The organism is Leifsonia sp. Root227 (assembly GCF_001428745.1).
GTDB lineage: Bacteria > Actinomycetota > Actinomycetes > Actinomycetales > Microbacteriaceae > Leifsonia.
Genome location: NZ_LMIO01000001.1, coordinates 56,625 through 113,111 on the forward strand (window position 1 = coordinate 56,625; position 56,487 = coordinate 113,111).

A 56,487-nucleotide genomic window follows, 5' to 3' on the forward strand; every position below is an offset into this window, starting at 1 on the left:
TCGTCGCGGTGGTGGCGACCCTCTCAGGATGCGGCGCGACGGCCGCGACCTCGGCATCGACCCCCGCGCCGTCCACACCGGCGACGGCACCGGCGGCGGATGCTCGTGCCGGGCTCGCCGACCCGCGCACCATCACCGGTCCGTCGACCGCTGCCCCTGTCGCGGACGTCGTCCCGATCACGAAGACGCCGAAGCCGAAACTGCCGGTGACCGTCGATGATGCGTCCGGCACGAAGGTCACGGTCTCCGACGCCAGCCGCATCCTGGCCCTCGACGTCTACGGCACGCTCGCCGAGACCGTCGTCGGCCTCGGGCTGGGCGACCGGCTCGTCGGCCGAGGGGCGTCGAACACGCTGAGCGTGATGAAGAAGCTCCCGCTGGTGACGCAGAACGGCCACGAGCTGAACGGCGAGGCGATCCTCGCCCTGCACCCGACGCTGGTTCTCACCGACACCACGCTCGGGCCGCGCGATGTGCAGGACCAGCTCCGTGCATCCGGAGTCACCGTGGTGTTCTTCGACTCGGAGCGCAGCATTGCGACCATCGGCTCGCAGATCGAGACGGTGGCGCACGCGGTGGGCCTCGATGCGGACGGCGCGCGTCTGGCGAAGCGGGTCGCGGGCGACCTCGCGGCGGCCAAGAAGACGATCGCCGCGATGGCGCCGGCCGGAGACGACCGGCTGCGCGCCGCCCTGCTCTATGTGCGCGGTCGCGCCGGTGTGTTCTTCCTCTTCGGCAAGGGGATGGGCGCCGACGACCTCATCGGGGCGCTCGGCGCTGTCGATGTGGCGACCGAGGCGGGCATCACGGGCGCGAAGCCCGCGAACAGCGAAGCGCTGCTGGCGACCAACCCCGATGTGTTCCTCATGATGACGGACGGCCTCGCCTCCACCGGCGGCGTGGATGGGCTGCTCCAGCGGCCGGGGGTCGCGGACACCGCGGCGGGGCAGCACCGCAGGATCGTGGACATGAACGACGGGCAGCTCATGTCGTTCGGGCCGACGACGCCCGCCGTGCTGCTGTCGCTCGCCGACGCGCTTTACCGGCCGGAGGCCGCGAAGTGACGCGCGCGGAGGCGCAGCCGCGCTCGGACGCGCAGCGTCGGGAGATGACGGTGAGCGCAGAGGGTGCCGCGCCGGCTGCGTCCCGCGCGAAGCCCCGCCAGCGCCTCAGCGCCGTCACCCGTGCACGCCGCCGCCGCGTCCCGGTGATCGTCGGGCTCGTCGTGCTGCTCCTGCTCGCCGTGCTGGTCTCCTCCTCCGTGGGGCAGTTCGCGCTCTCGCCGGCCGAGATCGTCGCGTCCATCGGCAGGCGCATCGGCATCGCACCGGCCGCGACCGGCGCCGCGAGCTATGCGGACGGCGCCCTCTGGAACATCCGCTTCCCCCGCGTCGCGCTCGGCATCGTCGTCGGTGCCGCCCTCGGCGTCGCCGGCGCCCTGATGCAGGGCGTCTTCGCCAACCCGCTCGCCGAGCCGGCGGTGGTCGGCGTCTCCGCCGGCTGCGCGGTGGGGGCGTGCGCCGTGATCGTCTTCGACCTGCAGCAGTTCGGCCCGGCGAGCATCCCCGCCGCCGCCTTCGTGACGGGCGTGCTCACGACCGTCATCGTCTACGTGCTGTCGCGCGCCCGCGGGCGCACCCAGGTGCTGATGCTGGTGCTCACCGGCATCGCGATCAACGCCGTCGCGAACGCCGTCATCGCGTTCCTCGTCTTCCAGGCGGACACGGCCAGCCGCGAGCAGATCATGTTCTGGCAGCTCGGCTCCCTCAATGGCGCCAGCTGGCAGGCCGTTGCCGTCACCTTCCCGCTGCTGATCGTGGGCGTGGGATGCGCGTGGCTGCTCGCCAAGCGACTGGATGCGCTCGCCCTGGGCGAGCGGAGCGCCAGGCACCTCGGCGTTCCCGTCGAACGGGTGCGGTTGCTCGCGATCCTGCTCGTGGCGCTGCTCACCGCCGTAGCCGTGTCGTTCGCGGGCATCATCGCGTTCGTCGGCCTGATCATCCCGCACCTGCTGCGCCTGCTGATCGGTCCGGCGCACGCGGCGCTCATCCCGGCCAGCGCGCTCGGCGGCGCGCTGCTGATCAGCGCGGCCGATCTGGCGGCCCGCACCGTCGTGCCGTTCGCCGACCTCCCGATCGGGATGTTCACCGCCCTCGTCGGCGGCCCGGTGTTCTTCGTGCTGTTGCGGCGCACGATCGCGGCGAAGGAGGGGGCGGCATGAGCGCCGGGCAACGCGGCGTCGCCGAGCTGCGCGGCGTCACCCTCACCATCGACGGACGCACGCTGCTGTCCGAGGTGGACATCGCCGTGCGACCGGGAGAGCTCGTCGCCCTGATCGGCCCGAACGGCGCTGGCAAGTCGACGGCGCTCTCCGTGCTGGCGGGGGACGTGACGCCGGACTCCGGCACGGTGACCATCGACGATCGACCCGTTGCGCGCATCCGGGTGCAGGAGCTCGGCCGGTTGCGCAGCGTGCTGCTGCAGCAGAAGGTGGTGTCGTTCTCCTACCCGGTGCGCGACGTGGTGGCGATGGGACGGATGCCGTGGGCCAGCACCGCCGGCGACGCAGGCGACGACGAGGCCATCGTCGCCGAGGCCCTCGCCAGGACGGACACCACCCATCTCGCCGACCGCGACGTGACCACCCTCTCCGGAGGAGAACTCGCCCGCGTCTCGCTCGCCCGCGTGCTCGCGCAGCGCTGCAGTATCGTCCTCCTCGACGAACCGACGGACGCGCTCGACATCGGCCACCAGGAGCAGGTGCTCGCGCTCGCCGCCGGCCTCGCCGCGGACGGGGCCGCTGTGCTCGCGGTGCTGCACGACCTGAACCTCGCTGCCGCGTACGCCGACCGGATCGTGCTGCTCGCCGATGGCGCCGTGGTCGCGGACGGCAGCCCACGGGACGTGCTCACCGGCGAACGCCTCAGCGCGGTCTACGGGCATCCGGTGGAGACCATCGACCACCCCGTCACCGGCGCGCTGCTCGTGCTGCCCGTGCGCGCATCCGGCCCCGGTTCACCCTCGAAAGGGGGACATTCCCAGCGCGTTCGGGTACCCTGACCCGCGTGAACTGGTGGATCGTCGGCGGAATCGTCGCTGCAGTGGTGCTCGTGGTCATCGCGTCGAAGCTCGGCTGGATCGACTTCTCCGACAAGACGCGCAAGACGGGTGGCTCGTCGAGCAGCATCGTCGGCATCGGCGACGAGGTCTTCGCGCCCACCCGTCACGAGGCGCAGGTCGAGCTCGACCGCCAGTCGATGCTTCCGGCCCCAGCCCCGCTGCCCGGCGACGGCGACAAGGGCATCTGGGAGGGCGGCCGCATCCGGATCGATGTTGCGCCTAGCGGGCCTGCAGGTCCTGATACTCGGGATGCTCCCTGAGCCAGTGCCGCACGTACGGGCACGTCGCGACCACGCGCAGCTCGGTGTTGGCGCGCACGTCGTCCAAGGCTTCTTGAACGAGCGTCGAGGCAATCCCCTTCTCGCGCTTCTCCTCGTCGACGACGGTGTGCGTGAAAACGATCGCGTCGTCGCGCAGGTCGTACTCGGCGACGCCGATCTGCTCGCCGTCCTTGAGGAGGGCGTAGCGGGACGATTCCGGTTGATTCACCACAGTGAGACTCATGCCGCCAGGCTAACCCGGCAGCGTCGCGACGCACAGACTGCGAGAATGGGGGAATGCTGGACGACTCCACCGCGGATGCGGCCCCTGCGGATGCGGTGCGTGCGGATGTGTCCCGTGCGGATGCGGTCCCGGCCTGGCACGCGGATGCGCCGAGCACCGTCGTGCACGCCGACAACCTCGACATCGTGGCTGCGCTCCCTGACGCGTCGTTCACTCTCATCTACCTCGACCCGCCGTTCAACACCGGCAGGTCGCAGGCCAGGCGGAGCACCACCTCGGTGCGTTCGGCGGGCGGCGCGGGCAGCGTCACCGGGTTCAAAGGCCGCAGCTACGAACGGATCAAGGGCGACCTGCTGCGCTACGACGACCGGTTCGACGACTACTGGTCGTTCCTCGAGCCCCGTCTGATCGAGGCGTGGCGCATCCTCGCCGACCACGGGACGCTCTACCTGCACCTCGACTACCGGGAGGCCCACTACGCCAAGGTGCTCCTGGATGCGCTGTTCGGCCGGGAGTCGTTCCTCAACGAGATCGTCTGGGCATACGACTACGGCGCCAAGGCGAAGAACAAGTGGCCCACCAAGCACGACACGATCCTGGTCTACGTGAAGAACCCCGCAGGCTACTTCTTCGATTCCTCCGCCGTCGACCGCGAGCCGTACATGGCGCCCGGCCTGGTCACCGCAGAGAAGGCGGAACTGGGCAAACTGCCGACCGACGTCTGGTGGCACACCATCGTGTCGCCCACCGGCAGGGAGAAGACCGGATACCCGACCCAGAAGCCGGAGGGCATCCTGCGCCGCATCGTGCAGGCGTCGAGCCGCGAGGGGGACTGGGTGCTCGACTTCTTCGCGGGCAGCGGCACGACGGGCGCCGTGGCGTCGGCCCTCGGCCGCCGCTTCCTGCTGGTCGACAGCAACCCGGACGCGATCGGCGTGATGCGGGCGCGGTTCGCGGCGGCGGAGCCTGCGGTTCGGTTCGTGGAGGCGTAGGCGGGACGCGCATTCACCTGCCGGAACCGGAGTCGCTGTACGACGGATTCCAGACACCCCGGAGCCGCCGTCCGGAGAACACCAAGAACGGTGTGGGAGGCTGGGGCACTATGCGAACCGCGCTCCGCCCCCTGCCCTTCCTCTGGGGCGCGCTGGGCACAGCGGTGACGTTCGCGCTCGTCTACCTCGTCTTCGTGCAGAGCTACATGGGTCAGGTCATCGACGAGCGGGCGTTCGCGGGGGCAGACGTGTGGAAGGGCGACCTGATCGAGTTCGCCCACGCGTTCCTCAACGCCCTTCCGGCCGCCTCGGTGATCCTCGGCTGCATCGCCGCGCTCGCGATCGTGGCCTTCCGCCGCAATTGGGCGGTCTTCTTCGTCGCCGTCGCGGCGGCCGCCCTCGCCAACGGCAGCACCCAGCTCCTCAAATACACCGTGCTGAGCCGCCCGTCGAAGGGCGTGGATGTCGGCCTCGCCAACTCCCTGCCCTCCGGCCACACCACCGTGGCGGCGTCGGCGGCTCTCGTCGTCTTCCTGGTCGCCTCGCCGCGCTTCCGCCCGCTCGCCGCGGTGATCGGTTCGGTCTTCACGATCGCTGCTGGCGCATCCACGCTGGTGGAGCAGTGGCACCGGCCGAGCGACGTGGTGGCCGGGATGCTCGTGGTCGCGTTCTGGGGCTGCATCGCAGGGCTGCTGTACTCCTGGCTGCGCGTGCCGACCGCGGAGCGCCCCGTTCGCACCAAACTGTGGCCGCTGCTCTGGATCGCCGTGGTCTGCGCCGCCGGGGCGATCGTCGCCCTTCTGGTGACCTACTTCTCCGCGCAGGACGGCACGGGGCAGCACCTGTTCGTGGCGTACGCAGGGGGAGTGGCGGCGATCGTGGCGACCGGATTCGTGCTCGCGGTGCTGGGCAACAGGGTGTTCAGGGCGCTGGCTTAGGGCAGATCACGTTGGGCAGATCACGTATGGCGGCTCAGCGACTGCGCTCGCGCGCCTAGCTGCTCTGCCGCACCACCAGCTCTGTCGGCAGCAGCGTCACCCTGTCCACCGGCTCGCCTTCGATGCGGCGCACGAGCACCCGCGCCATCGTCTCGCCGAGGCCGATCGAGGGCTGGTGCACGGTGGTCAGCGGGGGCGTGGCCGTGAGGCCGAAGTAGTCGTCGTCGTAGCCGACCACCGCGATGTCGCCCGGGATGCTCAGCCCCGCGTCGTGGATCGCCGAGTACGCGCCGGCCGCCATCTGGTCGTTGGCGGCGAACAGTCCGTCGATCGGCACTTCGCGAGCGAGCAGACGGCGCATCGCCTCCATGCCGGACACAGGGGAGAAGTCGCCGTACTCGACGAGCGTGGCGTCGAGGCCGTGCGCATCCATCGCCCGGCGCCAGCCGGTGTAGCGGTCGACGCCCGCCGGCATGTCCTGGGGGCCGGTGATGAGGGCGATGTTGCGGCGGCCCCGACCGATGAGGTGCTCCGTCGCGCCCACCGCGCCCGCCACGTTGTCCACGTCGACGAAGGAGGCGTTGTGCTCCGTCTCGCTCACCGGGCGACCGCCGTAGACGATCGGGAGCGTCGAGCCGAGCTGGGCGTACGAGTGGTCGCCGGAGTGGTGGGAGACGACGAGTGCGCCGTCCACGTTTCCGCCCATCAGGTAGCGCCGCGTCTTGTCCGGGTTGAGCTCCGATGAGATAACCATGTTGAGCGTGTACTCGGTGTCCGCCAGGTGCAGAGCGACGCCCTGGACGATGGATGCGAAGAACGGGTCGGCGAAGACCTTGGCCGTCGACTCCGGCACGACCAGGGCGATCACCTGCGTGCGGCGGGAGGCGAGGGAGCGGGCGGCCCTGTTGGGCACGTAGTTGAGATCGGCGATGGCCTTGGTGACCGCCTCCGTGACCTCGGGCGTGACCTTGGTCGAGCCGTTCACCACACGGGAAACGGTCGCGCGCGAGACACCGGCGCGCGCCGCCACCGCTTCGAGGGTGGGCACGGGCCGGCCGTCCACCTGCTCCGAGGTCATCGGGTCACCTTTCTACCGCAAGACCCATGCTAGAGCCGACGCGCCCCCTGGTCTCCGCGATCAGCCTGGCGAACGCGTGGCCGGAGTCCTTCACGGTACGCTCCTGCGTCTCGTAGTCCACCCGCACGATTCCGAACCGCTTCTCGTAGCCCCACGCCCACTCGAAGTTGTCGAGGAAGGACCAGACGAAGTATCCGCGCACGTCCGCACCCTCCGCGATGGCCGCGCGCACCGCATCCACGTGGGAGAGGATGTACGCCTCTCGCTCGGTGTCGCGGATGCGGCCGTCCGGGTCGAGGGTGTCGTCGTACGCTGCGCCGTTCTCCGTGATGTACAGCGGAGGAAGCGTCGGGTACTCGCGGCCGAGCCGCACCAGCAGGGTGCGCAGGCCGTCCGGGTTGACCTCCCAGCCCATCGCGGTCTGCGGCAGGTGGCGCGACGGGAACGTCACGTACTCGCTGCCGACGAACGGCGACGACTTCGGCCGGTCGGTCGGGGTGAGGCCGGGCGCAGCATCCACCGGCAGTGGATGCGCGGAGACGTTGTCGTCGTGGTAGTGGTTCACGCCGAGGAAGTCGATGGGCTGGGCGATGGTGGCCAGGTCGCCGTCCTGGACGAGCTCGTCGAAGCGGTGCTCGCGGAGATCGTCGAGGACGTCGGCCGGGTAGCTGCCGAGCAGCAGCGGCTCCAGGAACATCCGGTTCCAGAGGCCGTCGATCCTGCGCGCCGCCTCGCGGTCGGCCGCATCCGCCTGGTCGTTCGGAACGGCATTCGTGAGGTTGAGCGTGATGCCGACGCGGAGAGCAGCGGCGCCGGCCTTCTCGCGCAGGGTCTGCGTCGCGAGCCCGTGCGCGAGGTGCTGGTGGTGCAGTGCGGCCAGAGCGGCGCGCGGTTCCCGCCTGCCGGGGGCGTGCTCGCCGGCCGCGTACGCGATCAGCGAGGAGCAGAGCGGCTCATTGAACGTCGTCCAGTGGCTCACCCTGTCGCCGAGCGCGTCGTACACCGCCGCAGCGTAATCGCGGAAACGGTATGCGGTGTCGCGGTTGGCCCAGCCGCCCGCGTCCTCGAGCGCCTGCGGGAGATCCCAGTGGTAGAGCGTCAGCCACGGCAGGATGTCCGCATCCAGCAGCTCGTCCACCAGGCGGCTGTAGAAGTCGAGGCCTGCCTGGTTCACGAAGCGGTCGCCCGGCTTCACGCGCGCCCACGAGATCGAGAACCGGTACGACTGCAGGCCGAGCTCCTTCATCAGGGCGACGTCGGCCGGCATCCGGTGGTAGTGGTCGACGGCCACCTCCGGGGTGTCTCCGCCGGCGACCGCGTTCGGGATGCGCGCGAAGTGGTCCCAGATGGAGTCCTCTTTGCCGTCCTCGTGAGCCGCACCCTCGATCTGGGCAGCGGCGGTCGCAGACCCCCAGAGGAAACCGTCAGGCCAGTCGCTGGTCTGGAACGTCATTCTTAGCCTTTCACGGCGCCGGCCATGATGCCGGAGACCAGCTGCTTGCCAGCGAGCACGAAGAGGATGAGCAGAGGGATCGTGGCCATCACGGCGCCGGCGAGCACGATCGAGTAGTCGACGTATTTGGCCGACTGGAGCTGGCTCAGCGCCACCTGCAGGGTGGGGTTCTGCGGCACGACGAGCAGCGGCCAGAGGTAGTCGGTCCACGCGGTCATGAAGGTGAACAGGCCGAGGATCGCCATGGCGGGCCGCGCAGCGGGGACGCCGACGTGCCAGAAGGTGCGGATCATGTTGGCGCCGTCGACACGGGCCGCCTCGATCAGCTCCTCGGGGATCACGTCGACCAGGTACTGCCGCATGAAGAACACACCGAACGCGGTCACCAGGGTCGGGATGATGACCGCGCCAAGGGTGCCCGTCCAGCCGAACTGCTTCATGACCATGAACAGCGGGATGATGCCGAGCTGGGTCGGCACGGCGAGGGTCGCGATGACGAACACCATCAGGCCCTCGCGGCCACGGAACTTCAGCTTCGCGAACGCGTACCCGGCGAGCGTCGAGAACCCGACGACCGAGATCGTGATGATGCTCGAGACGATGAGCGAGTTCCCGAGCGCCAGCCAGAACGGCACGGTGTCGAGCACCTGCGCGACGTTCGTCCAGAACTGGCCGCCTGGCAGCAGCGGAGGATAGGTGGAGGTCAGCACGCTGCTCGGGCTGGAGCCGGCGACGACCGACCACCAGAGCGGGTAGACGCCGCCGATGAAGACGACGATCAGCAGACCGTATGTCAGGAAGCCGGGACGACGGTCGATGCCGAGTGCACGGCGCTTGTTCGAACGGGGCTTGGGGCCGGGCGCCTTCGCTGCGGTCGCCCTGGGCGGGCGCTGCTCCGCGGAGCTGTCGCGGTCGACGGTGGCGGTCATGATCTCTTCTCCTCGCTGGCGGCGACCAGGGCGAGGTCGCCCTCGGTGGCCGAGTCGTCTCCGTAACCGCTGCCCGCGTCACCCGCCCCTGCCGTGGCGCGCTGGGCGGCCAGCCGACGTTTGGTGCGCTTGGCGTGCATCCGGGACTCGGTGGATGCGATGCGCCGCGAGATGAGGAAGTTCAGCACCCCGAACAGCACGATGATGATGAACAGCAGCCAGGCGATGGCGGACGCCTTGCCGAAGTTCTGCCGGTTGAACGCCATGTCCCAGAGGTAGAGCACGGTGGTCTGGTACTGCCGCTGCGGCCCTCCTGGCACGGCGCTCGACGGGTTGAACAGCTTGGGCTCCGTGAAGATCTGCAGTCCGCCGATGGTGGCCGTGATGATGACGAAGATCATCGTGGGCCGGATGCTCGGCAGCGTGATCGAGAAGAAGCGGCGGAACGCGCCGGCGCCGTCGAGGGCGGCGGACTCGTGGATGTCGCGCGGGACCGCCTGCATGGCGGCCAGGAGGATGAGAGCGTTGTAGCCGGTCCAGCGCCAGTTGACCATCGAGGCGATGGCGACGTGGGCGGGGAAGGTCTCGGTCTTCCAGTTGATCGGCGAGAGGTGCACGGACTGCAGCAGGTTGTTGATCAGGCCGTACTTCTCGTCGAACGCGCTGGAGAAGATGAGGGTGACTGCGACCGGAGTGACCACGTACGGGATGAGGACGCTCATCCGCCAGAAGGTCTTGGCCCGGATGTTCTGGTCGAGGATCGCGGCGATCAGCACGGCGCCGATCAGCTGCGGGATGGCGGACAGCAGGAAGATGCTGATGGTGTTGAACAGCGAGTTCCAGAAAAACGGGTCATTCAGCTCGGCGATGTAGTTGCCGAAGCCGACCCACTCGCCTGGGCCGGTGAGGAGGTTCCACTTGTTCAGCGACACGACGAACGTGTAGACGAGCGGGAACAGCCCGACCAGGCCGAACAGGATGAAGAACGGCGCGATGTAGAGGTAGGGGGACGCCTTGACGTCGAAGCGGCTCACCTTCTGGCCGAAGGTCAGGGCGCGGCGCGCATCCCGAGCCTGGCGGCGGCGGTCGCTGCCGCCGGGTTGGCTGCCGCTGGTCTTGTTGCCGCTGGTCTTGCTGTCGCGCCTGTTCGTGCCGTCTGTCGCGGCCGGCGGTGTTGTCACGGAGGTCATGCGCTGGTTCTCCCCAGGTGCGGGCCCCCGCCGCCTGCGCGGCAGGGGCCCGATCGGTGCTGGTGGTTACTTGTTGACGACGAGCTGGTTGAGCAGCGTCATCGCGTTGGCCCAGGCCTGGTCGCCGTTGGCCTTGCCGGAGTCGAGCTCCTGCACGGACGGGCCGAAGACCTGGGACTGGATGACCGAGTCGTCCGGTCCCTTGTACTGGGCGACGACGCCCTTCGCGCGCTCGGCGAGGATCTGGCCGACGGGTGCGTTGTTGAAGAACTTCGTCAGGTCGCTCTCACCGGTCACGCCGGGGTCGGACTGCGCAGCGGTCACGGACGGGAAGGTGCCCGCCGCCTGGAAGGTGGCGACCTGCGTCTTGGCCGTGGTCAGCCAGGCAGCGAGGTCAGCGGCCTCCTTCGGGTGCTTCGACTGCTTCGGGACCGTCAGGAACGATCCGCCCCAGTTGGCTGCGCCGCCGGGGAAGACGTTGGCGAAGTCCCACCCGGTGGATGCGTCGCCGCCTCCGGCCTTGACCTGTCCCTGCACGACACCGAGCATCCAGCCGGGGCAGACGAACGTGGCGAACGAGCCGTCGGTGAACGCCTTGCCCTTGCCCCAGTCCCACTGGGTCTGGTTGGAGGAGAGACCGGCTGCTGCGCCGCCGGCGAGCTGGCTCCACAGGCCCTTGAGCGTGGAGTTGTCCTCGATGTTGAGCTTGCCGTCCTTGGTGTAGTAGCCCTCCGGCTGCTGGTTCACCATGGCGTTCCAGAGGAAGCCGGACTGGTCGTAGAACGCCTTGCCGGTTGCGGCCTTGTACTGCTGGCCGACCTTGAAGTAGTCCGCCCAGGTGGCGTCGTCCCCGCCGAACAGCTTGGCGACGGAGTCGCGGTCGCTCGGCAGCCCGGCCGCGGCGAACAGCTTGCTGTTGTAGCAGAGGCCCTCCGGGCCGATGTCGGTGCCGTAGCCGATGATGCGGCCGTCCTTGTCGGTGGCCTGCTTGAGCTTCCAGTCGACCCAGCGGTCCTTGATCTTGTCGGCTCCGTAGTCCTTCAGATCGTTGAAGTCCGTGGAGACCTGCATGACCTTGCTGAGCCAGCCTTCTTCGACGGCCTGGACGTCGGGGAGACCGCTTCCGGCCGCCTCCTTGGTCTGCCAGTCGGTCAGGGCGTTGTCACCGGTGTCGATGTTGGTCGCCTTGATCTTGATGTTCGGGTGCTCCTTCTCGTACTGCGAGTAGAGCTTGTCGAATCCCATCGTGCCGAACGTGGTGACGGTCAGCGTGATCGGGTTCGAGCTGCTGCCGCCGTCTCCACCGCTGGATGAACATCCTGCGGCGAGGAGGGCGAAGGATGCTGCGCCGGCAACGGCGGCGACAACCTTGGTGCGTCGTGAGAACTTCACGGTCACTCCCTTGTGTGCGTGGTCTGGTGTGGTGCCGATGAGAGCGCTCTCACCTGGTGTCGTGAGAGCGCTCTCACGGGTTGCCACAGAGAATATGCAAGCATTGCGGCCGCTGTCAAGCGGAACCGTGGTCGCGCTCTCATCCGCGCGGTTCCGCGGAAGTGAACTCGCGGTGGTCGTTCGCGCGCGCATTCCGCGTCTCGCCCAACAATTCCGCGGGCTCCGGATGCGCGGGCGTGGCCCCCGCAGCGCTTCGCGCCGGCGATCGGAGCGGCCGCGTCGTGACCGAATCGTTACCAGCGGCCGCGCCGAGTCCCCCCAAACGCGCCCTCCGTCCGGACGGAGTTCCCGGGCGTGTGGCGGCCGAATCTCCGTCCGAACGGAGTTCGCAGCGGCGTGTCGCCCCAGGTCTCCTTCCGGACGGAGTCCGCAGCGGCGAGGCGGCCGAATATCCGTCCGAACGGAGTTCTCGACGGCGTGGCGTGCCGGTTCTCCGTCCGAACGGAGCGCGACGCGAGCGGGCCGTGGCGGCGGGGCGCCGTGGCCCGCAGTGGCCACACCGCCGCCGCAACGCAGAGCGGCCGCCGCCCCGAAGGGCGACGGCCGCTGCTAACGCGAGACCTGCGTTGCCTAGTCCGTGGCCGGGTTCGTCTTCGGGCGCTGGGCGCGCAGGGAGGCCGTATCGGCTCCCGGCTCGATCAGTGCGCCGAAGTCGTCGGCCGCGCGGTGGGCGAGGATGCCCGTGTCGAGCTCCTCGTCCGCCTCCGACGCCGCGGTTCCAGCGAGCACGCGCTCGCGGTCCGCCTTGGCGTCTGCGGCGTCCGCCGCGTTGTCCGCTGCCTCCTGCAGGGCCGACTTGGCCCGCAGCGGCGGCGTCTTGAAGAACCAGGTGAGCACGAACGCGATCAGGACCACGATGAGCGCCACCCAGTAGACCTCGATGGCCGACTGGTTGAATCCGACGAGGAACGGCTTCGCGAGCCGCTTGTCAGCGCCGTTCAGGAACGACGTGTCGTCGAGGCTGGCGCTGCCCGTCGCGCCCGACTTCTTCAGCTCGGTCTGCAGGGTCGGCACCGCCTTGTCGACCACCTGCGAGCGCTGGTCGGCGTTCGAGAAGTCGATCGGGGCAGCTGGAACCTGAGCGGCGGCGACATCGGCAGGAACGCCCGTGGCGACGAGCTGCGCGACGCCCGCATCGTGTGCGGCCTTCTGTGCGTTCGCCTCGAGCGGGGTCACGATCTTGTTGTAGATCGTGTCCATGATCTGCTTGTTCTCCGGGGCGCTCGCCACCGAAGGGGTGAGGGCCGCATCCAGAGCGTTCGTCAGGGTGGGCTTGTCGGTCAGCGACGTCTGGATGTTGCCTGGCATCACCGTGAACAGCAGCGACAGCAGCACGGCCGTGCCCAGCGTTCCACCGATCTGACGGAAGAACGTGGATGCACTGGTCGCCACGCCCATGTCCTTCAGGCCGACCGAGTTCTGGCTGGCGATGGTCAGCGTCTGCATGAGCTGGCCGAGGCCGAGGCCGATGAGCAGCATGGCGCCGGCGATGAACCAGTACGAGCTGTCGAACTTGAGGAACGTCAGGTAGAAGAAGCCGCCGGACAGCAGCGCTGTACCGATGATCGGGAACTGCCGGTAGTGCCCGGTGCGCGAGATGATCTGGCCGGACGCGATCGAGGAGATCATCAGACCGAGGATCATCGGGAGCATCTGCAGGCCGGACTCCGTCGGCGTCGCGCCGAGCACGAGCTGCAGGTAGAGCGGCAGGGTCAGCATGGCGCCGAACATCCCGAAACCGACGAACACACCGATGATGGTGGCCATCGAGAACGTGGAGGAACGGAACAGCTTGAGCGGGATGAGCGCGTCGTCCTTCATGGCCATCTCGATGAAGATGAAGGCCAGGATGCCGATGGCGCCGATCACGTAGCAGGCGATGGCGCCTGCGCTGCCCCAGCCCCAGTCACGGCCCTCTTCCGCCACGAGCAGCAGCGGGACGAGCGCGACGACGACAGCGGTCGCGCCCCACCAGTCGATGCGGGCGGAGCCGCGTTCGCGCTTGGGCAGGTGCAGGAACCGCAGCACGATGATGAGCGCGACGACGCCGATCGGCACGTTGATGAGGAACACCCAGCGCCATCCGGCGATCCAGAGGATCTGATTCGCACCGGCGAACAGGCCACCGACCAGCGGGCCGATGAGGCTGGAGATACCGAAGACGGCGAGGAAGTAGCCCTGGTACTTGGCGCGCTCGCGCGGGGCGAGCATGTCGCCCATGATCGCGAGCGGCATCGACATCAGGCCACCGGCGCCGAGGCCCTGGATGGCGCGGAACACCGCGAGCTCGATCATCGAGGTGGAGAACGACGCGGCGAACGAGCCGACGACGAAGATCACGATGGCGAGGATGAACAGCGGGCGCCGACCGAAGATGTCGGAGAGCTTGCCGTAGATCGGTGTGGCGATCGTCGAGACGATCAGGTAGGCCGTGGTGACCCAGGCCTGCTGGCTGAGGCCGTGCAGGTCGTCACCGATCGTGCGGATGGCGGTTCCGACGACGGTCTGGTCGAGTGCTGACAGGAACATTCCGGCCATGAGGCCGAAAATGACGAACAGGATCTGACGGTGCGTCATGATCGCGTTCCTCGGTGCGGCCGGGGCCGCGGATGCTTGGCTTGACATGAATCTCCGAGTCGAGAGTCTGAATGGGGACGCCCGAGCCACGGGAGTCACACCGGTGTGGGGCACAAAAAGAAATTTGCGGAGAGTGCAAAGTTACACCCAGTGCGAGTGTTTCAGCAACGTGAAGTACTTGTCATCTGTAAACGTTCGCCACGGGCGAACGCGAGCGGCCCATCCGCCAGTTCATGCGGATGTATGGACCGAATTCGGCGGACACCTGGCCCCCGCACAGGTCACGCCTAAGAATGAGGCGTACGGTGAATAAAGACCCGAATCCGACGCCCCCATCGATCTGAAGGTCCCATGCGCCGCCAGTCCCGTTCTTCCGCCTCCCGCCGCCTCCTTACTGTGGCGGGCTTCGCCGCAGCCACCGCGCTCGTCCTCACCGGATGCGCCGGAGAGCCGTCGCCGGTCACCAAGGCCGTCGCGGGAGCCGCGTCCCCGACCACGCAGGACACGAGCATCTCGACCATCAAGCCGGCCGCAGGCAGCGTCTCCGGCTCCGGCACGGTCACCATCTCCGGCAGCAACCTCGACGACGTGAAGAGCGTCCAGATCGGCGGCCAGCAGGCCACCGTCACGCACACCAGTGACAGCAAGGTCGTCGCCGTCGTTCCTCCCGCGGCCAACTTCCAGGCCGGGGCAGTGGATGTGGCGCTCACCGGCAAGGACGGCAAGGCCATCGCATCCAGCGACAAGGCGTACGACTACCAGGTGGCCACGCCGGTCGACAAGCAGCTGGCGTACGCGATGACCTACTGGAAGAACTACAACACCGCCGAGTGGGGCGACCTCAACCCGGTCGGCGGCGACTGCGCCAACTTCGTCAGCCAGACTCTGATCGCTCGCGGCTGGCAGATGAACGACGACTGGTACAACAAGAACGCCGCGGCCGACTGGAGCCCGGCCTGGGGCTACGTGCCGGCGATGGATGCGTACTTCCAGGCGAACGCCGCCTCCCTCGGCCTCACGGAGTACCCGCTCGACCAGCGCCAGAACATCAAGGTGGGCGATATCGTGATGTTCGACTGGAACGACAACGACTCCCTCGACCACGTTCAGATCGTCTCAGCGGTCGAGCACGTCGACGGCAAGATCGTGATCAAGATGGTCGGCCACAACGAGGACACCGACTACCGCGACCTCGACAACACGATCACGGTCGAGCACCCGGGCGCAATCGGTCACTTCTGGAGCCTCTCCAAGTAGGCGGCACCGCTGCTCCGCCGCACCTGCACAGGTGCTGGGCAGGTGCTGCGATTCGGCCGTTCGTGCCGGTTCTTCGACCCGGCGACGGGTTAGGCTCAGCGCGTGAAACTGGGGGACCTTCGGACACGCAGAGCGCGTGCGACCGCTGCCGCGCTGCTCGGCGGCGCGCTCATCGTCGTCGCCACCCTCAGCGGATGCGCGACGGGCGGGGCAACGGCGGCCGAGCATCCACGTCGCTCCGGGGCTCCGCACACGAAGCCGCCGCGTCAGGCGCAGTCTCCGACGCCGTCACGCCCGATGCCGACGGTGACGCCGCCTCCGCTGGTCGTCGGCTTCGATAAGACCGCGCAGTCGATCGACGACCCGGCGAGCACCTGGGTCGTCGCCAACAAGGCTCGCGCTCTGAAACCGCAGGAGTACGTGCCTGCGGACCTGGTGTACCCCGAGGTGCGCTACGTGAACCGCCAGCCGATGCGGCAGGAGGTTGCGACGGCGCTGGTGGCCATGTTCGCCGCGGGCAAGGCGGAGGCCGGTCTCGATTTCTCCGTGCAAAGCGCATACCGTTCCTATGACTCGCAGGTGCGGGTGTACAACGACGACGTCGCGAGAAACGGTCAGGCGTTCGCCGACACCGATACGGCCCGGCCTGGGCACAGCGAGCACCAGACCGGCCTGGCGGTGGACATCAGTGCCGTCCCGGCGAAATGCTCCCTCGCCGCGTGCTTCGCGCAGACGCCGCAGGGGGAGTGGCTCGCCGCGAACGCGTGGCGTTTCGGCTTCCTGCTGCGCTACCCGGCCGACAAGGTGCCGGTGACCGGATTCACCTTCGAACCGTGGCACTTCCGCTACATCGGCGTGCCCCTCGCCACCCAGCTGCACACGACCGGCGTGACCACGCTGGAGGAGTTCTTCGGAGTGCCAGGCGGCACGACCTACGGACCGTAACGGCATTTCTTCGCGATGTCGCGTCATCGGCGCGACGATTCCGCGTCTCTTCGGATGACGGCGGCCGGTGGCTGCTGGACGACCCCCGAGCGATGAAGGTACCCGATGATCATGCCGGACGGCGATGCTCCGTACGTGCTGGGCCAGCAGCGCAAGACGCTCGCCGAACTCAGAGCCGAACTCGACAGCGCGCGCACCGAGGCGGCCGAGCCGGCGTCCGCGTCCGCTGTCGAGCGCTGGCGCGCATCCATCGTCGTCGGCGCAGGAGTGGCTGTCGCCGTCGTCGCCCTCCTGGGCCTGATGGCCGCGCTCACCAGCGCGACGGTGTGACCGTGCCCGCGCTCGATCATCCGCTTGTCGGAGAACTGGTCCGTTGGTCTCGCGACGGCAATGTGCTCGTCGGACTGGCGGGCGGATACGTCGACGACTGCGACAGCATCGTGCTGCTCTCCGAGTCGTTGCGCGACCTGAGCGTGCTGGTGCCCGCGATCGAGTGCAGGCTCGCCGGCGCGGCTCGCAGCGGGGAGCTCGTCGACGACGTGCGGACCGCGGCAGAGCGTGACGCCTACCTGCGCGGGCTGGTGGATGCGCGCAGCAGGGTCTCGCTGATCGCCGCGGAACTCGCCATGTCGGGCGACGTGCAGCGATGCGCGGGAGTGGCGAGGGCGTTCGCGGCGCTGGACGAGCTGGTGCGCAAGGAGAGCGGGCAGTAGGGGCGGCGGAGCGCATCCCGGGAGTTGGTCCCTGGGAATTCGCCGAGACCGCATCATGATCGCGTGATGTGATCGTCTCTCCTCCGTTGGGACCGTTCGCCCTCCCGAAGGGGCGCGGTCCGCTGCACCACCTGTACCCGGAGGTTGACACACATGGCGAGAGCGCTCTTCGGCGCGCGACGAGACGTCGCAGGCCGTTCAGACGGAGAGCTCGTTGAGCTGACACGCACCGGCGACCGCGACGCGTACGGCGAACTGTGGCGTCGCCACGCGTCGGCGGGGCTGGCCGTTGCGCGCTCGCACAGCCCGTCCCTCGACGCCGACGACCTGGTCTCCGAGGCGTTCGCCCGCATCTTCAAGGCGATCGAGTCCGGCGGAGGGCCGACGGCCGCCTTCCGGCCCTACCTGTTCACCACCATCAGGAACACCGCTGCCGGCTGGGGGAGGGCACGCCGCGAGATTCCCGTCGACGACGCCGACCTCATCGAGGACCCCCGCTTCAGCGAGGACGCACAACTCGCCGCCCTCGACGGTTCGCTGGCGATGACGGCGTTCCGCACCCTCTCCGCGGAGTGGCAGGAAGTGCTCTGGTACACGGAGGTGGAAGGGCTCGCCCCGCGCGAACTCGCGCCGCTGCTCGGCATCAGCGCCAACTCGGCTGCCGCCCTCGCATACCGGGCGCGCGAAGGTCTCCGGCAGGCGTGGATCCAGGCTCATCTGGCGTCGGTCCCTGCCGACTCGGAGTGCAAGTGGACGATCGACCACCTGGGCGCCCACCTCCGCGGCAAGACCGCCAAGCGCACCAGCGCCCGCATCGAACGCCACCTCGACGGATGCGCGGACTGCACGATGGCGGCCAGGGACGCGGGAGAGGCCAACCGTCAGGTGGGACTCGCCCTGCTGCCGCTTGTCGCGGGCATCGGCGGCGCGGTGGCGTACACGGCGTGGCTGTCGACGAGCGGCGCGGGCGGCGCGGCGTCGGCGGCGACGCTGGGTGGGGTCGGGATGCTCGGCGGGGGTGCCGGGGCGCCGGGAGGTGTTGCGGGCGGGAGTGTTGCGAGCGGGAGTGCTTCGAGCGGGAGCGCTGCGAGCGGGAGCGCTGCGAGCGGCGGTGCAACGAGTGGTGTGGCGGGGGTGGGCGCAGCCGGTAGCACCTCCGGCGCAGCGACGGGCACGGCCGTCCTGGTCGGCGCCGGCCTCGTCGTCGGCGCCATCGTCGTGGCAGGAGTCGCTGTTTTCGCCGCCGTCTCTCACGCTCCGGCGGAGGCGCCGGTCGCAGCGAATACGTCCGCACATTCGTCGTCGCCCGTGTCGCCGCCTGCGGTGAAGCCCGTCGCGTCGCCGAGCGCTCCGCCGACCGCCTCGCCGACGCCCGTGCCCACGGTTCCGGTGCCCGAGGATCCGGCACCGGCCGACCAGTCGGCCTCTGACGGTTCGCAACCCGCGCCGTCGACCTCCAGCCAGAAGGCGCCGACGGCCACCCCGAAGCCGACGACCACCCCGAAGCCGACGGCCACCCCGAAGCCGACGCCCACACCGAAACCGACTTCGACGCCGACGCCGACGCCGACGTCCACGCCGACGCCGACGGCCCCTGCTCCGGTCGTGACGACCGTGGACACGGCGGGCGGCCGCTACTTCCCGATCCTGTCCGGCACCGCCGCGCCGGGCGCGACGGTGACGATCACCGCATCCGCAGGCACGGTCGCGGTCACGGCGGACGCCGGCGGTGCGTGGACATCGCCGCCGATCAGTGACCTCGCCACCGGAACGAGCGCGCTCTCCGTCACCCAGACGGACGCCCAGGGGCGTCTCTCACCAGCCGCATCCGTGACAGTCGCTCTGGACGCGCCCGCGCTCACTCTCGACGGCAGGGGAGACGGAACCAGCCTCACGATCACCGGTGTGCCACGGGCCCGGGTCGAAGGACGCCTCACAACCTCCGGCTCATGGTCCACGCTCGCCCTCGACGGCAGCGGCCGCTGGGAGAGCAGCCTCCCTTGGTGGACAGGGATCGGAACCTGGACCGTGCAGGTCCGCTACGCGGGCGACGATCGCGAGGGCCCGATCGCCTCGGCGTCGCTGAACGGTCACTGAGGCTCGGTCGTCTCGACGCCGCGCGGCGAGCGCTGGGGTTGACCGCGCCCGCCCGCTACGCTCCCGCCAGCGCCTCTGACACGATGCGCTTCGCCTCTTCCTGCACCTCGCGCAGGTTGTCTGCGCCGTCGAAGGACTCGGCGTAGATCTTGTAGACGTTCTCGGTGCCGCTCGGGCGAGCGGCGAACCAGGCCTTCGCCGTTTCGACCTTGACGCCGCCGAGGGCTGCGTCGTTGCCGGGGGCGCGGCTGAGCTTGGCGGTGATCGGCTCGCCGGCGAGCTCGGTGGCGGTGATCGCTTCGCCGTCGAGCTTGGAGAGGGCGGACTTCTCGGCGGGGCTGGCCGGCGCATCCACTCGCTCGTAGACGGGGTCGCCGAACTTGTCGGTGAGCTCCGCGTAGAGCTGGGACGGGGTCTTGCCGGTCACAGCGCGGATCTCACTGGCGAGCAGGGCGAGGAGGATGCCGTCTTTGTCTGTCGTCCAGACCGAGCCGTCGAAGCGGAGGAAACTGGCGCCGGCGCTCTCCTCGCCTCCGAAGCCCACCGAACCGTCGATCAGGCCGGGGACGAACCACTTGAAGCCCACCGGCACCTCCCACAGGCGACGTCCGAGTGACTCGGCCACCTTGTCGATGATCGACGAGGAGACGAGGGTCTTGCCGACCGCTGCGTCCTTCCGCCACTCCGTGCGCGTGCGGTAGAGGTAGTCGATGGCCACCGCGAGGTAGTGGTTGGGGTTCATCAGGCCGCCGTCCGGCGTGACGATGCCGTGCCTGTCGGCGTCTGCGTCGTTTCCGGTGAGGATGTCGTAGTCGTCTTTGTGCGCGAGCACCGACGCCATCGCGGACGGACTGGACGGGTCCATCCGGATCTTGGAGTCCCAATCGAGGGTCATGAAGCTCCAGGTGGGGTCCACCGTGGGGTTCACGACCGTGAGGTCGAGGTCGTAGCGCTCTGCGATGGCCGCCCAGTAGTTGACGCTCGCCCCGCCGAGCGGGTCGGCGCCGATGTGGATGCCGCTGTCGCGGATCGCCTTCACGTCGATGATGTTCTCGAGGTCGTCGACATACGTTCCACGGAAGTCGTACGTCTCCACCGCGCTCGGCTCGCTCATGCGCACGCCGCGCAGCTCGTCGGCGATGAGCTCGTTGGCGCGGTTGGCGATCCAGCTCGTCGCATCCGTGTCGGCAGGGCCGCCGTGCGGCGGGTTGTACTTGAAGCCGCCGTCCGCCGGCGGGTTGTGGCTCGGGGTGACGACGATGCCGTCCGCCTGATCCGAGTGCCCTGCCCTGTTGTAGCGCAGGATGGCGTGCGACAGCGCGGGCGTCGGCACCCAGTCGTCGAACTCGTCGACCAGCACGCGCACCTCGTTGCCGACGAGCACGGCGAGGGCCGTGGTCGTCGCGTACTCGCTCAGCGCGTGCGTGTCCGCACCGAGGAACAGCGGCCCCGTGATGCCCTGGGAGGCGCGGTACTCCACGATGGCCTGCGTGGTGGCGGCGATGTGGTTCTCGTTGAACGCCGTGTTCAACGAACTGCCGCGGTGACCGGACGTTCCGAACACCACCCTCTGCTCCGGGATGCTCACATCCGGCTTCAGCTCGTAGTACGCGCGCCGGAGCGCATCGACGTCGACCAGGTCGGAGGCCTGTGCGGGGGTGCCAGCTCGTTCGTTCATGGCACCCATCCTTCCACTCGGGATGCGTTGCGCCAGCGGGGAACACAAGGTTGTGGAGAACTTCATTCCGTGGAGAAAGGGGTTGGCTAAGCTGATCGCCATGCCAGACGCCGTCGATCCCGCCGAGCCCACCGCCGAACTGCCAGCGTCCGTCGACGAGGTCTACAGCTTCCTCGGGCCGTCCGGCACGTTCACCGAGGCGGCGCTCGCCCAGGTGCCGGAGGCGCGCGGCAAGCACTGGCGCTCGGTCAACAACGTCGGCGAAGCGCTCGCCGACGTGGTCTCCGGCCGCAGCGTCGCCGCGATGATCGCGATCGAGAACTCCATCGAGGGCGGTGTCTCCGTCGCTCAGGATGCGCTTGCCACCGTTCCCGGGCTGCGGATCGTCGGCGAATACCTCGTTCCCGTCAACTTCGTGCTGGTGGCCAGGCCGGGCACGACGCTCGCCGACGTGAAGACGATCAACGCGCATCCCGTGGCGTACGCCCAGTGCCACCTGTGGCTGGATGAGCACCTGCCGGCGCACGGGCACCTGCCGGCGTCGAGCAACGTCGCGGCCGCCGCGTCGCTGTTCGAGGGCAGCACGGCGGACGCGGCCATCGCCCCGCCAGGCATCGTCGACCACCACGACGTCACGGTGCTCGCGGAGAACATCGGCGACAACCCGAACGCGGTCACCCGGTTCGTCCTCGTCAGCACGGAGCGGAGCGTCCCCGCGCCGACCGGGGCGGACAAGACCAGCCTCATCGCCGAACTGCCGGACGACCGGCCAGGCTCCCTCCTCGACCTGCTGGAGCAGTTCTCCACCAGGGGCATCAACCTGAGCCTCATCGAGTCCCGCCCGATCGGCGACGCCCTCGGCCGCTACCGGTTCGTGATCGACGCGGACGGCCACATCCACGACGAACGGGTGGCGGATGCGCTGCTCGGCCTCCGCCGGTTCAGCCCGGCCGTCATCTTCCTCGGCTCGTACCCGCGCGCGGACAAGGTCTCGGTCGACTACGACCGCAGATACCGCGACGAGGTGTTCACGGAGGCGCGCGACTGGCTCGCGTCGCTGACGACGCCGGTCGCGGACGTTGCGACGACCACGGACGCCACGCCGGCCGAGGGGTAGGCTGCCAGCCAGAAGAGTTGTGAGTTCCGAGCGAGGAGCAGACACGATGGCCGTGGACGACGCGAACCGGGACACCGCCGCGCGCGACTTCGACCCGCGCTACGACCCGGCGTTCCAGCGGGGGTACCAGCCCAAGCCGGGCGAGCGGCCGCGCACGAGGGTGCGTGATGCGTCGGCGGGAGCGACTGCGCCAGTCGCTCCTCGGGCTCCGACGCCGTTCGAACGGCCGGCCCAGCGCCCCGTCGAGCGCGCCGCCGCTGCGACGGCGACAGCAGCCGACCCCGCACCGGCCTGGCCGCCCGCCCAGCCGAGGGCAGCGACGTCACCCTCGACCTCGGCAGCGTCCGCCTCCTCGGTCACGGAGGCATCCACATCCCGTGCCGTCGTCGCCTCCGACTCCTGGGAGACGGAGGTCGAACGCGAGCGCGCCGACGCCGAACTCGCGGCGTTCGGCCCCACGACGCCAGGGGTGATCCCTGTGCGCGGGGGCGGCATGCTCGAGACGATCGACTTCTCCCCGCGCCGCAATCGCGCTGTGCTCACTCTGTGGCTGGTCGGCGGCGGCCTGGTAGCCCTCGGCATCGTCCTCTATGTGATGTCGGTCTTCACCTCGTACACGAATACGAGCGCGACGTCCGGTGCCGACGTGTCCGGGCTCGTCTTCAGCCAACTGGGGTGGATGCTCGCCGGTCCCCTCATCACGGTCGGCCTCGCCACTCTCATGGTGCTGCTGGGGCTGACGCTGCTGTCCTCGCGTCGCCCGCCCGCAGCAATCGAGTCCGAAGTAAATCCGGCGACACGCCGCCCGGAGGACTGAACAACTCCGGACTCGATGGCGGGTGAGGCGGGTCAGGCGGGCACGCGGACGCGGAGGGCCTGGTGGTCGACGGTGAGGCCGACAGCGACCACGTCGCCGAACCCGTCGCCGTCCAGCTCGAACGGTTCAGGCCGCTCCACGGTCAGGCGCACGGACGCGCCGCGAAGATAGGTCAGCTCCGTGCGGATGGCGCGGTCGGTGAAGCGGATGATCTTCTGGCCGACGGCGCTGCGGCGAAGAACACGGTTCTCCCAGGTGACCTTGCGCCAGATCAGCAGCCAGCCGAACAGCGACTTCGGCTGCAGCACCGCGATGTCGAGGGCGCCGTCGTCGACGGCTGCGTCCGGGATGAGTTCGATGTTGCCAGGCAGGCTGCCGCAGTTGGCGACGAGGATCGTGCTCACTCTCGCCGTGCGCGTGGTCCCCTCGTCGAGCGTGTACCCGACGCGGACCTTCTGTGCCTTGGGGAGGGCGCGGAAGCCCGCATCCACGTATGCCAGCCAGCCGAGGCGGCGTTTCAGCCGGGGGCGGGTGTTGGCGATCATCGTCGCGTCGATGCCGAGCCCCGCCATCACGAGGAACACGTGCTCGTGGATTCCGCCGTCCTTCGCCGTGATGGATGCGACCCCCAGGTCGATCGGCCGCGTGGCGCCCCCGAACGCCACAGCGCAGGCGTCCTCCAGGCGCGTGAACGGGATGCCGACGTTGCGGGCAAGCAGGTTGCCTGTCCCGGACGGGATGATCGCCAGGTCGGCGTCCCTGTCGCGCAGCGCCTCCGCGACGGCGCGCACGGTGCCGTCGCCTCCCGCGGCCAGGACGAGCGTCGCTCCGGCTGCCAGCGCATCCCGTGTCTGCTGCTGGCCGCCCTCGGCCTCCGTCGTCTCGAGCCAGAGGACGTCGCGGACGCCGGCGCCCGAAGCGGCGGCGGCGACGGCCGACTTCAGCCGGGCGACGTCCACCTTGATGGGGTTGTAGACGACCGCAGCCTGCGCGGCGGTCCCCGCTCCCCGATCGTTCACGAAGCTCACGCTACCTGTTTCCACGGCGAACGCCCCGAACGTCCAGCGCCGCCTCGATAAGCTGAACCCGTGATCGATCCAGTTCTTCTCCGTGAGCACCCCGACGTCATCAAGCGTTCGCAGGAGGCCAGGGGCGATTCCGTCGAGGTCGTCGACGAGGCGCTGCAGGCCGACAAGGAGCGTCGCGCGTCCATCTCGGCGTTCGAGGAGCTACGCGCTGAGCAGAACGCCTTCGGCAAGAGGGTGGCCGCCGCTCCCAAGGACGAGAAGAAGGAGCTGGTCGCGCAGGCGCAGAGCCTCGCCGGCCGGGTGAAGGAGGCGCAGGCCGCCGCGAACGAGGCGGAGAAGCGCTTCGACGACGTGCTCCGTCGCATCGGCAACCCGATCATCGACGGCGTCCCATCGGGCGGCGAGGACGACTACGTGCTCGTCAAGACGGTCGGTGAGAAGCCGACGTTCGACTTCGAGCCGCGCGATCACCTGGAGCTCGGCGAACTGCTCGGCGCCATCGACATGGCCCGCGGCGCCAAGGTCTCCGGTGCACGCTTCTCCTACCTGCGCGGCGTCGGCGCCCGCCTCGAACTCGCCATCATGAACATGGCGCTCGACAAGGCGGTCGGCGCCGGGTTCATCCCGATGATCACGCCGACGCTGGTCAAGCCCGAGATCATGCAGGGCACCGGCTTCCTCGGCGCGCACGCCGACGAGATCTACTACCTGCCGGCCGACGACCTCTATCTCACCGGAACGAGCGAGGTGGCGCTCGCCGGATACCACGCCGATGAGATCGTGGATGTGACGGAGCCGCTGCGCTACGCCGGCTGGTCCACCTGCTACCGCAGAGAGGCGGGCTCGGCGGGCAAGGACACCCGAGGCATCATCCGGGTGCACCAGTTCAACAAGCTCGAGATGTTCGTCTACACGCTCCCGGAGGAGGCAGAGGCCGAGCACGCTCGCCTGCTGCAGTACCAGGAGGAGATGCTGCAGGCCCTCGGGCTCAGCTACCGCGTGATCGACACGGCCGCAGGCGACCTGGGGTCGAGCGCCGCCCGCAAGTTCGACGTGGAGGCGTGGGTGCCGACGCAGGATGCGTACCGCGAGCTCACGTCCACCTCCAACTGCACCACATTCCAGGCCCGCCGCCTCGACATCCGGTATCGCACGGAGAGCGGCAAGACGAGCCCTGTCGCCACCCTCAACGGCACCCTCGCCACGACGCGCTGGATCGTCGCCCTGCTGGAGACGCACCAGCGCGCCGACGGCTCGGTGGTCGTGCCGGAGGCGCTGCGCCCATACCTGGGCGGCCTCGACATCCTGGAACCGATCGCACGGTGAGCGCCGCCGACCAGGCCGACGACGGCCGCCTGCTGATCGCGCTCGACGTCGACGGCACTCTGATCCACGAGGACGAGACGATCGGCGCCGCTGTCCGGGATGCCGTCGCCCGCGTCCGCGACGCCGGCCACGAGGTCATGCTCGCCACCGGCCGCAGCTGGGAGACCGCGAGAGGCATCCACTCGACGTTCGGGCTGACCAGCGAATACGTGGTCTGCGCGAACGGCGCTCTCACGATGCAACGCGACGACACCGTCGATGAGGGTTACCGCCGCGAGTTCGTCGAGGTGTTCGACCCGACAGAGGTGCTGGAGACCATCCGCCCATATCTGCCGAGCGGCAGCTTCATGGTCGAGGACGCGACCGGGTTCCGCCGCTACACGGAGGGCATGACCGACTGGGAGCTGGTGAACGCGGTGCAGGTCTCCTTCGAGGAGCTCTCTGCGCATCCCGCCACCCGCGTCGTGGTCGTCTCGCCGCAGCACGACGAGGACGAGTTCCTCGACATCGTGGAGCGGATGGGCCTGCACAAGGTGAGCTACTCGATCGGCTGGACAGCGTGGCTGGACATCGCACCGGACGGTGTCAACAAGGCCACGGCGCTGGAGCGCGTGCGTCAGCAGCTCGGCATCCCGCTGTCGCGCGTGGTGGCGGTCGGCGACGGCAGGAACGACATCGACATGCTCACCTGGGCGGCGCAGGAGGGCCTCGGCGTCGCGATGGGTCAGGCCCCCGATGACGTCAAAGCGGTGGCGAACCGGGTGACGGAGCCGGTGGTCGAGGACGGCCTCGCGCAGCTGCTCGACTCCCTCTGATCGACGTTCCCGCGTGGCTCTGATCGACGTTCCGTCGTGGCGCTGATCAGCATTTCCGGCGTGGCTGTCCAGAGGTTTGCCAGGGTGATCTGTAAATCTGGAGGGTAGTGCGCGCCGATTCTGAGCGCGCAAAACCCCTGATTTCATCGAAGGAAGTGAATGAGCGAGTTGCCCACCCGCGCCCAGGCGCGTGCGAAAGAAGTGTCGGCCGGTCCGAGCATCGCACGCCACGGTCGGCTCAAGCAGCGCCACCCGCTCCGCTTCCTGCTCGGGATGCTCGCGGCGATCGTCGCCGTGGTCGGCGTGAGCACCGCATCCGTCGCCGCATACGCGGTGTGGGATGTGGCAGCCGGTCTCAAGCCGTCGGTGAAGCTGGTCGACGCGAAGGGCAAAGAGGTCGTGCCGCAGGTCGGCGCGATGAACGGCGCGTTCAACGTGCTCCTGGCCGGCAGCGACAGCGGTGGAGGCAACGCAGCATACGGTGAGCGCGGCGAGGTCCTGAACGACGTGACGATGCTGCTCCACGTCTCCGCCGACCACAAGACCGCGACGGTCATCAGCTTCCCCCGCGACATGTACGTGTCCATCCCGTCCTGCCCAGACCCCAAGGGCGGCAGCTTCGACGCGATGAGCAAGCAGAAGATCAACAACACCCTGAGCTACGGCGGCCTCGCCTGCACGGTTCTCACCGTGCAGAAGCTGACCGGCCTCGACATCCCGTACGCGGGCGTCATCGAGTTCGACGGCGTGATCGAGATGTCCAACGCGGTCGGCGGCGTTCCCGTCTGCGTGGCGGGCGACATCAACGACCCGTACACCGGCCTGGATGTGAAGGCCGGCCAGAACACGCTCGAGGGCCAGCAGGCGCTCGCCTTCCTCCGCACCCGCCACGGCGTCGGCGACGGCTCCGACCTCGGCCGCATCAGCAACCAGCAGGTCTTCCTTTCGTCGCTCGTGCGCACCATCAAGAGCTCGGACACTCTCGCCAACCCGGTGAAGGTCTACGGCCTCGCGAAGGCGGCGACCACCAACATCGAGCTCTCCGAGAGCCTGAACAACGTGACCACGATCGCCTCGATGGCGGCGGCGCTGAAGAACATCGACCTCAGCCAGATGGTGTTCGTGCAGTACCCCAACCACTACGAGGGCGACGGCGTCGCGCCGAGCACAGACGCGGCGGACACGCTGATGACCGCGCTGAAGAACGACCAGCCGATCACGCTCACCGGCGACACGGGTGTCGGCTCCGAGGCGGACCCGAACGCGCCGGCAACGGGCACCCCGGCCACGGGCGCACCGGCAACGGGCGCTCCGGCGACCGGCACGCCGTCGACGGACGCTCCGACGCAGTCGACCTCCGGGTCCGTCGACCTCCCGTCGGACGTCCACGGTCAGACCGCCAACCAATACACCTGCTCCAAGCCGTACTCCGACTAGGCGCGCGGCACGGTATGCGCGGGGCCGTGCCAGGCGCGCATCCCCTCGTCCGTTAGAATCGGGCGACGCCGGTTTGCGCCGGCGCCAGGAGGGCTGTCCGAGCGGCCGATGGAGCCAGTCTTGAAAACTGGTGGGCAGAAATGTCTCGTGGGTTCGAATCCCACGCCCTCCGCCACCGTCGAAGGCGCCATCGCCGCCCGAGTCGATGCTCGTACAACCCCAGCGGCCGATACGGCCAGGTCTCGTGCCCTGCAGTCCTGCCGGCACTACGCCGCGGTCGGCCGGTACCACTCCTCATCGATCGTCGCCAGGCGGGAGGGGCTCACCTCGTCGCCGGTCGTGAAGAACCGTTGGAACGACATCAGGAGCGGCTGCCAGCGCAGCGGGTCGATGCGGTCCGGATGCCCGTGCATCCGGATCTCCTCGTGCACGTGGACGCGCGAGACGGCCACCTCGGCGAGGATGATGCTTCCCGCCTCTGCCGGATCGTCTCGTTTCAGCTCGTGCACGTGCATGACCGCACCCTCCATCGTGGCCGGACATTCGGCGACGCGCGGGGGTGCCACGGTTTCGGATGCGGTGGGCGTGAGCCCGGCGTGCGCGAACTTGTCCCGCACATGTCGGTAGCCGACCGCCGCTTTGCGCGGTGGAACGGGATCGCGGCCGGTGGTCAGAGCAAGCCGGTCGACGGCGTCGACGAGCCGGGCGTCCGGAAGATTGATCACGCATTCGCGCGTGGAGGCCAGGTTCCGGCCCGTCTGCGAACGAGCGGCGATCCCGAGAACCGCCCGATGCCCGAGCCAGAAGATCGATGAGATCGGGGCGAGGTTCGGGATCCCGTCCGCATCGAGTGTGCTGATCAGGGCGACGGGGGTCCCGAAGTAGAGGATGGCTGGATCGATGGCGACGTGGGTGCTGGTCACGGAGAGGTCCTTCGGTAGGGGTACAGGTTTGGAGCCGTTGCGGTGCACGTGGCACGGTCGGTGTGCGTTGCTCGACCGCACGTCTCCATCCTTCGATCGTCCGTACCCCGATGCTCGCGGATTCCGGACGTCGCGTCAGCCGAACCGCCCGCAGCGGGCTGCCATAGTCGCGGGAGTGCGGTGCCGGCGAGTCAGTGCATCGACGGCCATCTTCTCCGCGCGGTGGAGTGCGTCTGGATTCGGGGTATTCGTGGCCGACGCTGAGGGGCCGGCCGGCGGCCGGACGCGCAGACTCGAAAGCGAGCAGGTCCGCTGCCATCCGCATCCACTGGAGGAGAAGCTGTGTCCACCGAAGTCATCGCCGGGGTCGTGGTCCCCGACAGCAGCCTGGTCGCCGACGCGACCGAGCTGGTCCGCACCACCACGCCGGAACTCATCTTCAACCACTCCAGGCGGGTCTTCCTGTTCGGGTCGCTTCAGGCGGCGCGTGCCGGGTTGCGGCCGGATGCGGAGCTCCTCTACGTCGCCGCCCTGTTCCACGATCTCGGGCTCGTCCCGCCCTATCGCGGCGACCAGCAGCGCTTCGAACTGGATGGCGCTGACCAGGCGCGCGCCTTCCTCGCCTCGCACGGGTTCAGCGCCGCCGACGCCGAGCAGGTCTGGACGGCCATCGCGCTGCACACGACTCCGGAGGTACCGTGGCGCATGGCACCTGTCATCGCGGCCACCACAGCGGGAGTAGAGACCGACGTGCTCGGCCTGCGGCTGGATGCGCTCACCGAGGACGAGATCGCGGCCGTCGTGGCGGCGCATCCCCGCCCGCAGTTCAAGGAGCGCATCCTGGCTGCCTTCACCGACGGCTTCGCCGAGCGACCCGATTCGACCTTCGGCACCGTGAACGCCGATGTGCTCGAGCACTTCGTGCCAGGCTTCCGCCGGACGGACTTCGTCGAGGTCATCCAGAACTCCGCGTGGCCGGAGTGATGCGGCGCTCGGATCCCCACCGAGCACAGCACACATCCGAGAAAGGCGAACAGGAAGGACGCTCATGAAAGCGATCACGGTGGTGGACAAGGCCCAGGGCGTCGCGGGCATGACGCTGACGCAGCGGCCCGAGCCGCACGCAGCCGAGAACGACGTCATCGTCGAGGTGAGGGCCGCCGGCTTCACCCCTGGTGAACTGGACTGGCCGGCGACCTGGGCCGACCGCGCCGGCCGCGACCGCAGTCCCAGCATCCCCGGGCACGAACTCGCCGGCGTCGTCACACAGCTCGGCTACGGGACGACCGGCCTCACGGTCGGTCAGCGCGTGTTCGGGTTCGCCGACTGGGCGCGCGACGGGTCGCTAGCAGAGCAGGTCGCGGTGGAGGCGCGGAACCTCGCTCCTCTGCCGGCGGACATCGGCTTCGTCACCGCGGCCAGCCTTCCCATCTCCGGCCTCACCGCGTGGCAGGGGCTTTTCGAACATGGGCGCCTCCAGGCCGGTCAGACCGTGGTCGTCAACGGCGTCGCCGGTGGGGTCGGATCGGAGGCGGCTCAGCTGGCCGCCGGCGAGGGCGCCTTTGTGGTCGGCATCGGCCGACCCGCGCACCGTCAGCGCGCGACAGAGGCGGGCGTGCACCGATTCGTCGAGACGACGGGAGACTGGTCGCAGGCTGTGGGGGAAGCCGACCTGGTGTTCGATGTCATCGGCGGCGAGATCGGCGCCCGTTCGGCCGGACTGGTGCGCGACGGCGGCACATTTGTCACGATCGCCGCGCCTCCGCCCGTTCAGCGTCCAGGCGTCACCGCCGTGTTCTTCGTGGTGGAGCCCGAACGGCGGCAGCTGAACGAACTCGCTCGGCGGGTGCGCGACGGCCGGCTCCGCACCTTCGTCGGCGATGTGGTCTCGCTGGATGACGCCGCGGGCGCGTTCCTCAACGGCAGCGGCGGCAACGGCAAGACGATCGTGCGGGTCAGCGAGGGCTGAACGCCGGCCCATCCTCCGAATCGTCCGGCTGGGAGGTGCGGAATCGGCGCTGGTACGCGGCGGGAGAGATCCCGAGCTCGCGGGAGAACACTCTCCGCAGACTCTCATAGCTCGGGAAGCCCGCCCGCTCGGCGGCTTGCGTCGCGTTGTAGCCCTGGTCGAGAAGCGATCGCGCGATGTCGAAGCGGATCGACTCCACGTACCGCGTCGGCGTTGTCGACAGCTCGTCGCGGAATAGCCGGCTGAGATGCCGCGTGCTCACGTTCAGGTGCTCGGCGAGCTCGGCCTGGGTGTGGCGCGCCGTCGGATCGGCGACGACCAGATCCACGATCCGCCGGAGCGCCGGCGTCCGTGGGGGCGCACCCTGCAGGGGCGCCGAGAACTGCGACTGGCCTCCCGCCCGCTGCAGGTAGACGACGAGGGCGCGCGCGACGTCGCGTGAGAGATTCGCCCCGTAGTCCTCCTCGACCAGCGCGAGCGCGAGGTCGATGCCCGCGCTCACACCGGCCGACGTGTATGTCTCGCCGTCGCGCACGTAGATGGCGTCGAGATCCACCGCGGTCTGCGGGTAGCGGGAGGCGAGCGCCTGGGCGACCTTCCAGTGCGTGGTCGCGCGCTTTCCGTCGAGGAGGCCGGCCTCGGCCAGGATGAACGCGCCGGTGCAGATCGAGGCCAGACGGCGCGTCCTGACCGACAGCGTCCGCACCGCATCCGCAAGGGGAGAGGGGACGCGAGTGCTCGGGTATGCGTCCGCCCCGGCGACGATGACGGTGTCGGCGTCGGCCGCCAGCTCGGCGTCGCCGTCGACGGCGACCCGGATGCCGACCGACGTGATCACATCCGCGCCGTCGGGGGAGATGAGCGTGATCCGGTAATCGGCGCCGAGTCGGTTCGCCTCGCCGAAGACGTCAGCCGGGCCGGCGACGTCGAGGAGTTTGGCGCCGTCGTACACCAGGATCACGACCGTGCGGCCGACGGGGTCCGTTTCCGGGTGGTTCATGGCCGGCCGCAGGCAGCGGCGGGAGGCCGCACGCTGGCACCGTGGATGGTGGACGCACGGTCCGCATCCACACCCGAGGAGCATGACATGTCGAGAATTATCGCAGGCGTAGAGATCCCGAGCACCCCTGGCGCCCGGGCGGCGGAACGGCTCGTGCGAAGCCAGAGCAGCGCTCCGCTGTTCGACCACTCGCTCCGCGTGTTCCTGTTCGGATCGCTGCGCGCCAGGGCGCGCGGGCTCGAACCCGACCGGGAACTGCTCTTCCTCGCGTCGCTGTTCCACGACAGCGGACTGCTCGTGCCGCCGTCTCCGACGCCACAACGATTCGAAGTGGATGGCGCCGACCTCGCTCGCGAGTTCCTCGCTGCCGAGGGCTACTCCGCCTCAGCCGCGGAGACCGTCTGGCAGGCGATCGCGCTGCACACCACGCCAGAGATCCCGGGCAGGATGGGCCCCGAAATCGCCGCAACCAACCTCGGCGTGCTCACAGACGCTGTCGGACTCGGCGTCGATGAACTGGACCAGGAGGCGATCGAGGAGATCCTCCGGGCGTACCCGCGCGACGACTTCAAGCTCGGGTTCCTCGCGACGTTCCACGAGGGACTCAAACACCGGCCGGGCACGACATACGGCACCATCAACGCCGACATCCTGGAGCACTTCGAGCCAGGGTTCCGCCGCGGCAGCATGGTCGATCGCGTCCTGTCGGCGTGGGAGCCGGCATGAAGCCCGTCCGGCGCGCCGAGGGCGGGCTGGTTACCCTAGGGCTGTGAACTCGAATCACGGGACGAACGACCGAGTGAGTCGCGTCGTATTGATGTGCGGGCCGGCTGGCTCAGGCAAGTCGACTGTCGCCCGACGTCTTGAGGAGGACGGCATGGTGCGTCTCTCATTCGACCAAGAGGCCTGGTCGAGGGGCATCCGCTCGATGCCTTTGGCGCCGGACGTCCATGAGGAGATCGAGAACGAACTGCGCCGCAAACTCCTGGGGCTCGTTGCGGCCGGTTCGGATGTCGTGCTCGACTTTTCGTTCTGGTCCCGGCGAGCTCGGGAGGAGTACCGCGAGCTGCTGAGGCCGTTGGGCGTCGAGCCCCAGACGATCTACCTGGCAACCCCGCGCGAGGTCGCCGTGGCACGGATTCGTGCCCGTGCTCTCGCGCACGGAGACGACTTCGGTCTCAGCGAGGAGCTGGCGGCCGAGTACTTCGATCATTTCGAACCCCCCACGTCAGACGAAGGCCCGCTGACCGTCGTCCAGCCCTGACGACGCTCGTGAGTCGGGCGACGATGTCGGGGATCACCGCCAGGACGTCACAGAGGACCGAGGACGTCCTCCACGTCAGCGTTCAACTCCAATCCGTTCAGGACGGTGAGTAGTCGACGCTCTTCGTAGCGGAAGTGGTTCTCCATGATCGCGGACACGCCTTCCAGGTGCCCGTGAAGCTCGGCCCGGGAGGCCGACCGGGTGACGGCCGCTTCCAGCTCGCCGAGGAGGTGAGCGATCATGGAGTGATCCTGTTCGAGCGCGCGGAGTGTGTCCGCCAGCTCCGGGTGCGCCCTCTCGATGGCCGGGAACAGGGATCGGTCCTCGCCGGTGTGGTGGGCGTTCAGGGCGACGCAGAAGCCGTGACAGAGCAGCAGCAGCAGCTCGCGGCTCGCCTCGCGGGTCGAGTCATCGCTTCCGGCGGCTTCGCGGGTGGCCCGCACGGCGTCCCGTAGCTGCTGATGCGTCCGCCGGAGTTCGTCGCTCCACGCGACGAGCCTGCTGGTCTGCGCCGAGAGATCGTTGGTCTCCCGAGGTGTGATGGGCATGGTTGTCTCCTTTTTGTCTCGTGTCGTTGATCTGGCATCACGAGACGGAGGGAGGCGCGCGGCCCCGAGGGCGGCTCAGCCGGCGGCCGGTTCACCGATCTGTGCGTGGCCTACGGCCGATCCGGTCATCACGGGCGACAGCCTAGTCCGGTGACGGAGCGCGTCGTAAGAGTCCCCGCCCACGGGATGTGGTGGCTGGATCACTTCGGTCGAGTGAGGACGGCGTAGACGATGCAACCGACTGCAGCGAGAGCGGCGGCGATGAAGATCGCACTGGCCCCGCCGACGGCGAGGGGAGGCGTCGCAAGGGTGGCGCCCATGACGGCGACGCCCATCGTCGCACCCATCTGACGCACCGCGTTCAGGAGACCACTGGCGTTGCCCGCGGTATCCGCCGGCACCGCGCCGAGCACGGCAGACACCAACGCGGGCAGCGCGAACGAGATCCCGAACCCTGTGACGGCGAGTCCGAGAGCGAATACGACGAGCGGAAGCCCGGCTGCAATGCAGAAGCCCAGTAGCAGAGGCCCGACGGCGACCAGCGCCAGCCCTCCGACGATGGGCGGCCTGCTTCCGTGGCGCGCGACGAGGTAACCCGTGAGGAGTGGGTTCAGCGCGCAGGGGATGGTGAGCGCGAGAAGGAACAGCCCGATGCTCATCGGTGCCAGCCGAAACTGCGCAGCGAGAACCAGCGGTATGGCGAAGATCACACCGGTGAGCGCGAAATTGACGACCCCTCCGGCGAGCAGGCCGGCGCCAACGCCGCGCGCTCGGAGAATGGCGGGCACGAACACCGGGTGCGCGCTGCGGCGTTCGACAGCGACCAGTGTCCCAACGCAGCAGACGGCTGCGACGAGCAGAGGCGCTGCGACAGACGATCGGCCTCCGCCGAATGCGATGAGCGCGCCGCTGAGTGAGGCGAGCGACGCGCACGCGAGGAGTTGCGCGGCAACGTTGATCGGGCGCCTCGCCCGGGCGCTGGCGAAGCCACGGTGCGCAACCAGGAGCAGCACGACGATGGCGACGGGCGCATTGATGACGAACACCGCTCTCCACCCGGCGACGCCGACGAGGACTCCACCGACGAGTGGTCCGGATGCGAGGCCGACGCCGCTGATCGCCGTCCACACTGCCAGGGCTCGAGCGCGAGTGCGCTGCTGCGGGTAGAGCTGCGCGATCATGGCTGTCGACGACGGGATGCAGGCCGCCGCAACGACGCCCAGCAGGGCCCGCAAAGCGATCAGAGCGCCGACCGAGGGCGCGAAGGCGGTCAGGAGAGAGAGCGTTCCGAACGCGGCGACACTGAACCGGAACATCCGGGCCGGTCCGATGCGATCGGCGACCGCACCGGCGGAGAGGAGGAACGCGGCGAGTGTGATCGTGTAGCTGTCGACCACCCACTGCAGGCCGCCGATCGACGCGTGGAGCGAAGAGGCGATGTCCGGCTCAGCGACGGAGAGCACGGTGGTGTCCAACAACACCATGAAATACCCGAGAGACAGGCCAAGCAGAGCACGGACTCTTCCCTCGACTCTCGCTGCAGTGCCGACGTCCGACAGCCGTTCGATGTGCGATGCCATCGTCATCCTCCCTCTCAACCGGTGACCCGTGCCATCGTGTTCGCTCCGGCGCGGTCGGGCGACCGCCGATCCCGTATGCTGCCTTCGGAATATCCGAACGGAGACGCGGTGGAGCTGAAGCAGTTGAGGACCTTCGAGGTGGTGGCCAGGGAGGGCACCGTCGGCGCGGCTGCGATCGCGCTTAACCGCGCGCCGTCCTCCGTGTCTGAGCAGGTGCGCTCTCTCGAGGAGTCGCTCGGGGTGATGCTGTTCGAGCGCGGGTCGCGAGGGATGCGGCTCACGGCGCCCGGGGAGCGTTTGCTCGGCTGGGCGCGAACTTTGCTGGATCACGCGGACGCAGCCCGACGCGATGTCACGTCGAGTCCGATCGAAGTCCACCTCGCCGCGCTGGAGACCCTGATGGCGATCCATGTTCCCCAGATGCTTCGCCGACTTGCCGATCGCCGCCCCGGCGTCGTGACGCAGACGTCGTCTCGCACCAGCCGCGCGGAGCTTCTCAGCGATGTCACCAGCGGTCGGGTAGATGCTGGGCTGCTCCTCGACCTGGGGGATCGGATCGGCGACCTCGGGTTCGAACCGCCGCAGGACGACCTGACCCACCTCGATCTCGAATCCGTCGCCCTGTCCGTCGTCGTCGCTCCGTCGCACGCGCTGGCATCCGCCCAGGTCTCCTCGTCGGCGCACCTCGATGGTCACCCGTTCATCGGCAACAATCCGAACTGCTCGTTCTGGCTCGCCTGCAACCGCATCGCTCGACCAGGGGCTCAACGCATCGAGGCCGGCAGCCTCGCCATCGCGAAGGCGTGGACCGCTCAGGGCATGGGTGTCGCCCTCCTGCCCGATTTCGCGATCGAGCACGAACTCGCAGCAGGTGCCCTGGTTCGGCTGCAGGTGCCGGCGCCGGACCTGTCGCTTCGACTCATCTGGCGCCCCGATCGTGAGGTCAAGCCGGGCGTGCGGGACCTTCTCTACGCCGCCGTGGGACGGAGCGGACCACCGCGCTGACGGCAGCGGGCGACGTCGGGCGCCGACGGGTCATCGCGTCTGGGCCAGTGTTCCGAGCTGGTCGTGGGCGTATGCCGTCCGCAGAGCGGAGAGCGAGTTCTGATCGACGTTGACGATCGACTGGCCGTCGGCCGAGGTGCCGGTTCCCCCGGTGGGCATTGTGAACGTGTGGATGCTGGATGCGCCATCGAGCCGCATGCTGGCGGCGAGTCCGATGATGGTCGGGAGGTCGAACTTCTCGTCCACACTCAGGTACCTGCCCATCGCCCCCACGAAGGCGGTCATGGCTGCCGGGTCGGCGAGCGTCGACCGGCTGAGGACCTTGCTGACGATGGCCCTGATGAGCGCCTGCTGGTCGGCGACCCGCTGGTAGTCGGCGGTGGGGAAGGCGTAGCGCTCCCTGGCGAAGGCGAGCGCTTGCGAGCCGTCGAGATGGTTGATGCCCTTCACGAACGTGTAGTGCGGTTTCAGGACCGTGGTGAATCCGACGGGGCTGTCGACGTCGACGCCACCGAGCGCATCCGTCATCCCGGCGAGCCCCTGGAAGTCGATGATCGCCACGTGGTCGATCGGGGTGCCGAGCAATTGCTCGACCGTCTGGACCACCAGGGGTGTGCCGCCCCAGGCGAGCGCCGCGTTGATCTTGGCGGTTCCGTTGCCGGGGATCGGGACCCACAGGTCGCGCATGATCGACATGACATAGACGTTCCGGCGGTCGGCGTCGATGTGCACGAGCATCAGGGTGTCGGAACGCTGGTTGGAAGTGCCGGTCGCACTGATGGTCGTCGGGTCGCCCCGCGAATCGGAGCCGATGAGCAGGATGTTCATCGCTCCGGTCGAGACGGCGACGGGGCGCGTCGCCGCCGGTGGGAAGGCGTTCGGGATGTGCTTGACGGTCGAGCTGAAGGTCGAGGCGACGCTTCCGGCGTAGAGGAGGCCGCCGCCGACGATCGCGCCGCCCGCCACGGCCAGGATGCTGAGGAAAGCGATCAGCGCGATGAAGAGCGCCGGCCGGCGGCGCCGTGGTTGCGCGGCGCGGCCGTGCCAGTGGGGTTCAAGGTGTCCAGCATGCGAGATCATGATGGCCGTCTCCGGCACTCCACGAGGAGCGTCTCATGTATCCGCCCAAACAACGGGTGAGATGAGGAATTCTCATCTACGTTCGACGCTACGCTTGCTCCACCCTTTTGTCCTCATAAACGAGGACAAAATTGTACCCCTGGCACCCCCAATTCGCGGGAGGTGCCAGGGGTACACGGGGAGAACGGGTCAGGCCGTTTCCCCGCGGTCGACCTCGCCGCGCCAGGCGCCGGACGCGGTGCCCTGCGACTCGACGAACTTCTTGAAGTTCTCGAGATCCTTCTTGACGGCGTGGTCGTCCAGTCCGAACACAGCGCCCAGCTTCTCCAGCGCGCCGGAGGGCGCCCATTCGAGCTGGACGGTCACCTTCGTCTCGGCGTCGGACAGCCGGTGGAATGTGACGACGCCCGCGTGCTCGGTGTCGCCGGCGACGGACTTCCACGCGACGCGCTCGTCCGGAAGCTGCTCGGTGATGACCGTGTCGAACTCGCGCTCGACGCCGCCGATCCTCACGCGCCAGTGGTTGGTCGTGTCGTTCACCTGGCGGATCTCCTCGACCTCGTCGAGGAAGTGGGGGAAGGACTCGAACTGGGTCCACTGGTTGTACGCGGTCGAGACCGGCACGTTCACGTCGATGGACGTGGTCACTGCAGTCATCGCTGCTCCTTTCGCTGCCTTCTATGGTCACGCCGGACGATAGGCCGGGCAGCGGCAGGACGCAGGGCCTTGACTTCACGAGTCGATGATGCGGCGCGGGCCGGTAGCCGTCGGCCCGTACCCCCCCATTCGGCCGGATCCGGCACGGGGGCGTCTTCCGTGTCAGACTGCGGCTAAGGGGTATGGATGGCGAGCTTCGCCAGAACACCAGGACCTCCCAACTGGGCGGGGGCCTTCGTGGCCGGTTCGACATCCTCTTTCTCCCCTTTCTCACGCATCGGCTCCACGGTGGGCGCGACGGTTCTCGTCGCGATGGCCGGGCTGTGTTTCGGCTCTGTCGCGGCGTACGCCGACACGACCATCGACGGGCCGGTGAACATCGGGACGGCCGCGCCGTTCGGCGTCCTCGGCTCGAGCGCCGTGACGAACACGGGCCCCACGATCGTCAACGGCGACGTCGGGGTGTCGCCTGACTCGTCGATCACGGGATTCGGCGGACCCCCGAACGGCAGCCTCACCGGAACCATCCACAAGACCGACGCGGTCGCGGCGCAGGCTCAAAGCGATGTGACGACCGCCTTCAACACGGCGAGCAGCCTCACTCCGACCACCTCGGGAATCGGGGAGCTCAACGGCCTGTCGCTGACCCCTGGCGTGTACTCCGGCGGCGCCCTCTCCCTGGCCGACAACGGCGCGTTGACTCTCGCGGGGAGCGCCACCGCCGTGTGGGTGTTCCAGGCAGCCAGCACGCTCACCATCGGTTCGGCCACGCACATCACCATGACCGGCGGGGCGACAGCCTGCAACGTGTTCTGGCGCGTCGGATCGTCGGCGACCATCGGAACTGCCGCACAGTTCGTCGGAACCGTCCTGGCCGATCAATCCATCACAGCGACGACAGGTGCCACGATCGCCGGCAGACTGCTGGCGAGCAACGCCGCGGTCACGCTCGACACGAACACCATCACGGCGCCGACAGGCTGCGCACCGGCGGGCACGCCCGTCACCACGAGCAGCCCCTCGATCACCTCGGGAGCGCCGACCGCATCCACCGTCGGAACTTCGTATGCGTTCACCGTCACTGCCTCCGGTACCCCTGCGCCGACCTACACGGTGACGAGCGGCACGCTCCCGGCAGGCCTCACACTCAACGGGACGACGGGCGTGATCTCCGGCACCCCGACCACGAGCGGATCATCGACGGTCACCATCACCGCCACGAACGGGCAGAGCCCAGATGCATCGGCCGTCTACACGTTCGTGACAGCCCCGGCCGCCGTCGCAGCGGTGCCGAGCCCCGGCGGCACGGCCGCGGTGCAGCCTTCCGTCCAGACCTCCACCGGCCTCCTCGCCGATACCGGCAGCAATCCGACACTGCCGCTGCTGGCGGCCATCGGCTTCATCGGCGCAGGAATCGCGATCATGGCCTTCGGTCGACGCACACGCGCCGGTGGCTCCGGGCGGCACATGCGTTCTGCTGGATAGGGTCCCCGCCCTGTGGTCGCCGGCGTGCCTTACTCCACTTCACTAGGCAAGTGAACTAGTTGTCTTCGCCGACTTCTCGCCGTACAACACAGGTATGAACAACGACGAGCGCGCTTCCCTCCCTCCCGGGCCGGACTTCGCCTATGGCGGTTACACGGTGCGGCTTGAACCAGAGCACGGGAAGACCGGACGCTGGCGGGTCGTCGACGACGAGCGATACTACGGACTGGTTGCGGCGGCTGATCCGGTCAAGGGCGAGCCGGAGGTGCATTTCGCGACGCATTTTCCTGGCGAGGAAGACATCCCTCCGATGAAGGTCGTGCCCCTGTGGACGACGGCGGTCGAGTTCCTCCTGGATGCGGGGGAGGGCCAGCCGTTATGGGGGCTCCCGGATGATCGCACCGCACCGCATCCCATCGTGGCCGACGGCGCTGGGACGTCTGCTCCCTCCTGATCAGCCTTCCACGCCGGACGCTGGGGCCTCGGCTCGCTCACGGGCGAGCTGTTCGCCGGTGTACAGGAGTGCCCGTCGCGCGAAGGCGCGTGACAGCCCGTGGTCCTCACCCTCGAGGTCGGCGATCACCGCATCGGTGTGGTCGGCCAGCCAGCGTCGCGATGAGCCGGCGAGGCGAGGGGCGATCACGTCGTCGCCGTCGCCGAGCCCGTACCAGACGTTCGGGCGCGCTCGCTTGACGCCGGCATGGGGCGTCCGATCCCAGACGTACCCGGCGACGACTGCGCACGACACATATGCGCTCGGGCTCTTCCGGAGCAAATGCAAGGCCAGCGCTCCGCCCTGGGACCACCCGACGAGCGAGACGGAGCTCGCATCCTGGCGTGCGATCCATCCGGCGACACCACGGGCCACCGCGGACATGGCCCTGTTCCCCTGCGCCATGCGCAGTTTCTGGCCGCTGAAGTCGGCCCACGCCCATCCCCGACCGGTGGCGGCCGGCCCACGCAGCGATGCGCCGACGGCTCCGGGTGGGATCGAGTCGAAATGTTGTGCCCAGTCGGTCTCGTCGTGGCCGAAACCATGCAGGAGCACGACGAGCGGCCGACCGGCGCGCTCTCCCTCCGGGGCGGACCACAGGACGGCCTCCTCATCGATGGGAACAACGTCGTGCACGATCTCTCCTTCGGGTTCGTCGATACCTGGCCGTTCGTCGGGCCCAGGTCCGCCTACTGTGCGCCCGGCCTGCCGGCGCCCGTCGCACGGGTGCGCGCCGACCGCAACGTGTCGGAGGGGCGCTCGCCGAACGCAGCACAGTATGCGGCGGCGAATCTGCCCAGGTGCACGAAGCCCCAGCGGGTGGCCACCTCCGTCACACCGACCGTTTCCGGAGATGCTGCGAGCAGTTCTTCGCGCACCTTCTCGAGACGCACCTGCCGTAGGTAGGCCATCGGGGTGGTGTTCAGGCACCGGCGGAAGCCCTCGTGCACGCTGCGCACGCTCAGCGAGACCGCTGCGGCCAGTTCTCCGACGGTCCACGGATGCGCCGGGCTGCTGCGCAGAAGTTCCACCGCCTGCGATACCGGCCGGGCGGCAGGGGCGGGCGACGTTCGCGCCAGGAGAGCAGAGTGATTGTGCGGCTGCGCGAACAGGAGGCTGTGCATCAGCACCTGCTCCAGCCGTTGCAGCGCCAGCGGGTGGGAGAGCGGTCCCTCCGCCACGTCGGAGGCGGCGTCGATCAGCTGGAGGGTCTGCATCATCAGCTGACCACCGGGGCTCGCCAGGTTGAGCTCAGCCGTGAACTGGAGGGGCCGTGCGAGCGTCGAGCCGAGCATGTTCTCGAGTTCGAGCTGGAGCTGGTCGCGCGGGATCATCAGAGAGATCTGCGCGAACCGTTCGCTGCAGTCGAGTTCCACCGATCTCCCCGGCATGAAGACCCCGGCCGTCTGTTGCGTCCCGTAGATCGGTGTGCCGTGTGCTGCGCGCATCCTGGCCCGGCCGCCCGTCGGGATGTCGATGTGGAAGTGCTCTGCCTCGGCGGTCTCGATCTGGACGGCGTTCTGAAACCGCATGTACCCGCAGGTGACCCGACCAACCCTGAGGGCGTTGAGCTCCATGGCGACTGGCGTGGATGCGCGCGCAGCGGGGAAGTCCACGGGGAGGAACACGTTCGTCAGCGCTTCTTTGGTCTGCTCGATTCCCCGGCTCGACACGATACGCCGGCCGCGGAACATTTCGGCCGCGTTCGCTCGCATGACGCGATTCTATGCGTCGCTCGTCTGGCTCCAGAATCGAGCGCTGCGCAAAGCGGATACACGTCCGCGCTTGGCGGATATCCGTCGTTCCGGCCCGAGCATACGGTGATTCGTGTCGACGCAGATCTGCACGACGATGTGCGGCGGCCTTCTCCTTCGGGTGGAGAAGGCCGCCGTTTCCCCTATCGTCGCGGCCCGCACCACCGCAGGCGACGAACGAGCCGAAGGATGACAATGAGTCCTCGCGACCAGCCCCGCCGTCATCGGGCGAGCGGTGTTCGATGAATCAGCCGAGTTTTCCGACGAGACCGAGGTGGTGCAGACAGTGCGGGTCGCGCGCCCGTGTCGTCGTCAACCCGTACTACGGGGTCGGTCTCGCGGTCCACCAGTACCTGTCCAGCTGCACGCGATGCGGGTTCGTCGAATTCCTGCAGACCACGCGCCGCGATCGCGCAGAGGATCGCCCGACCGGCACGGCAACCGAGCAACCGCGCCGGAGTCGGTTGGCCGGACTCGTTCGAGGACGGTCCCGTCGCCCGGCGCACGCGCGCTCGCACGCTGGACGGGTGCGGGCGTGGTCGATGCGCAACCGGGCATCCCTCACCGTGCTCATCGTCCTGGCCGCACTGGTCTCTGCTCTCGCGGTCGTCGCCTCACTGCGATAACCCCGCGAAGGTCGCAGCGGGCCGGACGGGCGCACGGTCCCGCATCCATCGACGCGGATGTCGTTTCCGCCTCGGCTCGTTCGACGTATCTGCATGAGCGAACACATGAGCCGCCGGGGCGACCCGGCGGAAGGCCAGGAGCACCCCGAGGAGGAGCGCCCCCTCGACGGTGCAGCACGGCTCCTGCTGCTGGCGGGGTTCTGGCCGCACTGACCGACCGGAATCTTCCCCCTACTCAGCCCCGTCTCCGTCGAGTAGCGTCGGCAGCACATGGCACCACCCTGCGATGAGGAGATGGACACGTGGCAAGAGAACAGGATTCCGTACAGCGCTCGACCCTCCCGATCCCGGATCTGGCCTATACCGGGACGGTCACCTACGACGCCACCGACCCGGATACGCACTATCCGCCCATCCAGCGCGGTCTTCCTCCCGCAGACGCTCCGAACGTGCTCGTCGTCCTCATCGACGACACCGGATTCGGGGCGTCGAGTGCTTTCGGCGGCCCTGTGCACACGCCCAATTTCGAGCGGGTCGCCGCTCAGGGGCTCAAATACACCCGCTTCCACACCACCGCCCTGTGCTCGCCGACCCGCGCAGCTTTGCTGTCCGGCCGCAACCACCACACCGTGGGGATGGGCGGCATCACCGAGATCGCCACCAGCGCGCCGGGCTACAACTCGCTGCGGCCCAACAACTGCGCTCCGTTGGCCGAGACGCTCCGGCTGAACGGCTACAACACCGCCCAGTTCGGCAAATGCCACGAGGTGCCCGTGTGGGAGTCGAGCGCCGTCGGGCCGTTCGACCACTGGCCGACCCCCGGCGGCGGCTTCGAGTACTTCTACGGCTTCATCGGCGGAGAGACCAACCAGTGGTACCCGGCGATCTACGAAGGGACCACTCCTGTCGAGCCGTGGGGCACGCCGGAGCAGGGATATCACTTCATGGCCGACATGACGGAGAAGGCCATCGTCTGGACGAAGCAGCAGAAGTCGCTCGCACCGGACAAGCCGTTCTTCACCTACTTCGCCCCAGGCGCGACGCACGCGCCGCACCATGTTCCGCCGGAGTGGGCGGACAAGTACGCGGGCGCGTTCGACCAGGGCTGGGATGCGATCCGCGAGGAGACCTTCGCGCGGCAGAAGGAACTCGGCGTCGTCCCAGAGGGTGCGACGCTCACAACTCGCAGCGATGGCATCCCCGCGTGGGATGAGATGAGCGACGACCTGAAGCCGGTCCTCGCCCGCCAGATGGAGGTCTACGCCGGGTACCTCGAGTACGCCGACCACCACGTCGGACTGCTGCTGGATGCGCTCGAGGAGATCGGCGAGCTCGACAACACCCTCGTCTACGTGATCATCGGCGACAACGGCGCATCGGCAGAGGGCACGATGACGGGCACCACGAACGAGGCGTTCACCATCAACCACATGACCGAGATGGAGGACGACGCGTACAAGATCGCCCACAAGGACGACCTCGGCACGCCCCGCTCGTACAACCACTACGCCATCGGCTGGGCGCACGCGATGGACACCCCGTACCAGTGGACGAAGCAGGTGGCCTCGCACTGGGGCGGCACCCGCAACGGCACGATCGTCTCCTGGCCGAAGGGGATCGCCGCGCGCGGAGAGATCCGCAACCAGTTCGCCCACGTCATCGACGTTGCCCCGACCGTGCTGGCCGCTGCCCGCATCCCGGAGCCGTCGACGGTGCACGGTGTGACCCAGCGCCCGTACGAGGGAACGCCGATGAACTACAGCTTCGACTCAGCAGACGCCGACGAGCAGCACACCACGCAGTACTTCGAGATGCTGGGCAACCGGGCCATCTTCCACAAGGGATGGACCGCGGTCGCCATGCACAAGAAGCCGTGGCTCTCGTCGGACCACGGACTCGACGAGGACGTCTGGGAGCTCTACAACGTGGAGGAGGATTGGACCCAGTCCCACGATCTCGCCGCGCAGGAGCCGGAGCGGCTGGCGGAGCTCCAGCGACTCTTCCTCATCCAGGCGGCACGCTTCAACGTCCTACCGCTCGACATCCGCTCTGCCGAACGTTTCAACGCGGAGCTCGCCGGCCGGCCGACGCTCGTCCAGGGCACCTCGCAGACGTTCTACACCGGAATGAAGCGCCTCAGCGAGAACTCGGTGGTGAACGTCAAGAACAAGTCGTTCACCGTGACGGCGAAGCTGACGATCCCGGATGGTGGCGCGAGTGGCGTGATCATCGCCCAGGGCGGCGCATACGGCGGATGGTCGGTGTACGTCACAGACGGGAAGCCGGCGTTCGCGTACAACATCATGGGGATCAAGACCGACTTCACCAGGTCGGACGACGCGCTGGCACCGGGAGACCACGAGCTGGTCGTGCACTTCGCATACGAGGGAGGCGGCCTCGGGAAGGGCGGCGCGGTCACGATCTCGGACGGTGACGCCGTGCTCGCGGCCGGAACCGTCGAGCGCACTCTGCCGTTCTTCTTCTCGATGGACGAGACGGTCGACATCGGCGAAGATCTCGCGTCGCCGGTCTCCAGCGACTACGGCCCGGCGGGCAACGGCTTCACCGGCAGGATCGCCTGGGTCCGTCTCGACGCAGGGGACGACAGCCACGATCACCTGATCGACCCGGAGCACCAGATGCAGATCGCGATGACGCGGCAGTAGCGGCGCCGTCACGCGGCCGTCGCGCGGTGAAGACGCGCGGCGGTCGCGTGCCGTTCAGCCGATCGCGGCAGCCGCCACGAACGCCAGGGTCGCCCCGGCGAGCAGGAGCGCGTGCAGGATCATGTGCTCGAGGTTGGGCCGCGGCCGGTCGCCGATGCGGGGGAGCACGATGGTCGTCCGCGCGTATGTGCGGGCGTGAAGCTGCTCCCAGGTGTCCGCTGTCCCGGCCGTCGCCCACGGCACGGTGATGCCCGCCAGGTACGGCAGCCACCAGAGCAGGAGACCGCCGGCGACGACGATGGTCTCGATCGCGCCGCCGACGACCGCGAGGACGGGGGCTGCGAACACGCCGGCGAGGCCGACCAGGATCGCGGGGAGGAGCATGATCGGGCCGTTGATGGCGACCTCGGTCGCGCGTTCCCTCCGGGTGGCGGCGCGCACATTGTTCAGCGGCGCGAGATCGACGAGGGTGGTGACGACGAAGTAGACGTCGGCGGCGAGCAGGACGACGACAGCGGCGATGACCACGGCTACTCGCCTCCCGTCGCGAGCCGTGCGGCGATCCCGTCGAGAAAGGTCGTCGTGGCGATGCCGAACCAGGTGTCGTAGAAGTCGCGGGATGCGACCGGCGCGTTCGGCACGTCGCCGAACTCCGCGAGCGCGAGGCCGACGACCAGCACGTACAGCGACTGCACCGTGAGGAGGGCGTGCTCCACCGTCGTGCGCAGCTCGCGCGCCAGCGGCGGCCCGAAGTCGTCGGCCATCCGTTGCGCGAGGGCGGGTGAGATGTTCACCGTCGCAACGACCTTCGTCGATCCTGGATGCGCTCGCAGCGTCTCGCGGAGCCGGTCGGCGAGCGTGGTCAGGATCGTCCGCCAGTCGTCTGTCGGGTCCAGGGTCGCCATGACCTCGTCGGCGATCGCATCCACCGTCTCCTGCAGCAGCTCGTGCCTGCTCCCGATGTGGTTGTACAGCGATGCGGCCTTGACATCGAGCCTGGCCGCGATCGTCCGCATCGAGAGGGCGGTCTCGCCATCTGCGTCGAGGATGGCCCGGGCTGTGTCAAGGATCAGTGTGCGTGAGAGCGGGGTGGGCATGTCACTCTAATCGTCGACTAACGGTGTTAGTTAAACTAACGCCGTTAGTTCCCGAGCGCAAGAGGCAGTGCAACGGTTGGTCGTCGCTGTCCGTCGCCGCTGTCAGTCGCCGTCCGACGTCCGCAGCCCCGCGAGCAGCAGGCGCACCATCCGCTCGGCCTGGCCGGACCCCTCGGTGGATGCCGGACCTCCACCGTGGCAGAGGTTCGCGACCGCGCCGAGGAACTCGGATGGGTCGACGCTCTGCACCACGTCCCCGGATGCGGTCGCGGCGGCGAGCAGGCGCGCCAGCGTCGGCGTGAGGCGTGTGGAGAAGTACTCGGCGAGGGGTTCGTACGCCGCGTCGCCGGAGTGCAGGGCGGCGGCGAGACCGCGCTTCGTGGCGACGAACTGGGTGTAGCGCATGATCCACCTGTCGAGCGCTTCTCCGGGCGGATAGCTCCCCTCGATCTCGGTGGCCGCGTCGACGCACGCGTCCATCTCGCGCCGGAAGACGGCGGAGATGAGGTCGGAGCGGAGGGGGAAGTGCCGGTAGAGCGTTCCGACGCCGACCCCGGCGCGCTCGGCGATCGACCGCACGGGGGCATCGACGCCGGATTCGGCGAACACGGCCTTCGCCGCCAGCACGAGGGCGTCGACGTTCTGGCGGGCGTCGGCGCGCATCCTTGGACGCTCGGGCTGCGCCGCGTGGTCGGCAGTGGTGGCGGAGGTCGGCATACAGGGTTCCTCTTGTGGTCGGAACGCCGTTCCGCGTAGAGTGAAGCTAAACGGAACAATGTTCCGCTTAGTCGGACGGAAGCTATCCGGAGTGATGTTCCGGTTGCTCGATTCTAGGGCACCGACCGCCTCCGGCACCACGGGCATCCCGACTCGAACGCACACACAAGGAGCAGGCACCATGCAGTACCGCACACTCGGCCGCACCGGCATCAAGGTGACCCCGTACGCTCTCGGAGCGATGATGCTGGGTTCCCTCGGCAACCCCGACCGGCAGGAGGGCATCGCCATCATCCACAGGGCACTCGACGCAGGAATCAACGTCGTCGACACCGCCGACCGCTACGGAGACTCCGAGGAGGTCGTCGGCGAAGCGCTCAAGGGCCGCCGCGACGATGTCGTGCTCGCCACCAAGTTCTGGGGCCCCGTCGACGACGACATCAACCACCGCGGCGCATCCCGTCGCTGGATCGTGCAGGCGGTCGAACGCTCGCTCCGACGCCTGCAGACCGATCACATCGACCTCTATCAGCTTCACCGGCCAGACCCGGAGACGGACATCGACGAGACGCTCTCCGCTCTCACCGACCTCGTCCGGCAGGGGAAGGTGCGCGCGATCGGCTCGTCCTCGATGCGCGGATCGGAGATCGTCGAGGCGCAGTGGATGGCGGAACGGCGCGGTTTCGAGCGCTTCCGCACCGAACAGCCGAACTACTCGATCCTCGACCGCGAGATCGAGCGCGAGATCCTGCCTGTCGCCGAACGCTACGGGATGGGCACGCTCGTCTACAGTCCGCTCGCCGGCGGAACGCTGACGGGCAGATACCGGGCAGGCCAGGAGAACGACAACTTCCGCTCGACCAGGACCGGGATGCGCCACTTCCGCGACGAGCGCCGCCTGGCGGCCGTCGAAGAGCTCGTGAAACTCGCCGACGAGTCCGGCGTGAAGCTGACGCACCTCGCCATGGCGTTCGTCATCGCGCATCCGGGTGTCACCTCCGCGATCGCCGGGCCGCGCACGATGGAGCAGTTGGAGGACACGCTCGCGGGCATGGAGGTCTCGCTGTCCGATGACGTGCTCGACCGGATCGACGCGATCGTGCCGCCCGGCGAGAGCATCGGCGCGATGGACATGGTCTACCGCGGGCCGGAGGTCGGCGACCCTTCGCTGCGTCGCCGGCCGGTCGCGGAGCGCTCCGCGGCGTGAGCTCACGCGGGGGAGGAGAGTTGCGCTGCGCCGCGTCCGGTGGTGCAATTCGACGGTGAACGATGAGCAGAGCCCCGCGTCGGACGCGCACGTGACCGGACGTGTCCCCGCGGGGCTGACGACGACGGAGTTCGTCCTCCGCCCGATCGTGGCGGGCGACGCGGCGAACGATCACGCCGCGCTGATGGAGACGCGGGACGAGCTGCGGCTCTGGGAGCAGTCGAGCTGGCCGGAGGACGACTTCACCGTGGAGGCGAACCGCGACGACCTCGCCGGACTCGAAGCGCGCCACAATGACCGGCGCGCCCTCACGTACACGGTGCTCGACCCGGCCGGGCGAGAGTGCCTCGGCTGCGTCTACGTCTTCCCCACCGGAGCGTCGTTCCTCACGAAGGCCACGGTGACCCCGGTCGGCGACGACGCGTGGGTGGAGGTGGACCTCGTCGTCTACTTCTGGGTGCGGCGGAGCAGGATGGCCACGGCGATGGATGATCGACTCCTCGCTGCGCTGCGCGCCTGGTTCGCGGACGAGTGGGATGCGGAGAAGGTCGTCATCGTCGTGAGTGAGCTGTTCGCGCAGCAGGTGGAGCTCATCCGGCGCACCGATCTCGCCCTGCAGTTCGAGCTCGTCGAGCCGCAGAAGCCGGGGAGGTTTCTGGTCTTCGGCTGAGCCGGGAGCCGGGAGCCGGGAGCCGGGAGCCGGGAGCCGGGAGCCGGGAGCCGGGACCGCGTGCCTCGGTCAGCCCGGGTCGTGCGCCGACCCCGCGCGCTAGTCTGAATCCGTTCCGGTACCGGACGGGGCGACGCGACACGTGACACTGGCACACCTGGGAAGGAACCACTCCATGCGCATCCACCCTCGACTCTGGATGGGTTTCGTCATCTGGGCCGGATACGTCGTCGTGATCTTCCTGGTCACGAAGCTGATGGGCGTTCCGTACACCCGCATCGGCGCCACGGCGGAGGAGACCTGGAAGGGTGCGGTGGTCGACCTCGCCGTGGCCGCTGTGCTGCTCGCGATCACCACCTCCCTGCTCGGCTGGTGGCGGCCTGCACTCTTCGAGCGGAAGCGCTCGCACCACAAGTGGCCCATCTTCGTGCCGATCGTGATGCTCCTGGTCGCGTTCGCGAACCTCGTCAACACGGACTGGTCGAAGTTCGACGCGTCGTTCATCTTCGCGCTGGTCGCCCTGGGCATCCTGGTCGGCTTCAACGAGGAGCTCATGACGCGGGGTCTGGTGCTCACGGCGTTCCGTTCGCGCCTGCCGGAGGGCTGGGTGTGGTTCATCTCCAGCGTGCTGTTCGGCGGGATGCACCTGGTCAACGCAGCGCTCGGCGCGCCCATCGGCAGCACGCTCGTCCAGGTGCTGATGGCGTTCGCGTCCGGCACCGCGTTCTACATCGTGCGGCGGGTCACCGGTTCGCTGATCTGGGCGATGTTGTTGCACGGCCTGTGGGACGTCTCGGTTTTCGCGGTCGGCCATGCCTCCGTTGGTCCAGCAATTGCGAACATCCTGGCCCCCGTGGTCGGCCTGCTCGCGCTGGCGGTCGTGTACTGGGTGATCACGGGGACGGACGAGAAGCCGGTGGATGTGGGGGCGTCCGAAGCCAGGCTGGCCGCCTGAGCGGTTCCGTCGCGGCCACGACCGTCACGCACGCACGCGCGCACGCGCTTGCGCACGCGCTTGCGCCCGCGCTTGCGCCCACCGGGCAGAGCGCATAGCATCGCAGAAAACCATCCACTTAACGGTTTTTCACCACGCCAACGGAGACGCACCTCGATGACCGACCAGCTCACCCGCAGCCCATCCGCCCTGCGGGTCGTGCTGCAGAGCCCCCTGTATCGCGGCGCGACGCTCGCGCTCTTCCTGTCCGGTCTCGGCACGTCGGCCGCCGCACCGCAGATCGCGCAGTTCCTCGTCAACGATCTCGGCAGTTCGCTCACCGTCGCCGGGCTGTACTACCTCACCAATCTCACCGCCCCCGTCGCCGGCTACCTGATCGGGCGTCGCTCCGACCGCACGGGCAGGAGGCTCGGGCTGTTCCGGCTGTGCGCGGTGGCCGGCGGCGTCGGCTGGCTCGCCATCGCGTTCTCCGGTCAGCTCTGGATGCCGTTCGTCGTCAGCGCCGTCATCCTCGGCTTCGCGGGAGCAGCGGCATCGCAGTTGTTCGCCGCCATCCACGACGAGCTCGCCGCCGCCCCCACCCCGGTCGGCGACGGAGTGGTCTCCATCGTGCGGATGGCCCTGACGTTCGGCTGGGTGATCGGTCCCGTCGCCGGGTCGTACCTCGCCGCGCAGACGAGCCTGCGGGTGACCCTGATCGCGACGGCGGTCTGCACCATCGCACAGCTCCTGCCCATCGGAACGCTGCGCGAACGAGTGGATGCGGTCCCCACCACAGACACGCACGAGTCCGCCGCGACCGTGGCGCGGTCGCACGTCCCTGTGCGGGCGATGCTGCCGCTGCTCGTCTTCACCGGCCTGTATGTGCTCGTCTACGCGGGAGAGCCGATCAAGTACGCCTACCTGCCGATCTACATGAACGATCAGCTCCACTTCCCCGGCGCGCTCAGCGGCGCGATCATCGGCATCCAGCCGCTGGTCGAGCTCGCACTCATGCCGGTGGCCGTTGTCGTCGCCCGGCGCACAGGGATGCTGCCGCTCATGGTCGTCGGCGCGCTCTTCGGCGTCGGCGCCAACCTGCTCTTCGCAACGACAGCGACGGCGGTCGGGCTCTTCGCCGGCCAGATCCTGATGGGTGGCGTGTGGGGTGTGTTCGCCGGGCTCGGGATCATCGTGGCGCAGCGGCTGCTCCCCAGTGCCATCGCGACGGCGTCGGCGATCTTCATCACGGCCCCCGCCCTCAGCTCGGCGCTGGGTGGCCTCGCGGGCGGGATCGGGGCCGGCACGATCGGGCTGCCTCTGGTGTTCGTCGTCCCCGCTGCGCTCGCCCTGGTCGCCTCGGCAGGACTCCTGGTGCTGCACCGGCGGGTCGTGGCGGAAACGGGACGACGGCTCTAGCCGGTCACCGCGCGCGTCTGCTCCGGACGACGCCGACCACGATCAGCACGAGACCGATCACGAGCAGGATCGGGCCGATGGTCCCCCAGAGCGACGACCCGCTCATGGCGGAGCCGCGCAGCACGTTGAGACCCTGCAGGGTCCACACCAGGCCGACGAGACCGAGGATCACGCCGGGGACGACGAACGGCCAACTGCGCTTCATGGCCTCACCCTAGACCTGTCGGGACGCGCGCGGTCGGCGGATCTTGGAGGCCGGAAGGCGACCGGTTAGCATTCTGCACACGGGGCGCGCCCGATTCGCTCGGTGAGGGGGAGCAATGCCGGACGGGATCGCGACAGACGAACGCCTCGGCCTGACCTCGGCCGAGGTGGCGGAGCGGGTTGCGGACGGCCGCACGAACGCATTCCGGCAGGATGCGAGCCGCAGCGTCGGCAGCATCGTCAGGGCCAACGTGCTCACCCTGTTCAACGGCATCATCGCCGCCTGCTTCCTCGTGCTGCTGGTGCTCGGCCGCTGGCAGGATGCGCTGTTCGGCCTGAGCGCCATCGCCAACACGGTCATCGGGTCTGTGCAGGAGTTCCGTGCCAAGGCCGCACTCGACCGGCTCGCCGTGCTGCACGCACCGAACGCGCGCGTGCTGCGCGACGGAGCGGAGGCATCGATCGCCGTCGCGGATGTCGTGCTCGACGATCTGCTCGTGCTGCGGGCGGGAGACCAGGTTCCCGCGGATGCGCGGGTGGTGGAGGCCGGGCACTTCCAGCTCGACGAGTCGCTGCTGACCGGCGAGTCCGACCCGATCGACAAGGTGCAGGGCGACGAGGTGCTGTCCGGGTCCGTCGTCGTGGCGGGGGAGGGGAGAGCGCAGGTCGACAAGGTCGGCGCCGACTCGTTCGCCAACAAGCTGTCTGCGCAGGCCAAGAAGTTCTCGCTCGTCGCCAGCGAGCTGCGCTCGTCGATCGACAGGGTGCTCCGCTGGGTGACCTGGGTGGTCGGCCCGATCGCGCTGCTCGTCTTCAACGCGCAGGTGATCGCGCTCGGCGGCTGGTCGGCCGAGACGTTCTCGACGGGCGCCTGGCGCCAAGCGGCCGTCAACACGATCGCGGCCGTGGTCGCCATGATCCCGCTCGGCCTGGTGCTGATGACGAGCATCGCGTTCGCCGTCGGCGCGGTGAAGCTGGCGCGCCGGCAGGTGCTCGTGCAGGAGCTGGCGGCGGTGGAGGGGCTCGCCCGCGTCGACCTGATCTGCCTCGACAAGACCGGCACGCTGACCGAGGGCGACATCGAGTTCGACGCAGAGCACCCGCTGTCCGAGACGCAACCGCGCGGCTGGCGGTCGGTGCTCGCCTGGTACGGCACGGAACCGGATGCGAACGCGACCGCACGCTGCCTGGTCGCCGAGTACGCGCATCCGGTCGACGGGGCGCCGACGGGGCGCATCCCGTTCTCGTCGGCGCGGAAGTGGAGCGCCGTGTCGTTCGCGGCTGCGGATACCCCCGGTTCGGCGGATGCCCCCGGTTCGGCGGATGCCCCCGGAAGCTGGGTGCTCGGCGGCCCGGAGATGGTGTTCCCGGACGACCGTCTTGCGAGCCGCTCTGCCGAGCTCGCCGCCTCCGGCCGACGCACCCTCGTGCTCGCGTACAGCGCGCAGCCGCTGGGAGACGACGAGCGGCTGCCGGACTACCTGGTCCCCGTGGCGCTGCTCACCTTCCGGGAGCGCATCAGGCCGGACGCGGCGGAGACCCTGCGCTACTTCGCCGAGCAGGGCGTCGGCGTGCGGGTGATCTCCGGAGACAACCCGCAGACCGTCGCCGCCATCGCCAGACAGGTGGGGCTGGATGCGCCGGACGGCTACGACGCCCGCTCGCTGCCTGATGACCAGGCCGAACTCACCAGGGTGCTCGAGCAGCACATCGTCTTCGGCCGCGTCACGCCGGACCAGAAGAAGGCCATCGTCGTCGCCCTCAAAGCGGCGGGCCACACGGTCGCGATGACGGGGGACGGGGTCAACGACGCCCTCGCCATCAAGGAGGCGGACATGGGCATCGCCATGGAGTCCGGTGCGGCAGCCACCAAGGCCGTCGCCCGGATCGTGCTGCTCGACGGCCGGTTCTCCCACCTGCCGAGCGTGGTGGCGGAGGGACGGCAGGTGATCGCGAACATCGAGCGCGTGTCGATGCTGTTCCTCACCAAGACCGCGTATGCGACGGCGCTCGCCGTGCTGTTCGGAGTGTTCCTGCTGCAGTTCCCGTTCCTGCCGCGCCAGCTCTCCATCATCGACGGTCTGACGATCGGCCTGCCCAGCTTCTTCCTCGCGCTGATGCCGAACAAGCGGCGCTACATCCCCGGCTTCCTCGCGCGTTCGCTCTCGTTCGCCGCCCCGGCCGGCGCGGTGATCGCGCTGATGCTGCTCGCGTACTCGTGGTCGGCGACGCAGGCGGGCATCCCGGAGGCGGAGCTGCGCACCGGCTCGACGCTCATCCTGACGATCGTCGGGCTGTGGGTGCTCGTGGTGCTGTCCCGGCCGATCGACGGCTGGAAGGTCCTCATCATCGGCTCGATGATGATCGGGCTGATCCTGGTCTACTCCGTGCCGATCGCCAGGGACTTCCTGGTGCTGGTGGACCCGTCGATCGTGACGGCAGCGCTGGTGCTGTTCTTCTCCGCGGTGAGCGTCGCACTGATCGAGATCATCCGGTTCGCTCATCGGCGGTATGTGCGAAGGAGCGAGAGACGCGCCCTGTCCACAGCACGATGATCACCGCCGCCGAGATCGCCAGGTCGGCGATGCGGAAGGCGGTCACCTCTCCGTCGGAGACCAGCACGACGATCCCGAGCGCGATGGTGATCGAGATCAGGATGGTCAAGAACAGCCGTGCATCCCGTCTGGCGCGGGTGAGTCCTGACGCGAGCGCGCACACCAGCAGCCCGAGCAGGATCGTGCAGGCGCCGACGATAGTGACCACCGTCCGCTCCACAGCGGTGAGCCCGTCCGCGTAGCGCACGAAGATCAGCGCGATCCCGGCCAGGATCTGCAGCACACCGACCAGATAGCTCAGGATCACGCTGATCGTGAGCTCGATCGGGATGCCAGACCGCCGCTCGGTCCCCACTCGTGGCACGTCGCCCGCCCTTCGCCGGATGCACCGACGATAACAGGATGCGCGCCGCGCGCTAAGGAGTCAGCCGCTCCGTTTCCGGCTGCACCCGGCCGCGCTGCTCCGCTTCGAGCCGTTCCGCCTCCTCGCCGGAGATTGCTTCGCCTCTGGCGACGAGTCCCGCCTGGTCGGAGAGCGGGATCTGCTTGAGGAAGAGAGCGAGCAGGAAGGCGGCCGCGATGAACGGGATGAGGTACCAGAACACCGGGGCGAGCGCGTCCGCATACGCGTTCACGACGCCGGTGTGCACCGCATCCGGCAGCGCGTTGAGCGCCTCGGGACTGAGCGTGGCCGTCGCCCCGGCCGCGTCGGACGGCGAGGCGCCCGCTTTGGTGAACACGTCGGTCAGGTTCTCCGTGAGACGCGTGGTGAACAGGGTGCCGAACACGGCGGTGCCGAGCGCGGCTCCCACCTCGCGGAAGTAGTTGTTCGTGGAGGTCGCCGTGCCGATCTGCGCGGCGGGGACCGCGTTCTGCACCACGAGCACGACCACCTGCATGATCAGGCCGAGACCGGCTCCGAAGACGAACAGGTAGACGCAGATCAGCCAGATCGGCGTCGATGCGGCGAGCGTCGTCATGCACACCATGGCGATGCCGGTGATGATCGTGCCGAGGATCGGGTAGAGCCGGTATCGCCCCGTCTTGGTGATCGCGGCGCCGGACAGGATCGACGTGCCGATCAGGCCGACCATCATCGGGATCATCAGCAGCCCGGATGCGGCCGCGGACGTGCCGGACGACATCTGCAGGAAGGTGGGGACGAAGCCGATGGCCGCGAACATCCCGATGCCCAGCGCGAGGCCGATCGCGGTCGCGTTGATGAAGATCGGGTTCTTGAACAGGCTGAGCGGGATGATCGGGTCCTTCGCCCTCGCCTCGGTGATGACGAACGCGACCGCTGCCAGCAGCATCCCGATGCCCCAGGCCCACGTCGCGAGCGAACCCCAGCCGTGCGTCTTGTCGCCACCGAAGTCGGTGAAGAAGATCAGGCAGGTCGTGGCGATCGACAGGAACAGGATGCCGAGGATGTCGATCGGCTGCGTCGCCCGCTTGCTCGGCAGCTTGAGGGCGAGCAGCGCGATCACGAACGCGGCGACGCCGACGGGGATGTTGATGTAGAACGCCCACTGCCAGGTGAGGTGGTCGACGAAGAAGCCGCCGAGCAGCGGGCCAGCGACGGCCGAGAGGCCGAAGATCGCGCCGAGCGGCCCGAGGTACTTGCCGCGCTCGTTGGCGGGGACGATGTCGGCGATGATCGCCTGCGAGAGGATCATCAGCCCGCCGCCGCCCAGGCCCTGCATCGCGCGGAACACCACGAACATCCAGAAGTCGGACGCGAAGGCGCAGCCGATGGATGCGGCGGTGAAGACCGCGATGGCGATGATGAACAGCCAACGACGCCCGATGACGTCGCCGAGCTTGCCGTATACGGGCATGACGATGGTGGTGGCGAGGATGTACGCGGTGGTGATCCACACCTGGTTCTCGACGCCGCCCAGGTCGCCGACGATGGTCGGCATGGCGGTCGACACGATGGTCTGGTCGAGGCTGGAGAGCAGCATCCCGGCGATGAGGGCGCTGAAGATGATCCAGATGCGCCGCTTGGTCAGCAGCATCGGCGCAGGGGCGATGGCGGTCATGTGGTCCGTTCGGTGGTGAGGTCGGTCAGGCGAAGAGGTCGCGGACGGCGTCGAGCCGACGTCGCATGAGGGTGGGGAAGTCGTCTCCGTCATCGGTGCGGAAGAACTCCTCCGCACTCGCGCGCAGCACAGCGCCGACGAGCTGCACGGCGGCAGCGGCACGGAGGTCGCCTGCCGGCAGCCCTTCCCTGCGCTCGACCAGCTCGATGTCGTCGCGCTCGCCCCTGCTCGCAAGCTCCAGCATGTGATGCAGCAGACGCGGCTCGCGCTCGAACGCGGTGAACAGCTGGTGGACCTCCTCGGCGGTGATGCCGCCGAACGCCCACCGGTCGAGGTGCAGTTCGAGAAGGTCGTCGATCAGGTGGCCGAAGCCGCGCGCACCAGCGGCGGCGAACCGCTCCGCCGCTCCGGACTCGTCCGCGTCGACGGGCACGCCCATGATGGCGTTCTCCTTGGATGCGAAGTAGTTGAAGAAGGTGCGCCGCGAGACGCCGACCTCCTCGCACAGCTCCTCGATGGTGAAGCCGCTGAGCCCGCGCTCGATGGTCAGACGACGGGCCGCATCCTTGAGTCCCCGAGCGGTCTCGGCCTTGCGGCGCTCGCGGATGGAGGTTGCACTGTCGGGCATAGAGTGCATTCTTGCACTTTTATGGTGATAGTGCATCTTCGGCTCAGTCGGCGAGCACCGCCTCCACCCCCAGCTCGCGCAGCCGCGCAGGGTCGGCGAGCACGTCGAGGGCGACGATGCGGTCTCCGACGATGTCGAACGCCATGATCGACGCGACGACACCGTTCATGACCGCGGCGACGCCGGGACGCCCGCCGATGAGGATCGGGGTGGAGTGCGCTGCCAGGCGGCCGGAGAGCACGGCCTGCTCTGCGATCGAGCGCGCGCCTTCGACGAGCTGCGTGGATGCGCCGTAGTCGGCGTGGAGCATGGCGCCATCGTCCAGCAGCGAGAGGAGCGCTGTCAGGTCGCCGTCCTGCGCGGCGGCGAGCCACGCATCCACGATCCGCCTGGTGCTGCGGTGCCCGGACGACACTGGGGTGGATGCTCCGCGCACCCTGCGCCTGGCGCGCGACGCGAGCTGGCGGGCTGCCGCCGGGGTCTTGTCGAGCACGGTCGCGA

The 56,487-nt window shown here is 68.8% G+C and carries 54 protein-coding genes and 1 tRNA gene (2 of these 55 running past the window's edge); 30 read left to right on the forward strand and 25 right to left on the reverse strand.

All coding sequences use genetic code 11. The features are described 5' to 3' along the window. The 4 genes in view from ASE16_RS00260 to ASE16_RS00275 are tightly spaced (at most 44 nt apart) and all read left to right on the forward strand, a layout consistent with a single transcriptional unit that may run on beyond the window. Positions 1-1,064, forward strand: partial view of a heme/hemin ABC transporter substrate-binding protein gene (locus ASE16_RS00260; RefSeq protein WP_235500102.1) — the 3' portion only. 100 nt of this gene lie to the left of the window's left edge; the window shows 1,064 of its 1,164 coding nt (coding positions 101-1,164); the start codon falls outside the window, past its left edge; the stop codon is at positions 1,062-1,064. 44 nt (positions 1,065-1,108) lie between these two features. Beyond that, a complete protein-coding gene (locus ASE16_RS00265) occupies positions 1,109-2,221 on the forward strand; it encodes a FecCD family ABC transporter permease (RefSeq protein ID WP_082581236.1) in 1,113 nt (370 codons plus the stop codon). Next, positions 2,218-3,060 carry a heme ABC transporter ATP-binding protein gene (locus ASE16_RS00270; protein ID WP_055889086.1) on the forward strand — a complete coding sequence of 281 codons (843 nt, stop codon included), beginning with the start codon at positions 2,218-2,220 and terminating at the stop codon, positions 3,058-3,060. Before ASE16_RS00265 ends, ASE16_RS00270 begins: the two co-directional genes overlap by 4 nt. Positions 3,061-3,065: 5 nt before the next feature. Then, a complete protein-coding gene (locus tag ASE16_RS00275; RefSeq protein WP_082581101.1) occupies positions 3,066-3,380 on the forward strand; it encodes a hypothetical protein in 315 nt (104 codons plus the stop codon). Here the strand turns inward: ASE16_RS00275 and ASE16_RS00280 are convergent. Then, the gene (locus ASE16_RS00280; protein ID WP_055889091.1) at positions 3,340-3,624 is read right to left on the reverse strand and encodes a GNAT family N-acetyltransferase; all 285 of its coding nucleotides are present in this window, start codon (positions 3,622-3,624) and stop codon (positions 3,340-3,342) included. The genes ASE16_RS00275 and ASE16_RS00280 overlap by 41 nt on opposite strands. A gap of 53 nt (positions 3,625-3,677) precedes the next feature. On the opposite strand from ASE16_RS00280, the gene ASE16_RS00285 reads away from it, so the two are divergent. Together ASE16_RS00285 and ASE16_RS00290 are read left to right on the forward strand one after the other, a co-directional pair. Continuing rightward, the gene (locus tag ASE16_RS00285) at positions 3,678-4,616 is read left to right on the forward strand and encodes a DNA-methyltransferase (protein ID WP_082581102.1); all 939 of its coding nucleotides are present in this window, start codon (positions 3,678-3,680) and stop codon (positions 4,614-4,616) included. A gap of 110 nt (positions 4,617-4,726) precedes the next feature. After that, entirely contained in the window at positions 4,727-5,554 is an 828-nt protein-coding gene (locus tag ASE16_RS00290) for a phosphatase PAP2 family protein (RefSeq protein WP_055889094.1), read from the forward strand. A gap of 55 nt (positions 5,555-5,609) precedes the next feature. Here the strand turns inward: ASE16_RS00290 and ASE16_RS00295 are convergent, their stop codons facing one another. From ASE16_RS00295 to ASE16_RS00320, 6 genes are all read right to left on the reverse strand, one after another. After that, the gene (locus tag ASE16_RS00295; RefSeq protein WP_055889097.1) at positions 5,610-6,632 is read right to left on the reverse strand and encodes a LacI family DNA-binding transcriptional regulator; all 1,023 of its coding nucleotides are present in this window, start codon (positions 6,630-6,632) and stop codon (positions 5,610-5,612) included. A 4-nt stretch (positions 6,633-6,636) separates the two neighbouring features. Further along, complete coding sequence (locus ASE16_RS00300; RefSeq protein WP_055889100.1) at positions 6,637-8,085, reverse strand: GH1 family beta-glucosidase; 1,449 nt, start codon at positions 8,083-8,085, stop codon at positions 6,637-6,639. A 2-nt stretch (positions 8,086-8,087) separates the two neighbouring features. After that, entirely contained in the window at positions 8,088-9,014 is a 927-nt protein-coding gene (locus tag ASE16_RS00305; RefSeq protein WP_055889103.1) for a carbohydrate ABC transporter permease, read from the reverse strand. Continuing rightward, complete coding sequence (locus tag ASE16_RS00310; RefSeq protein ID WP_082581103.1) at positions 9,011-10,204, reverse strand: carbohydrate ABC transporter permease; 1,194 nt, start codon at positions 10,202-10,204, stop codon at positions 9,011-9,013. The genes ASE16_RS00305 and ASE16_RS00310 overlap by 4 nt, the downstream gene beginning before the upstream one ends. Before the next feature lie 66 nt (positions 10,205-10,270). Then, on the reverse strand, positions 10,271-11,596 hold the full coding sequence (locus ASE16_RS00315) for an ABC transporter substrate-binding protein (RefSeq protein ID WP_055889105.1): 1,326 nt from the start codon (positions 11,594-11,596) through the stop codon (positions 10,271-10,273). 630 nt (positions 11,597-12,226) lie between these two features. After that, positions 12,227-14,233, reverse strand: a complete 2,007-nt coding sequence (locus ASE16_RS00320; RefSeq protein ID WP_235500104.1) for an MDR family MFS transporter — start codon at positions 14,231-14,233, stop codon at positions 12,227-12,229. Between the two features lie 396 nt (positions 14,234-14,629). Here ASE16_RS00320 and ASE16_RS00325 point away from each other — a divergent pair, with 396 nt between their 5' ends. From ASE16_RS00325 to ASE16_RS00345, 5 genes are all read left to right on the forward strand, one after another. Further along, on the forward strand, positions 14,630-15,490 hold the full coding sequence (locus ASE16_RS00325; protein ID WP_235500112.1) for a DUF1287 domain-containing protein: 861 nt from the start codon (positions 14,630-14,632) through the stop codon (positions 15,488-15,490). Between the two features lie 102 nt (positions 15,491-15,592). Next, positions 15,593-16,435, forward strand: a complete 843-nt coding sequence (locus ASE16_RS00330; protein ID WP_235500115.1) for a M15 family metallopeptidase — start codon at positions 15,593-15,595, stop codon at positions 16,433-16,435. Positions 16,436-16,546: 111 nt separating this feature from the next. Beyond that, positions 16,547-16,765: a hypothetical protein gene (locus ASE16_RS00335; protein ID WP_157479952.1), complete on the forward strand. Its 219-nt coding sequence runs from the start codon at positions 16,547-16,549 to the stop codon at positions 16,763-16,765. A gap of 2 nt (positions 16,766-16,767) precedes the next feature. After that, positions 16,768-17,148 carry a hypothetical protein gene (locus ASE16_RS00340; RefSeq protein ID WP_157479954.1) on the forward strand — a complete coding sequence of 127 codons (381 nt, stop codon included), beginning with the start codon at positions 16,768-16,770 and terminating at the stop codon, positions 17,146-17,148. Between the two features lie 153 nt (positions 17,149-17,301). Next, complete coding sequence (locus ASE16_RS00345) at positions 17,302-19,245, forward strand: sigma-70 family RNA polymerase sigma factor (RefSeq protein ID WP_055889119.1); 1,944 nt, start codon at positions 17,302-17,304, stop codon at positions 19,243-19,245. A gap of 55 nt (positions 19,246-19,300) precedes the next feature. Here ASE16_RS00345 and pgm read toward each other — a convergent pair whose 3' ends face one another. Then, complete coding sequence (gene pgm / locus ASE16_RS00350; RefSeq protein ID WP_055889121.1) at positions 19,301-20,923, reverse strand: phosphoglucomutase (alpha-D-glucose-1,6-bisphosphate-dependent); 1,623 nt, start codon at positions 20,921-20,923, stop codon at positions 19,301-19,303. 100 nt (positions 20,924-21,023) lie between these two features. On the opposite strand from pgm, the gene pheA reads away from it, so the two are divergent. After that, a complete protein-coding gene (gene pheA / locus ASE16_RS00355; RefSeq protein ID WP_055889124.1) occupies positions 21,024-22,040 on the forward strand; it encodes a prephenate dehydratase in 1,017 nt (338 codons plus the stop codon). A gap of 46 nt (positions 22,041-22,086) precedes the next feature. Beyond that, positions 22,087-22,857, forward strand: coding sequence for a hypothetical protein (locus ASE16_RS00360; protein ID WP_055889127.1), 771 nt, complete (start codon positions 22,087-22,089; stop codon positions 22,855-22,857). Positions 22,858-22,889: 32 nt separating this feature from the next. On the opposite strand, the gene ASE16_RS00365 is transcribed toward ASE16_RS00360, so the two are convergent. After that, positions 22,890-23,876, reverse strand: coding sequence for a diacylglycerol/lipid kinase family protein (locus ASE16_RS00365; protein ID WP_055891335.1), 987 nt, complete (start codon positions 23,874-23,876; stop codon positions 22,890-22,892). Positions 23,877-23,945: 69 nt separating this feature from the next. Here ASE16_RS00365 and serS point away from each other — a divergent pair, with 69 nt between their 5' ends. From serS to ASE16_RS00385, 4 genes are all read left to right on the forward strand, one after another. After that, on the forward strand, positions 23,946-25,211 hold the full coding sequence (gene serS / locus ASE16_RS00370) for a serine--tRNA ligase (RefSeq protein ID WP_055889130.1): 1,266 nt from the start codon (positions 23,946-23,948) through the stop codon (positions 25,209-25,211). Next, positions 25,208-26,026 carry an HAD family hydrolase gene (locus tag ASE16_RS00375; protein WP_055889134.1) on the forward strand — a complete coding sequence of 273 codons (819 nt, stop codon included), beginning with the start codon at positions 25,208-25,210 and terminating at the stop codon, positions 26,024-26,026. Before serS ends, ASE16_RS00375 begins: the two co-directional genes overlap by 4 nt. A gap of 159 nt (positions 26,027-26,185) precedes the next feature. After that, a complete protein-coding gene (locus ASE16_RS00380; RefSeq protein ID WP_055889137.1) occupies positions 26,186-27,463 on the forward strand; it encodes an LCP family protein in 1,278 nt (425 codons plus the stop codon). Positions 27,464-27,550: 87 nt separating this feature from the next. Continuing rightward, positions 27,551-27,638 (forward strand) — tRNA-Ser (locus tag ASE16_RS00385). A 91-nt stretch (positions 27,639-27,729) separates the two neighbouring features. Here the strand turns inward: ASE16_RS00385 and ASE16_RS00390 are convergent. Further along, positions 27,730-28,386, reverse strand: coding sequence for a flavin reductase family protein (locus tag ASE16_RS00390; RefSeq protein ID WP_055889140.1), 657 nt, complete (start codon positions 28,384-28,386; stop codon positions 27,730-27,732). Positions 28,387-28,728: 342 nt separating this feature from the next. On the opposite strand from ASE16_RS00390, the gene ASE16_RS00395 reads away from it, so the two are divergent. Continuing rightward, positions 28,729-29,370: an HD domain-containing protein gene (locus tag ASE16_RS00395; RefSeq protein ID WP_055889144.1), complete on the forward strand. Its 642-nt coding sequence runs from the start codon at positions 28,729-28,731 to the stop codon at positions 29,368-29,370. A gap of 64 nt (positions 29,371-29,434) precedes the next feature. Beyond that, positions 29,435-30,355 carry an NADP-dependent oxidoreductase gene (locus ASE16_RS00400; RefSeq protein ID WP_055889146.1) on the forward strand — a complete coding sequence of 307 codons (921 nt, stop codon included), beginning with the start codon at positions 29,435-29,437 and terminating at the stop codon, positions 30,353-30,355. Here ASE16_RS00400 and ASE16_RS00405 read toward each other — a convergent pair. After that, positions 30,342-31,355 (reverse strand): GlxA family transcriptional regulator, encoded by a 1,014-nt coding sequence (locus tag ASE16_RS00405; RefSeq protein WP_055889149.1) that lies wholly within the window; start codon positions 31,353-31,355, stop codon positions 30,342-30,344. The genes ASE16_RS00400 and ASE16_RS00405 overlap by 14 nt on opposite strands. 87 nt (positions 31,356-31,442) lie before the next feature. Between ASE16_RS00405 and ASE16_RS00410 the strand changes: the two genes are divergently transcribed. Both ASE16_RS00410 and ASE16_RS00415 read left to right on the forward strand, forming a co-directional pair. Then, a complete protein-coding gene (locus ASE16_RS00410) occupies positions 31,443-32,081 on the forward strand; it encodes an HD domain-containing protein (RefSeq protein ID WP_055889152.1) in 639 nt (212 codons plus the stop codon). Between the two features lie 91 nt (positions 32,082-32,172). Next, positions 32,173-32,619, forward strand: a complete 447-nt coding sequence (locus ASE16_RS00415) for an AAA family ATPase (protein ID WP_200949554.1) — start codon at positions 32,173-32,175, stop codon at positions 32,617-32,619. A 47-nt stretch (positions 32,620-32,666) separates the two neighbouring features. On the opposite strand, the gene ASE16_RS00420 is transcribed toward ASE16_RS00415, so the two are convergent. Beyond that, on the reverse strand, positions 32,667-33,167 hold the full coding sequence (locus ASE16_RS00420; RefSeq protein WP_055889154.1) for a hemerythrin domain-containing protein: 501 nt from the start codon (positions 33,165-33,167) through the stop codon (positions 32,667-32,669). 200 nt (positions 33,168-33,367) lie between these two features. Then, positions 33,368-34,753: an MFS transporter gene (locus tag ASE16_RS00425; protein WP_321164210.1), complete on the reverse strand. Its 1,386-nt coding sequence runs from the start codon at positions 34,751-34,753 to the stop codon at positions 33,368-33,370. A gap of 15 nt (positions 34,754-34,768) precedes the next feature. On the opposite strand from ASE16_RS00425, the gene ASE16_RS00430 reads away from it, so the two are divergent. Beyond that, on the forward strand, positions 34,769-35,752 hold the full coding sequence (locus ASE16_RS00430; RefSeq protein WP_200949516.1) for a LysR family transcriptional regulator: 984 nt from the start codon (positions 34,769-34,771) through the stop codon (positions 35,750-35,752). Between the two features lie 30 nt (positions 35,753-35,782). Here the strand turns inward: ASE16_RS00430 and ASE16_RS00435 are convergent, their stop codons facing one another. Both ASE16_RS00435 and ASE16_RS00440 read right to left on the reverse strand, forming a co-directional pair. After that, positions 35,783-36,832 carry an LCP family protein gene (locus ASE16_RS00435; RefSeq protein WP_157479956.1) on the reverse strand — a complete coding sequence of 350 codons (1,050 nt, stop codon included), beginning with the start codon at positions 36,830-36,832 and terminating at the stop codon, positions 35,783-35,785. Between the two features lie 189 nt (positions 36,833-37,021). Then, entirely contained in the window at positions 37,022-37,489 is a 468-nt protein-coding gene (locus ASE16_RS00440) for an SRPBCC family protein (RefSeq protein ID WP_055889160.1), read from the reverse strand. Positions 37,490-37,777: 288 nt separating this feature from the next. Between ASE16_RS00440 and ASE16_RS00445 the strand changes: the two genes are divergently transcribed. Beyond that, a complete protein-coding gene (locus tag ASE16_RS00445) occupies positions 37,778-38,974 on the forward strand; it encodes an ice-binding family protein (RefSeq protein WP_162255944.1) in 1,197 nt (398 codons plus the stop codon). 94 nt (positions 38,975-39,068) lie between these two features. After that, entirely contained in the window at positions 39,069-39,428 is a 360-nt protein-coding gene (locus tag ASE16_RS00450) for a hypothetical protein (RefSeq protein WP_055889166.1), read from the forward strand. On the opposite strand, the gene ASE16_RS00455 is transcribed toward ASE16_RS00450, so the two are convergent. Beyond that, positions 39,429-40,103: an alpha/beta hydrolase gene (locus ASE16_RS00455; protein ID WP_055889169.1), complete on the reverse strand. Its 675-nt coding sequence runs from the start codon at positions 40,101-40,103 to the stop codon at positions 39,429-39,431. A gap of 53 nt (positions 40,104-40,156) precedes the next feature. Then, positions 40,157-41,182 (reverse strand): AraC family transcriptional regulator, encoded by a 1,026-nt coding sequence (locus tag ASE16_RS00460; protein ID WP_055889172.1) that lies wholly within the window; start codon positions 41,180-41,182, stop codon positions 40,157-40,159. A 967-nt stretch (positions 41,183-42,149) separates the two neighbouring features. On the opposite strand from ASE16_RS00460, the gene ASE16_RS00465 reads away from it, so the two are divergent. Then, on the forward strand, positions 42,150-44,513 hold the full coding sequence (locus ASE16_RS00465) for an arylsulfatase (RefSeq protein ID WP_055889175.1): 2,364 nt from the start codon (positions 42,150-42,152) through the stop codon (positions 44,511-44,513). 54 nt (positions 44,514-44,567) lie between these two features. On the opposite strand, the gene ASE16_RS00470 is transcribed toward ASE16_RS00465, so the two are convergent. The 3 genes from ASE16_RS00470 to ASE16_RS00480 all read right to left on the reverse strand — a co-directional run bounded on the left by ASE16_RS00470 (position 44,568) and on the right by ASE16_RS00480 (position 46,327). Next, positions 44,568-45,041: a hypothetical protein gene (locus ASE16_RS00470; protein ID WP_055889178.1), complete on the reverse strand. Its 474-nt coding sequence runs from the start codon at positions 45,039-45,041 to the stop codon at positions 44,568-44,570. A gap of 2 nt (positions 45,042-45,043) precedes the next feature. Beyond that, the gene (locus tag ASE16_RS00475) at positions 45,044-45,610 is read right to left on the reverse strand and encodes a TetR/AcrR family transcriptional regulator (RefSeq protein WP_055889180.1); all 567 of its coding nucleotides are present in this window, start codon (positions 45,608-45,610) and stop codon (positions 45,044-45,046) included. Positions 45,611-45,712: 102 nt separating this feature from the next. Further along, positions 45,713-46,327 carry a TetR/AcrR family transcriptional regulator gene (locus ASE16_RS00480; RefSeq protein WP_055889182.1) on the reverse strand — a complete coding sequence of 205 codons (615 nt, stop codon included), beginning with the start codon at positions 46,325-46,327 and terminating at the stop codon, positions 45,713-45,715. A gap of 181 nt (positions 46,328-46,508) precedes the next feature. On the opposite strand from ASE16_RS00480, the gene ASE16_RS00485 reads away from it, so the two are divergent. The 4 genes from ASE16_RS00485 (at position 46,509) to ASE16_RS00500 (ending at position 50,557) form a co-directional block, all read left to right on the forward strand. Further along, the gene (locus tag ASE16_RS00485) at positions 46,509-47,534 is read left to right on the forward strand and encodes an aldo/keto reductase (RefSeq protein WP_055889184.1); all 1,026 of its coding nucleotides are present in this window, start codon (positions 46,509-46,511) and stop codon (positions 47,532-47,534) included. A 55-nt stretch (positions 47,535-47,589) separates the two neighbouring features. Further along, positions 47,590-48,204 carry a GNAT family N-acetyltransferase gene (locus tag ASE16_RS00490; protein WP_055889185.1) on the forward strand — a complete coding sequence of 205 codons (615 nt, stop codon included), beginning with the start codon at positions 47,590-47,592 and terminating at the stop codon, positions 48,202-48,204. A gap of 175 nt (positions 48,205-48,379) precedes the next feature. Continuing rightward, on the forward strand, positions 48,380-49,159 hold the full coding sequence (locus ASE16_RS00495; RefSeq protein ID WP_055889188.1) for a CPBP family intramembrane glutamic endopeptidase: 780 nt from the start codon (positions 48,380-48,382) through the stop codon (positions 49,157-49,159). Between the two features lie 156 nt (positions 49,160-49,315). Beyond that, complete coding sequence (locus tag ASE16_RS00500; RefSeq protein WP_055889191.1) at positions 49,316-50,557, forward strand: MFS transporter; 1,242 nt, start codon at positions 49,316-49,318, stop codon at positions 50,555-50,557. Positions 50,558-50,561: 4 nt separating this feature from the next. Here the strand turns inward: ASE16_RS00500 and ASE16_RS00505 are convergent, their stop codons facing one another. Then, complete coding sequence (locus tag ASE16_RS00505) at positions 50,562-50,762, reverse strand: hypothetical protein (RefSeq protein WP_055889193.1); 201 nt, start codon at positions 50,760-50,762, stop codon at positions 50,562-50,564. A 115-nt stretch (positions 50,763-50,877) separates the two neighbouring features. Here ASE16_RS00505 and ASE16_RS00510 point away from each other — a divergent pair, with 115 nt between their 5' ends. Further along, positions 50,878-53,316: an HAD-IC family P-type ATPase gene (locus ASE16_RS00510; RefSeq protein WP_055889195.1), complete on the forward strand. Its 2,439-nt coding sequence runs from the start codon at positions 50,878-50,880 to the stop codon at positions 53,314-53,316. On the opposite strand, the gene ASE16_RS00515 is transcribed toward ASE16_RS00510, so the two are convergent. The 4 genes in view from ASE16_RS00515 to ASE16_RS00530 are tightly spaced (at most 52 nt apart) and all read right to left on the reverse strand, a layout consistent with a single transcriptional unit that may run on beyond the window. Further along, the gene (locus ASE16_RS00515; protein ID WP_157479958.1) at positions 53,249-53,680 is read right to left on the reverse strand and encodes a hypothetical protein; all 432 of its coding nucleotides are present in this window, start codon (positions 53,678-53,680) and stop codon (positions 53,249-53,251) included. The genes ASE16_RS00510 and ASE16_RS00515 overlap by 68 nt on opposite strands. A gap of 52 nt (positions 53,681-53,732) precedes the next feature. Further along, positions 53,733-55,358, reverse strand: a complete 1,626-nt coding sequence (locus tag ASE16_RS00520; protein WP_055889202.1) for an MDR family MFS transporter — start codon at positions 55,356-55,358, stop codon at positions 53,733-53,735. A gap of 25 nt (positions 55,359-55,383) precedes the next feature. After that, complete coding sequence (locus ASE16_RS00525) at positions 55,384-55,986, reverse strand: TetR/AcrR family transcriptional regulator (RefSeq protein ID WP_055889204.1); 603 nt, start codon at positions 55,984-55,986, stop codon at positions 55,384-55,386. Between the two features lie 43 nt (positions 55,987-56,029). After that, positions 56,030-56,487, reverse strand: the 3' portion of a protein-coding gene (locus ASE16_RS00530; RefSeq protein WP_082581108.1) for a sigma factor-like helix-turn-helix DNA-binding protein. It continues 199 nt past the right edge of the window; the window shows 458 of its 657 coding nt (coding positions 200-657); its start codon lies off the right edge, out of view; it ends in the stop codon at positions 56,030-56,032.

Excerpts from the sequence above, each read along its gene's own strand:
- ASE16_RS00320 (WP_235500104.1), bottom strand. The coding sequence starts at position 14,233 with ATGACGCACCGTCAGATCCTGTTCGTCATTTTCGGCCTCATGGCCGGA.
- ASE16_RS00380 (WP_055889137.1), top strand. The coding sequence starts at position 26,186 with ATGAGCGAGTTGCCCACCCGCGCCCAGGCGCGTGCGAAAGAAGTGTCG.
- ASE16_RS00360 (WP_055889127.1), top strand. The coding sequence starts at position 22,087 with ATGGCCGTGGACGACGCGAACCGGGACACCGCCGCGCGCGACTTCGAC.
- ASE16_RS00310 (WP_082581103.1), bottom strand. The coding sequence starts at position 10,204 with ATGACCTCCGTGACAACACCGCCGGCCGCGACAGACGGCACGAACAGG.
- ASE16_RS00410 (WP_055889152.1), top strand. The coding sequence starts at position 31,443 with ATGTCGAGAATTATCGCAGGCGTAGAGATCCCGAGCACCCCTGGCGCC.
- pheA (WP_055889124.1), top strand. The coding sequence starts at position 21,024 with ATGCCAGACGCCGTCGATCCCGCCGAGCCCACCGCCGAACTGCCAGCG.
- ASE16_RS00345 (WP_055889119.1), top strand. The coding sequence starts at position 17,302 with ATGGCGAGAGCGCTCTTCGGCGCGCGACGAGACGTCGCAGGCCGTTCA.
- ASE16_RS00495 (WP_055889188.1), top strand. The coding sequence starts at position 48,380 with ATGCGCATCCACCCTCGACTCTGGATGGGTTTCGTCATCTGGGCCGGA.
- ASE16_RS00520 (WP_055889202.1), bottom strand. The coding sequence starts at position 55,358 with ATGACCGCCATCGCCCCTGCGCCGATGCTGCTGACCAAGCGGCGCATC.
- ASE16_RS00290 (WP_055889094.1), top strand. The coding sequence starts at position 4,727 with ATGCGAACCGCGCTCCGCCCCCTGCCCTTCCTCTGGGGCGCGCTGGGC.
- ASE16_RS00475 (WP_055889180.1), bottom strand. The coding sequence starts at position 45,610 with ATGCCCACCCCGCTCTCACGCACACTGATCCTTGACACAGCCCGGGCC.
- pgm (WP_055889121.1), bottom strand. The coding sequence starts at position 20,923 with ATGAACGAACGAGCTGGCACCCCCGCACAGGCCTCCGACCTGGTCGAC.
- ASE16_RS00500 (WP_055889191.1), top strand. The coding sequence starts at position 49,316 with ATGACCGACCAGCTCACCCGCAGCCCATCCGCCCTGCGGGTCGTGCTG.
- ASE16_RS00415 (WP_200949554.1), top strand. The coding sequence starts at position 32,173 with ATGTGCGGGCCGGCTGGCTCAGGCAAGTCGACTGTCGCCCGACGTCTT.
- ASE16_RS00405 (WP_055889149.1), bottom strand. The coding sequence starts at position 31,355 with ATGAACCACCCGGAAACGGACCCCGTCGGCCGCACGGTCGTGATCCTG.
- ASE16_RS00485 (WP_055889184.1), top strand. The coding sequence starts at position 46,509 with ATGCAGTACCGCACACTCGGCCGCACCGGCATCAAGGTGACCCCGTAC.
- ASE16_RS00270 (WP_055889086.1), top strand. The coding sequence starts at position 2,218 with ATGAGCGCCGGGCAACGCGGCGTCGCCGAGCTGCGCGGCGTCACCCTC.
- ASE16_RS00440 (WP_055889160.1), bottom strand. The coding sequence starts at position 37,489 with ATGACTGCAGTGACCACGTCCATCGACGTGAACGTGCCGGTCTCGACC.
- ASE16_RS00510 (WP_055889195.1), top strand. The coding sequence starts at position 50,878 with ATGCCGGACGGGATCGCGACAGACGAACGCCTCGGCCTGACCTCGGCC.
- ASE16_RS00285 (WP_082581102.1), top strand. The coding sequence starts at position 3,678 with ATGCTGGACGACTCCACCGCGGATGCGGCCCCTGCGGATGCGGTGCGT.
- ASE16_RS00305 (WP_055889103.1), bottom strand. The coding sequence starts at position 9,014 with ATGACCGCCACCGTCGACCGCGACAGCTCCGCGGAGCAGCGCCCGCCC.
- ASE16_RS00265 (WP_082581236.1), top strand. The coding sequence starts at position 1,109 with ATGACGGTGAGCGCAGAGGGTGCCGCGCCGGCTGCGTCCCGCGCGAAG.
- ASE16_RS00505 (WP_055889193.1), bottom strand. The coding sequence starts at position 50,762 with ATGAAGCGCAGTTGGCCGTTCGTCGTCCCCGGCGTGATCCTCGGTCTC.
- ASE16_RS00460 (WP_055889172.1), bottom strand. The coding sequence starts at position 41,182 with ATGCGAGCGAACGCGGCCGAAATGTTCCGCGGCCGGCGTATCGTGTCG.
- ASE16_RS00280 (WP_055889091.1), bottom strand. The coding sequence starts at position 3,624 with ATGAGTCTCACTGTGGTGAATCAACCGGAATCGTCCCGCTACGCCCTC.
- ASE16_RS00435 (WP_157479956.1), bottom strand. The coding sequence starts at position 36,832 with ATGATCTCGCATGCTGGACACCTTGAACCCCACTGGCACGGCCGCGCC.
- ASE16_RS00295 (WP_055889097.1), bottom strand. The coding sequence starts at position 6,632 with ATGACCTCGGAGCAGGTGGACGGCCGGCCCGTGCCCACCCTCGAAGCG.
- ASE16_RS00525 (WP_055889204.1), bottom strand. The coding sequence starts at position 55,986 with ATGCCCGACAGTGCAACCTCCATCCGCGAGCGCCGCAAGGCCGAGACC.
- ASE16_RS00335 (WP_157479952.1), top strand. The coding sequence starts at position 16,547 with ATGCCGGACGGCGATGCTCCGTACGTGCTGGGCCAGCAGCGCAAGACG.
- ASE16_RS00480 (WP_055889182.1), bottom strand. The coding sequence starts at position 46,327 with ATGCCGACCTCCGCCACCACTGCCGACCACGCGGCGCAGCCCGAGCGT.
- ASE16_RS00420 (WP_055889154.1), bottom strand. The coding sequence starts at position 33,167 with ATGCCCATCACACCTCGGGAGACCAACGATCTCTCGGCGCAGACCAGC.
- ASE16_RS00400 (WP_055889146.1), top strand. The coding sequence starts at position 29,435 with ATGAAAGCGATCACGGTGGTGGACAAGGCCCAGGGCGTCGCGGGCATG.
- ASE16_RS00300 (WP_055889100.1), bottom strand. The coding sequence starts at position 8,085 with ATGACGTTCCAGACCAGCGACTGGCCTGACGGTTTCCTCTGGGGGTCT.
- ASE16_RS00425 (WP_321164210.1), bottom strand. The coding sequence starts at position 34,753 with ATGACGATGGCATCGCACATCGAACGGCTGTCGGACGTCGGCACTGCA.
- ASE16_RS00450 (WP_055889166.1), top strand. The coding sequence starts at position 39,069 with ATGAACAACGACGAGCGCGCTTCCCTCCCTCCCGGGCCGGACTTCGCC.